General features: G+C 67.6%; 55 protein-coding genes and 3 pseudogenes (1 of these 58 cut by a window edge). 25 read left to right on the forward strand and 33 right to left on the reverse strand.

What is annotated here, in order from left to right; genetic code table 11:
- Positions 1-651: 651 nt before the first annotated feature.
- Positions 652-1221 carry a TetR/AcrR family transcriptional regulator gene (locus ACZYZ5_RS06485; protein WP_463900207.1) on the reverse strand — a complete coding sequence of 190 codons (570 nt, stop codon included), beginning with the start codon at positions 1219-1221 and terminating at the stop codon, positions 652-654.
- Positions 1222-1364: 143 nt separating this feature from the next.
- Between ACZYZ5_RS06485 and ACZYZ5_RS06490 the strand changes: the two genes are divergently transcribed.
- From ACZYZ5_RS06490 to ACZYZ5_RS06500, 3 genes are all read left to right on the forward strand, one after another.
- The gene (locus tag ACZYZ5_RS06490) at positions 1365-2183 is read left to right on the forward strand and encodes an oxidoreductase (protein ID WP_463900208.1); all 819 of its coding nucleotides are present in this window, start codon (positions 1365-1367) and stop codon (positions 2181-2183) included.
- A 62-nt stretch (positions 2184-2245) separates the two neighbouring features.
- The gene (locus ACZYZ5_RS06495) at positions 2246-2953 is read left to right on the forward strand and encodes an SDR family oxidoreductase (protein ID WP_463900209.1); all 708 of its coding nucleotides are present in this window, start codon (positions 2246-2248) and stop codon (positions 2951-2953) included.
- Positions 2950-3240 carry a putative quinol monooxygenase gene (locus ACZYZ5_RS06500; RefSeq protein ID WP_463900211.1) on the forward strand — a complete coding sequence of 97 codons (291 nt, stop codon included), beginning with the start codon at positions 2950-2952 and terminating at the stop codon, positions 3238-3240. Before ACZYZ5_RS06495 ends, ACZYZ5_RS06500 begins: the two co-directional genes overlap by 4 nt.
- A gap of 532 nt (positions 3241-3772) precedes the next feature.
- Here ACZYZ5_RS06500 and ACZYZ5_RS06505 read toward each other — a convergent pair.
- The 5 genes from ACZYZ5_RS06505 to rpmB all read right to left on the reverse strand — a co-directional run bounded on the left by ACZYZ5_RS06505 (position 3773) and on the right by rpmB (position 5871).
- Positions 3773-4159, reverse strand: a complete 387-nt coding sequence (locus tag ACZYZ5_RS06505) for a hypothetical protein (protein WP_463900212.1) — start codon at positions 4157-4159, stop codon at positions 3773-3775.
- Positions 4160-4337: 178 nt separating this feature from the next.
- Positions 4338-4700, reverse strand: a complete 363-nt coding sequence (locus ACZYZ5_RS06510) for an alpha/beta fold hydrolase (RefSeq protein WP_463900213.1) — start codon at positions 4698-4700, stop codon at positions 4338-4340.
- A gap of 457 nt (positions 4701-5157) precedes the next feature.
- The gene (gene rpsN / locus ACZYZ5_RS06515; protein WP_011693742.1) at positions 5158-5463 is read right to left on the reverse strand and encodes a 30S ribosomal protein S14; all 306 of its coding nucleotides are present in this window, start codon (positions 5461-5463) and stop codon (positions 5158-5160) included.
- A 4-nt stretch (positions 5464-5467) separates the two neighbouring features.
- On the reverse strand, positions 5468-5635 hold the full coding sequence (rpmG, locus tag ACZYZ5_RS06520) for a 50S ribosomal protein L33 (RefSeq protein ID WP_011693743.1): 168 nt from the start codon (positions 5633-5635) through the stop codon (positions 5468-5470).
- Entirely contained in the window at positions 5635-5871 is a 237-nt protein-coding gene (rpmB, locus tag ACZYZ5_RS06525) for a 50S ribosomal protein L28 (protein ID WP_056342125.1), read from the reverse strand. Before rpmB ends, rpmG begins: the two co-directional genes overlap by 1 nt.
- 470 nt (positions 5872-6341) lie before the next feature.
- Here rpmB and ACZYZ5_RS06530 point away from each other — a divergent pair, with 470 nt between their 5' ends.
- On the forward strand, positions 6342-6557 hold the full coding sequence (locus ACZYZ5_RS06530) for a hypothetical protein (RefSeq protein ID WP_463900215.1): 216 nt from the start codon (positions 6342-6344) through the stop codon (positions 6555-6557).
- A 216-nt stretch (positions 6558-6773) separates the two neighbouring features.
- Positions 6774-7478: pseudogene (locus ACZYZ5_RS06535) on the forward strand (FAD:protein FMN transferase); the annotation flags it as partial.
- A gap of 63 nt (positions 7479-7541) precedes the next feature.
- Here ACZYZ5_RS06535 and ACZYZ5_RS06540 read toward each other — a convergent pair.
- The 3 genes from ACZYZ5_RS06540 to ACZYZ5_RS06550 all read right to left on the reverse strand — a co-directional run bounded on the left by ACZYZ5_RS06540 (position 7542) and on the right by ACZYZ5_RS06550 (position 10726).
- Positions 7542-8303 (reverse strand): SGNH/GDSL hydrolase family protein, encoded by a 762-nt coding sequence (locus ACZYZ5_RS06540; protein WP_463900217.1) that lies wholly within the window; start codon positions 8301-8303, stop codon positions 7542-7544.
- 67 nt (positions 8304-8370) lie between these two features.
- Positions 8371-10188: a glutaminase A gene (gene glsA, locus ACZYZ5_RS06545; protein ID WP_463900219.1), complete on the reverse strand. Its 1818-nt coding sequence runs from the start codon at positions 10186-10188 to the stop codon at positions 8371-8373.
- 49 nt (positions 10189-10237) lie between these two features.
- On the reverse strand, positions 10238-10726 hold the full coding sequence (locus ACZYZ5_RS06550; protein WP_463900221.1) for a MarR family winged helix-turn-helix transcriptional regulator: 489 nt from the start codon (positions 10724-10726) through the stop codon (positions 10238-10240).
- 104 nt (positions 10727-10830) lie between these two features.
- On the opposite strand from ACZYZ5_RS06550, the gene ACZYZ5_RS06555 reads away from it, so the two are divergent.
- Positions 10831-11118: a YciI family protein gene (locus ACZYZ5_RS06555; protein WP_463900222.1), complete on the forward strand. Its 288-nt coding sequence runs from the start codon at positions 10831-10833 to the stop codon at positions 11116-11118.
- Positions 11119-11164: 46 nt separating this feature from the next.
- On the opposite strand, the gene ACZYZ5_RS06560 is transcribed toward ACZYZ5_RS06555, so the two are convergent.
- From ACZYZ5_RS06560 to ACZYZ5_RS06600, 9 genes and pseudogenes are all read right to left on the reverse strand, one after another.
- Positions 11165-12001, reverse strand: a complete 837-nt coding sequence (locus ACZYZ5_RS06560; protein ID WP_463900224.1) for an SGNH/GDSL hydrolase family protein — start codon at positions 11999-12001, stop codon at positions 11165-11167.
- Between the two features lie 371 nt (positions 12002-12372).
- Entirely contained in the window at positions 12373-13383 is a 1011-nt protein-coding gene (locus ACZYZ5_RS06565; RefSeq protein WP_463900680.1) for a siderophore-interacting protein, read from the reverse strand.
- Positions 13384-13448: 65 nt separating this feature from the next.
- Entirely contained in the window at positions 13449-14285 is an 837-nt protein-coding gene (locus ACZYZ5_RS06570) for an ABC transporter ATP-binding protein (protein ID WP_463900227.1), read from the reverse strand.
- A gap of 1 nt (position 14286) precedes the next feature.
- Positions 14287-15438, reverse strand: a complete 1152-nt coding sequence (locus ACZYZ5_RS06575; RefSeq protein ID WP_463900228.1) for a FecCD family ABC transporter permease — start codon at positions 15436-15438, stop codon at positions 14287-14289.
- Complete coding sequence (locus tag ACZYZ5_RS06580) at positions 15435-16511, reverse strand: FecCD family ABC transporter permease (RefSeq protein WP_463900231.1); 1077 nt, start codon at positions 16509-16511, stop codon at positions 15435-15437. The genes ACZYZ5_RS06575 and ACZYZ5_RS06580 overlap by 4 nt, the downstream gene beginning before the upstream one ends.
- A gap of 10 nt (positions 16512-16521) precedes the next feature.
- The gene (locus tag ACZYZ5_RS06585) at positions 16522-17610 is read right to left on the reverse strand and encodes an iron-siderophore ABC transporter substrate-binding protein (protein ID WP_463900234.1); all 1089 of its coding nucleotides are present in this window, start codon (positions 17608-17610) and stop codon (positions 16522-16524) included.
- 194 nt (positions 17611-17804) lie between these two features.
- On the reverse strand, positions 17805-21281 hold the full coding sequence (locus ACZYZ5_RS06590; protein WP_463900236.1) for an ATP-binding protein: 3477 nt from the start codon (positions 21279-21281) through the stop codon (positions 17805-17807).
- A 227-nt stretch (positions 21282-21508) separates the two neighbouring features.
- Positions 21509-22345: pseudogene (locus ACZYZ5_RS06595) on the reverse strand (DUF4194 domain-containing protein); the annotation flags it as partial.
- Positions 22346-22347: 2 nt separating this feature from the next.
- Positions 22348-23796, reverse strand: coding sequence for a DUF3375 family protein (locus tag ACZYZ5_RS06600; RefSeq protein ID WP_463900237.1), 1449 nt, complete (start codon positions 23794-23796; stop codon positions 22348-22350).
- 282 nt (positions 23797-24078) lie between these two features.
- Here ACZYZ5_RS06600 and ACZYZ5_RS06605 point away from each other — a divergent pair, with 282 nt between their 5' ends.
- From ACZYZ5_RS06605 to ACZYZ5_RS06615, 3 genes are all read left to right on the forward strand, one after another.
- Positions 24079-24417: a hypothetical protein gene (locus ACZYZ5_RS06605; RefSeq protein WP_463900239.1), complete on the forward strand. Its 339-nt coding sequence runs from the start codon at positions 24079-24081 to the stop codon at positions 24415-24417.
- Positions 24418-24481: 64 nt separating this feature from the next.
- Positions 24482-26494, forward strand: a complete 2013-nt coding sequence (locus ACZYZ5_RS06610) for an acyl-CoA dehydrogenase family protein (RefSeq protein WP_463900242.1) — start codon at positions 24482-24484, stop codon at positions 26492-26494.
- A gap of 166 nt (positions 26495-26660) precedes the next feature.
- Positions 26661-27530 carry a TIGR04086 family membrane protein gene (locus ACZYZ5_RS06615; protein ID WP_463900245.1) on the forward strand — a complete coding sequence of 290 codons (870 nt, stop codon included), beginning with the start codon at positions 26661-26663 and terminating at the stop codon, positions 27528-27530.
- Between the two features lie 93 nt (positions 27531-27623).
- On the opposite strand, the gene ACZYZ5_RS06620 is transcribed toward ACZYZ5_RS06615, so the two are convergent.
- A complete protein-coding gene (locus tag ACZYZ5_RS06620; protein WP_463900681.1) occupies positions 27624-28010 on the reverse strand; it encodes a YchJ family protein in 387 nt (128 codons plus the stop codon).
- A 301-nt stretch (positions 28011-28311) separates the two neighbouring features.
- Here ACZYZ5_RS06620 and ACZYZ5_RS06625 point away from each other — a divergent pair, with 301 nt between their 5' ends.
- The 4 genes from ACZYZ5_RS06625 to ACZYZ5_RS06640 all read left to right on the forward strand — a co-directional run bounded on the left by ACZYZ5_RS06625 (position 28312) and on the right by ACZYZ5_RS06640 (position 32180).
- On the forward strand, positions 28312-29025 hold the full coding sequence (locus ACZYZ5_RS06625; RefSeq protein ID WP_463900247.1) for a hypothetical protein: 714 nt from the start codon (positions 28312-28314) through the stop codon (positions 29023-29025).
- Between the two features lie 40 nt (positions 29026-29065).
- Positions 29066-30070 (forward strand): aldo/keto reductase family protein, encoded by a 1005-nt coding sequence (locus tag ACZYZ5_RS06630; RefSeq protein WP_463900250.1) that lies wholly within the window; start codon positions 29066-29068, stop codon positions 30068-30070.
- A gap of 4 nt (positions 30071-30074) precedes the next feature.
- Positions 30075-30929, forward strand: a complete 855-nt coding sequence (locus ACZYZ5_RS06635) for an SDR family oxidoreductase (RefSeq protein ID WP_463900251.1) — start codon at positions 30075-30077, stop codon at positions 30927-30929.
- 132 nt (positions 30930-31061) lie between these two features.
- Entirely contained in the window at positions 31062-32180 is a 1119-nt protein-coding gene (locus ACZYZ5_RS06640; RefSeq protein ID WP_463900683.1) for a sulfite oxidase, read from the forward strand.
- Between the two features lie 54 nt (positions 32181-32234).
- On the opposite strand, the gene ACZYZ5_RS06645 is transcribed toward ACZYZ5_RS06640, so the two are convergent.
- Together ACZYZ5_RS06645 and ACZYZ5_RS06650 are read right to left on the reverse strand one after the other, a co-directional pair.
- Complete coding sequence (locus ACZYZ5_RS06645; protein ID WP_463900253.1) at positions 32235-33011, reverse strand: SDR family NAD(P)-dependent oxidoreductase; 777 nt, start codon at positions 33009-33011, stop codon at positions 32235-32237.
- Positions 33012-33110: 99 nt separating this feature from the next.
- The gene (locus ACZYZ5_RS06650) at positions 33111-33935 is read right to left on the reverse strand and encodes a sugar phosphate isomerase/epimerase family protein (protein ID WP_463900255.1); all 825 of its coding nucleotides are present in this window, start codon (positions 33933-33935) and stop codon (positions 33111-33113) included.
- A 196-nt stretch (positions 33936-34131) separates the two neighbouring features.
- Between ACZYZ5_RS06650 and ACZYZ5_RS06655 the strand changes: the two genes are divergently transcribed.
- From ACZYZ5_RS06655 to ACZYZ5_RS06670, 4 genes are all read left to right on the forward strand, one after another.
- Entirely contained in the window at positions 34132-35469 is a 1338-nt protein-coding gene (locus tag ACZYZ5_RS06655; protein ID WP_463900258.1) for an MFS transporter, read from the forward strand.
- A 77-nt stretch (positions 35470-35546) separates the two neighbouring features.
- Positions 35547-36458: a transketolase gene (locus ACZYZ5_RS06660; protein ID WP_463900259.1), complete on the forward strand. Its 912-nt coding sequence runs from the start codon at positions 35547-35549 to the stop codon at positions 36456-36458.
- Positions 36455-37447: a transketolase family protein gene (locus tag ACZYZ5_RS06665; protein WP_463900262.1), complete on the forward strand. Its 993-nt coding sequence runs from the start codon at positions 36455-36457 to the stop codon at positions 37445-37447. Before ACZYZ5_RS06660 ends, ACZYZ5_RS06665 begins: the two co-directional genes overlap by 4 nt.
- Positions 37448-37579: 132 nt before the next feature.
- Positions 37580-38239, forward strand: coding sequence for a GntR family transcriptional regulator (locus ACZYZ5_RS06670; protein WP_463900263.1), 660 nt, complete (start codon positions 37580-37582; stop codon positions 38237-38239).
- Positions 38240-38242: 3 nt separating this feature from the next.
- Here ACZYZ5_RS06670 and ACZYZ5_RS06675 read toward each other — a convergent pair whose 3' ends face one another.
- From ACZYZ5_RS06675 to ACZYZ5_RS06715, 9 genes are all read right to left on the reverse strand, one after another.
- Positions 38243-39022 (reverse strand): SDR family NAD(P)-dependent oxidoreductase, encoded by a 780-nt coding sequence (locus ACZYZ5_RS06675; RefSeq protein WP_463900266.1) that lies wholly within the window; start codon positions 39020-39022, stop codon positions 38243-38245.
- 82 nt (positions 39023-39104) lie between these two features.
- Positions 39105-39935, reverse strand: coding sequence for an anti-sigma factor domain-containing protein (locus ACZYZ5_RS06680; protein WP_463900268.1), 831 nt, complete (start codon positions 39933-39935; stop codon positions 39105-39107).
- Positions 39922-40551 carry an RNA polymerase sigma factor gene (locus ACZYZ5_RS06685; RefSeq protein WP_463900269.1) on the reverse strand — a complete coding sequence of 210 codons (630 nt, stop codon included), beginning with the start codon at positions 40549-40551 and terminating at the stop codon, positions 39922-39924. Before ACZYZ5_RS06685 ends, ACZYZ5_RS06680 begins: the two co-directional genes overlap by 14 nt.
- Positions 40548-41306 carry a class F sortase gene (locus tag ACZYZ5_RS06690; protein ID WP_463900272.1) on the reverse strand — a complete coding sequence of 253 codons (759 nt, stop codon included), beginning with the start codon at positions 41304-41306 and terminating at the stop codon, positions 40548-40550. The genes ACZYZ5_RS06685 and ACZYZ5_RS06690 overlap by 4 nt, the downstream gene beginning before the upstream one ends.
- A gap of 78 nt (positions 41307-41384) precedes the next feature.
- Positions 41385-42221: a DUF4397 domain-containing protein gene (locus ACZYZ5_RS06695; RefSeq protein WP_463900273.1), complete on the reverse strand. Its 837-nt coding sequence runs from the start codon at positions 42219-42221 to the stop codon at positions 41385-41387.
- 237 nt (positions 42222-42458) lie between these two features.
- On the reverse strand, positions 42459-44138 hold the full coding sequence (locus tag ACZYZ5_RS06700; protein ID WP_463900275.1) for a DUF4389 domain-containing protein: 1680 nt from the start codon (positions 44136-44138) through the stop codon (positions 42459-42461).
- 33 nt (positions 44139-44171) lie between these two features.
- Positions 44172-44615, reverse strand: a complete 444-nt coding sequence (locus tag ACZYZ5_RS06705; RefSeq protein ID WP_463900276.1) for a flavodoxin family protein — start codon at positions 44613-44615, stop codon at positions 44172-44174.
- Complete coding sequence (locus ACZYZ5_RS06710) at positions 44612-45667, reverse strand: zinc-dependent alcohol dehydrogenase family protein (protein WP_463900278.1); 1056 nt, start codon at positions 45665-45667, stop codon at positions 44612-44614. Before ACZYZ5_RS06710 ends, ACZYZ5_RS06705 begins: the two co-directional genes overlap by 4 nt.
- Positions 45664-46035 (reverse strand): hypothetical protein, encoded by a 372-nt coding sequence (locus ACZYZ5_RS06715; protein WP_463900279.1) that lies wholly within the window; start codon positions 46033-46035, stop codon positions 45664-45666. The genes ACZYZ5_RS06710 and ACZYZ5_RS06715 overlap by 4 nt, the downstream gene beginning before the upstream one ends.
- 331 nt (positions 46036-46366) lie before the next feature.
- On the opposite strand from ACZYZ5_RS06715, the gene ACZYZ5_RS06720 reads away from it, so the two are divergent.
- Positions 46367-47872 (forward strand): amidohydrolase, encoded by a 1506-nt coding sequence (locus ACZYZ5_RS06720; protein WP_463900281.1) that lies wholly within the window; start codon positions 46367-46369, stop codon positions 47870-47872.
- Positions 47873-47881: 9 nt separating this feature from the next.
- Here ACZYZ5_RS06720 and ACZYZ5_RS06725 read toward each other — a convergent pair whose 3' ends face one another.
- Complete coding sequence (locus ACZYZ5_RS06725; protein WP_463900283.1) at positions 47882-48391, reverse strand: hypothetical protein; 510 nt, start codon at positions 48389-48391, stop codon at positions 47882-47884.
- 485 nt (positions 48392-48876) lie between these two features.
- On the opposite strand from ACZYZ5_RS06725, the gene ACZYZ5_RS06730 reads away from it, so the two are divergent.
- The 3 genes from ACZYZ5_RS06730 to ACZYZ5_RS06740 all read left to right on the forward strand — a co-directional run bounded on the left by ACZYZ5_RS06730 (position 48877) and on the right by ACZYZ5_RS06740 (position 50950).
- On the forward strand, positions 48877-49083 hold the full coding sequence (locus tag ACZYZ5_RS06730) for a hypothetical protein (protein WP_463900285.1): 207 nt from the start codon (positions 48877-48879) through the stop codon (positions 49081-49083).
- Positions 49084-49225: 142 nt separating this feature from the next.
- Positions 49226-49843: a uracil-DNA glycosylase family protein gene (locus ACZYZ5_RS06735; RefSeq protein ID WP_264355395.1), complete on the forward strand. Its 618-nt coding sequence runs from the start codon at positions 49226-49228 to the stop codon at positions 49841-49843.
- A gap of 150 nt (positions 49844-49993) precedes the next feature.
- The gene (locus ACZYZ5_RS06740; RefSeq protein WP_463900287.1) at positions 49994-50950 is read left to right on the forward strand and encodes an L-lactate dehydrogenase; all 957 of its coding nucleotides are present in this window, start codon (positions 49994-49996) and stop codon (positions 50948-50950) included.
- On the opposite strand, the gene ACZYZ5_RS06745 is transcribed toward ACZYZ5_RS06740, so the two are convergent.
- Positions 50947-52032, reverse strand: a complete 1086-nt coding sequence (locus ACZYZ5_RS06745; RefSeq protein WP_463900289.1) for a cation diffusion facilitator family transporter — start codon at positions 52030-52032, stop codon at positions 50947-50949. The two genes, ACZYZ5_RS06740 and ACZYZ5_RS06745, sit on opposite strands and share 4 nt — an antisense overlap.
- Positions 52029-52364, reverse strand: coding sequence for an ArsR/SmtB family transcription factor (locus ACZYZ5_RS06750; protein ID WP_463900291.1), 336 nt, complete (start codon positions 52362-52364; stop codon positions 52029-52031). The genes ACZYZ5_RS06745 and ACZYZ5_RS06750 overlap by 4 nt, the downstream gene beginning before the upstream one ends.
- 75 nt (positions 52365-52439) lie before the next feature.
- Between ACZYZ5_RS06750 and ACZYZ5_RS06755 the strand changes: the two genes are divergently transcribed.
- From ACZYZ5_RS06755 to ACZYZ5_RS06770, 4 genes and pseudogenes are all read left to right on the forward strand, one after another.
- Positions 52440-52691 (forward strand): hypothetical protein, encoded by a 252-nt coding sequence (locus ACZYZ5_RS06755; protein WP_463900292.1) that lies wholly within the window; start codon positions 52440-52442, stop codon positions 52689-52691.
- 116 nt (positions 52692-52807) lie between these two features.
- The gene (locus ACZYZ5_RS06760; protein ID WP_463900293.1) at positions 52808-53515 is read left to right on the forward strand and encodes a FadR/GntR family transcriptional regulator; all 708 of its coding nucleotides are present in this window, start codon (positions 52808-52810) and stop codon (positions 53513-53515) included.
- 73 nt (positions 53516-53588) lie between these two features.
- Positions 53589-54560: pseudogene (locus ACZYZ5_RS06765) on the forward strand (asparaginase); the annotation flags it as partial.
- Between the two features lie 78 nt (positions 54561-54638).
- A protein-coding gene (locus ACZYZ5_RS06770) for an aspartate ammonia-lyase (RefSeq protein WP_463900686.1) crosses the window boundary here: on the forward strand, positions 54639-55387 show its 5' portion. Its footprint extends 667 nt past the window's final position; only the first 749 of its 1416 coding nucleotides appear in the window; the start codon lies at positions 54639-54641; the stop codon falls past the right edge of the window.

Below are 55387 nucleotides of genomic sequence, written 5' to 3' on the forward strand. Positions count from 1 at the left end.
ACAAACTTGGCACACTATTGAGTTCTCAAACAACAGACACACCCGGCACCACCACAACCACAAGGCCATGGATCGCTCCGGAGCAACTTCCCAAACTTACCCGATCAACCGGAACTTTGCAAATCAGCGTTTCCGCGATCCACACCCCATCAACCCGGGCCCCCGCCCACAAACAGCACGCACAAAAACACGAACCATTTTCAGGATGTTTGTCAGGGGGTCGGTCGCAATCTCTCCGCATCAGCGGCGGCGACTCGAACTACTTTACACACCCCACCGACCACACACAAATCCACCCCCAACCCACCCCCACACCCCCAAAAACCCCGCCACCACACCAACCCCAAGCCCACCAGGGCCGCCCCGCACCCCCCGTGGTCCGGGAAACGCTGCCTGTGGGGTGCACCACCTGTATTCGCGGCTCCCTCCCGTTTACGATCAGGAGGTGATGGCAAAGACATGGGCTTGCCAACCGGGTACCGGACGCAACTAGCCGCAGCCTTTGGGAGATCGTGCGCGCGAATGTGCCGACCCTGTTGAACCCGATCGTAGGCACGAGCTTTATCATCCTGCTTCTGCTGGTCAGCTGGCAGGACGCTCCCTTCGGGCTGGCCTGGTCAGGCAGCACAGACGTACTTTGGTGCGTCGAGGTTACTCTGCCAGGGCAAGCGTGTTCTTGATGCCCTGTTCGAGGATTGCGTCTGATAGAGCAGGGTCGGTGACTGCGCGGGAGGCTTGTAGCGTGCCCACCATCACGGAGAAGATGCCGAGGGCTCGAACCTGGGCATTTGTGTCGTCTCCAGTGTCGAGTTCGGCCGCCAACGGGGCCAGGCTGGCGAGTACGCCCTGGGTGTAGGCGTCGCGGGTCTCCGTTGTACACCTACTGATCTCCTCGAGCAGAGCGGCGGAGGGGCAGCCGTGAGCCGGATCGTCGCGGTGACCAGGCGACAGGTAGGCGCGAACAACACGTTCGAACGTTGCGGTTTCACCTGGCTGCGCGGCGAACCGGCCCTTCTCCTCGAGGAGCTGCTCGGTGACCGTGGTGGTCACGAGATCTTCCTTTGAAGCGAAGTGCGCGTAGAAGGCGCCGTTCGTCAGGCCAGCATCGGACATCAGTGTCGAGATACCGGACGCAACGATGCCGTCTTTTTTGAACCGCTCGCCGGCCTTGTCGATGATGCGCCTGCGGGTCATTTCCTTCTGGTCACTGCTGTAACGCATCGATCTTTCGTTGCTCCTCGGCCGGTTCTCATTATGACCATAATCTTTTTCGCCAGAACGGGCAAGACTCCGACACACCTCTTGCGATGTCATAATCCATTTGCATAGAATTATGATCATCATCCAATCAACAAGGAGTTCTCATGGTCCCGTCCTCGAAGCGTGTGGTGCTCGTTACTGGCGCCTCGTCGGGCATCGGCAGATCCGCCGCCACAGCCCTCGTCGGGGCCGGCTTCGCCGTCGTCGGCACGAGCCGCAACGCATCCGATACCGCCCCGATCGCCGGGGTCACCTTCATCGATCTCGATGTCACGGACGACGATTCAGTCGAGCACGCAGTCAACGAGGTCGTCGGCCGCTTCGGTCGCATCGACGTCCTCGTCAACAACGCTGGCGTAGGCTCGTCCGGGGCGGCCGAGGACAGCTCGATCGTGCAGGACATTCGTGTCTTCGATATCAACGTCTTCGGCGTCATGCGCCTCACCAAGGCCGTCCTGCCCCACATGCGCGCTCAGCGCTTGGGCCGGATCGTCAATATTTCCTCGATTGTCGGCATTATCCCGCAGCCATTCATGGCCGCCTACGCGGCATCCAAGTGGGCCATCGAGGGCTACACGGAGTCGGTGGATCACGAGGTCCGCGAGTACGGCATCCGGGCCGTCATGGTCGAGCCGGCCTGGACAAACACGGACTTCGAGGTCAACAACCTGACCGCTGACCGCCCCGTCGACGCCTACGCGAAGCAGCGGAAGATCTTCGCCGACTACATGATCGACGCCGTCAAGAATGGCGATTCCTCCTCGGTCGTCGCCACCTCTATCGTCGCCGCTGCCAGCGACACCAAGCCCAAACTTCGCTACCCCGCCGGCAAGCGCGTCGCCCCGGTTAGCAGGATGCGCCGCTACGTGCCCACCGGCGCCTTCGACGCCCAGCTGCGCAAGCTCAACCGCCTGCCCCGCTGAACGACCGCACCCCACCACCCCACAACACCGATTCATTGCTTAGACCCTCAGGAGCACACCCCATGGTCGACATCAATCAGTCCATAGTCCTCGTCACCGGCGCCAACGGAGGTCTCGGCACCGCGTTCGTCCGACAAGCCCTCGAGCGCGGCGCCGCCCGCGTCTACGCCGCCGCGCGCACGCCCCGCGCTTGGAACGACGCACGCGTGATCCCTCTCGCCCTCGACGTCACCGACGAAGCTTCGATCACCGCTGCCGCCGCCCAGGCAGGCGACGTCACCATCGTGATCAACAACGCCGGCATCTACCGCGACGCCTCCCTCGTCGACGGCCCCGCTGACGAGATCCGCGAGGTGATGGAGACCAACTTCTTCGGCCCCCTCGCCGTCACGCGTGCATTCGCCCCCGCCCTCCGGGCCAGCCAGGGAGGGCTGATCAACGTCGCCTCCGTCGTGAGCTGGTTGCCGTTCACCAACGGCTACGGCGCCTCCAAGGCGGCCCTGTGGTCAGCGACGAACGCGCAACGACTCAACTTCGCGCCGTCCGGGGTCCACGTGCTCGGTGCGTACCTCGCGTACACCCGCACTCCGTTGACCGAGGGCATCCCCGGCGACATGAACGACCCGGCCGACGTCGTGCGCGACATCCTCGACGGACTTCAGAACAACGTGGATGAGGTCCTCGCCGACGAGACCACTCGCCAGGTCCGTGCCGGCTTGTCCGCACCGATCGCCGACCTCGTCGCCGCGGCCAGCGGAGCAGCCGAATGAGTGTCGCCGTACTTGAGATGCCGATTCGCCCCGACGCGGAAGGCGTCGACGACATCCTCCGCGCTGACCTGCCCCACACCGCCGCATTTCCCGGCAACCAGGGCACCGAGGTCCTTGCCGACCCGAAAGACCCAATGAAGCTGTGGCTGCTGACGCACTGGGTGGATCAGGACGCCCTTGATACCTATGTCGCTTCGGGCAGTTCTCCTGAGGGAGCGACGCGCCTTGCAGAGATCGCGTCGGGCCCTCCCACGTCCCGGCATTACGTCACCCACCTGACGTTCTAACCACTGCGCCGTTCGTGCAAGCGGCAGCATGATCGAACCGAATATGGCCACCCGGCGCTCTGCCCACGGAGGGCGCCGGGTGGGCTTGTCTCTTCGTGTGCCTATGCCTTGGGGTGCAAGCTCCTGTCCCCGGCAGTTGTTCGCCCGAACGTGAAGTGCACGGTGAGGTCCTTACGCGGCAGGGCACAGCAGAAAGGCCCCGCGTGCTGTCTTTGCTTCCAAACTCTCCAACGACTTATTGCGATCCAGCATCACAGAAAGACGCCTAGCAGCCGGCGTTCTCCAATTGGGAAAACGGGCCGTTCTTGGGAACTGGGGAAGAAGGAGTTGATGGTGCTAACTGGATCCGAGAGCCTGAATCCGATCCCCGACTGCCCTACTGATTGTGTTCGCGCTGCCAGTTCTCGGCCCAGTGCTCTGGTTCCTCACAGGACGGACGTCGTCGCCGCCAGGACGGTCGGTTTCCTCCTGAAAGCCTGAGTCCGTGGCGGCCGGTTGACCTATAGGAACATGTCCTCCGGGTGTCATTCCGTTAGTTGGCGGTTTGCTCTGTTCCGCCGGCTTTGCGCAGAACCCTGCGCAGGGTTGCCGCCCATTCGTGGGGCATGTCGGTGTACGAGCCATGGTGGCCGGGGAATGTCACCAGCTCACAGCCCAGCCGCTCCGCCAGGATGCGTGACACCTCGCCAAGCCAGGTCTTCCGGTCCTGGGCCCACTGGCCCACGGCCATAATGATCGTCACCCCGTTGCGACGAACCAGTAGAACATCCGGGAGATAGTTCGTCACCGGCAGGAGTTCGAGCTTCATCAGGACCTTGTTCGTGTCGAGCGAGCTGATGCGAGGTTCGCGTTCCCGGGACTTTCTATGGCCGCGGGCATACTCCGCGGCTTGGGCATGTCCTTTGACAAGCCTCCTCACGGGAACCTGAATTCCGAAGATGAAACGAAGCCCTGCCAGCGAAGGGCCGAAGTGGTAGGCCATCCGGTATACGTTGGCGAAGAAACGCTGCCACTTGGCAGCGTTGGGGGATACCCTCGCACACGGCGGCTCATGAGCGATGGCGGCCCGCACGGCATGAGGTTGGGTCTTCGCCGCATCAAGGGCAATTACAGCTCCGCTGCTGCTCCCGAAGATGAAGGGCCGCCTGCTCGCCGGCGGCATGGATGACTGCTACCGCATCCCGGCTTTGCTGGCTGATCTCGAAGTTCTGGGGACTGTTGGAAGTACTGCGGGCGTTCGCACGGCGGTCGTAGGTGATGACCTTGAATTCATCTGAGAGGAGGTCCGCGACGGCGGCGTACAAGTCCGCGTCCCCACCGGCTCCAGGGATCAACAACAACGCCGGCCCGTGACCTCGTACTTCGAAATACAGGTCATCGCCTTCCGACGTGACCCGGTTCGTCGTCACCCTGACGTTGGGCTGTGGAGTACCGGGTTCCCGCCCCGATGTCGTCATCATCGAACAGTACTCCAATGGCTGGCGAGACGGCTTGAGGAGAGATTCGGCTTACTGCCACAGCGTGTTTCATCCGACCTGCCGTCCGGCGTCGCCATCGAACCGCCAAACTGGCGCATACCCAGATCGGAGCCGGTCGGCTCAACTGCGTCGGGCCGGCATAGGCGTTAAATGCGGGAGAGCCCCGACCGTGTGGTTGGGGCTCTCGACCGTTTAATGATGTTCCGGCGGTGACCTACTCTCCCACACCNGGACTCCTGGCACCCCGGCCTCACGTATCGCACCCAGAGCATGGAATGTCTTACCTATGGAGTGGGTCACACCCGCCCCATCACCCCGCAGCTGGGACCGGTTTCCCCTCCTGCGGGGGCGTCTGTCCGCCGTCGAGCCTTAAATGCAAGAAGGGCCGGCACCAAGAGGCGCCGGCCCTTCTCAAGCCACTGGGTTCAGGAGTGCTGAATTACCAGGAGGACTTCGTGATGCCCGGGAGCTCACCGCGGTGAGCCATGTCGCGGAAGCGAACACGGGAGATGCCAAACTTCTGGAAGGTACCGCGCGGGCGGCCATCGATGATGTCGCGGTTACGCAGACGTACCGGTGAGGCGTTGCGGGGCAGCTTCTGCAGGCCGAGGCGTGCAGCTTCGCGTGCCTCGTCGGTCGACGCGGGGTCAACCAGAGCCTTCTTCAGTTCGAGGCGCTTTGCAGCATAACGCTCGACGATGACTTTACGCTGTTCGTTCTTAGCAATCATTGACTTCTTGGCCATGTGTTTAGCGCTCCTCTCGGAATTCGACGTGCTTGCGGATGCGGGGGTCGTACTTCTTCAGAACCATGCGGTCCGGGTCGTTACGACGGTTCTTGCGCGTCACGTAGGTGTAACCCGTGCCCGCGGTCGACTTGAGCTTGATGATCGGACGTACGTCCTTGTCCTTAGCCATTAGAGCTTCACTCCTCGTGCCAGGATTGCGGCGACGACTACGTCGATGCCACGCACGTCGATGGTCTTGATGCCCTTTGCAGAGAGCTGCAGAGTGACATTACGGCGCAGGGAAGGAACCCAGTAGCGCTTCTTCTGGATGTTCGGGTCGAACCGGCGCTTATTGCGACGGTGCGAGTGCGAAATGCTGTGTCCAAAGCCCGGCTCGGCTCCGGTCACCTGGCAGTGTGCTGCCATGACGACTCTCCTCAAAATAAATGAAACGGTTGCGGAGTTCCCGCGTAACCGTGCGACAGGCGGCGTCCGCATCCAGCGCCCACAGCGTTCCGGCAGTCGTCAGGCAGTGGCGTAAACCGACTGCGTTCCGCACTGCGGCGAAGATTGTGGGCCACGGTTACCGGGCGGCGGAAACCTTTCGGAAGCCACCGCGAAGTACCGGGATGCTGGGCGAATACAGGAGTGCACGCAACTTGAGCCCCTAACTACCGGTCATCAGGACTGCCAATATTGCAGACATGTCCCACCAACCGGAGCAATTGCACACGCTCCGCGCCACCTAGCGCCTACCAAGTCTACGAGCTTGACGAATTAAAGACCAATCCGGTATCTGACGGTGTATAAGGGGCGACGCCCGGCCCAGCCCGAAGTCACATCGCCCCCTAGCGGATTCCCAGCTAATTGATAGGCGGCGGGCGGACCGTTGAGCCATGAACTACTCGCTCCCGATGGCCGTTCCGGCGACGGCACACCGCACGCCTGTGGAGCGGTTCCGCGGTCAGTCCCGGAGCCGCTTGTTCCGGGCGGACCTGCTGACTGTGCTCGCGTGGGCTTCGGTGGCCTTGGCCGTCGCACTGTGGCTCGCCGACGGCGGCGCCGCCGGTGTCCGCGAAGAACAAATCCACAACGAAAGGTTCGACTGGTGAGAATACGCGCAGCGGTTTCAGCAGCACTGGTCTCCGCCGGGATTCTCACGGCTGGCTGGCAATCCGGCGCCCACGTGGCCGACGGCGCCACCGTTACCAGTGACGCGTATCTGACTTCGCTTTAGGCAGCCCTCGATGCAGCGAACCTCTAAGCCTTCGGCCGCCGAGAGCCCGGCGCAGAGCGGCCCTGCCCTGAAAAGCAGGACCTTCCAGTGCATGGGGACCGTCATCAGCCTCGCCCTGCCTGCAGGCGCAGCCCGGGGCAGCGGGGAGGTGCTGGAAGGCGCCACTGCCGCCGTCGAACGCGTGTTTGCCGGCCTTGACGCGCCGTTAAGCCTCTACCGCCCTGATTCTGAGGCGAGCCGGCTGGCCCGCGGCGAGGTCACGCTCCGGGACGCCTCGGCAGCGTTCCGTGCCCGCTTTGCGGACGCCACGGGGTGGCGGCTGCTGACCGACGGATTCTTCACGCCCGAGCGGCCCGTTGGTGTGCTGGACCTCGCCGGAATCATCAGGGGTTACGCCATCGACCAGGCGGCCTCCGCCCTGGAGTGCGCCGGCATCAAGGACTGGTGCCTGAACGCCGGCGGCGACGTGCTGGTGAGCGGCTCGCCCGCGCCGGGAACCGGGTCCCCGTTGCTGGCCGGCATCGTGGATCCGCAGGACCGCCGGTCGCTGCTCTCCGGCTTTTCCCTGGGCGGCACCGGCCGCTTCGCCGCGCTGGCAACGTCCGGTACCGCCGAGCGCGGCAACCACATCTGGCGGGCCGGAGCAGACCGGGCAGGAGGGGGCCGGGCCGGCCTCGGACCCCTCGATTTCCGCCAGGTGTCGGTGGCCGCCGCCGACATTCTCACCGCGGATGTGCTCGCGACGGCGGTCGTCGCCGGCGGGAGTCGGATGCTGAGCTGGGCCACCGACAGCTGGGACGTCGAGGTGCTCGCCGTGCTCGGCAACGGGGAACTGCTCGCGACGCCGGGGGTTCCGTACCTAGAGGTGCGTGAGACGGGGGTAGCGCGGTGTCAGTCCGTCGCCGGACGACTTCCCCGTGACGCGGCGGACCACCCACGGTCCGGCGAATTCGCGGACCCAGCGGGCGTTTGCTCGGATGGCCTCGGCCCGGCTGAGTTCCGGAACCGGGGTCATGGGCGGGACATCGATGGAGTGGTCGTGCTCCAGGACGGTGAGGACGCGCTTGGCCATGTTCGCGTGGCCCGCGGCGGACATGTGCATCCGGTCGCTCGCCCACATTCCCCAGTCGTAGTACTCGCTGAAGCGCCAGTAGTCCACCAGGAGGGCGCCGTGGTCCCCGGCGATGCCGCGGACCAGTTCGTTGTAGATTGCGGTGCGGCCGCGCGTGGTGCTGAAGATCTTCGAGCCCCGGGAGTCGAAACCGGTGAACATCACCACGGTTGCACCGGTGGCCGTGAGCTTGCGGATGCCGGCGTCGTAGTCCACCAGCAGATCGTCGATGTCCACCTTGGGCCGGAGGATGTCGTTGGCCCCGGCGTAGATGCTCACGAGGGTCGGTTTGAGGGCGACGGCGGCATCGACCTGTTCGTCCATGATCTGGCGCAGCTTCCGGCCGCGGATGGCGAGGTTGGTGTACCCGAAGCCGGGGTCGGCGGCGCCCAGCTGCTCGGCGACCCGGTCCGCCCAGCCCCGGACGCCGTTGGGACGGGCGGGGTCGTCGTCGCCGACGCCTTCCGTGAAGGAGTCGCCAAGGGCTACATAGCGGGACGTGAAATCCATGGATCCAGTCTGCCAGCAGTTGCCCCAAGCAAACAAAGCGCAGTCCAAACAAAGCCGGGCAAGACCGCTATTCGCGGATCCGGACCGCCGTTTCGCGCAGGTACTGCTCCACGCGGGTGTAGGCGTCCCGGGTCAGCGCCTTCCAGAGGGCGATGGCCAGGCGCGGGTCGGCGGCTTCCAGCTCGGAGATTGCCTCCGCGCTGAGCACCATGACCTCCACCGGGCCCACCGCCCGGACGGTGGTCTCCTGCCGGTTCCCGCTGCCCAGCGCCAGTTCGCCAAAGGTCATGCCGGCGCTGAGCGTATTCAGCTTCACCCGGTCCGCAGTGGGTCCCGGGGACGTGCTGCTGACCCTTCCCGAAGTGATGAAATAGACCCCGCCGAAACGCAGCCCGACGCGCCGGATGACGTCGCCGTCGTCGTAGGACCTCGGGGTCATCAGCGCTTCCAGCGCCGCAGCGTCTGCCTCCTCCAGCGGCGCCAGCGCGGGCGACGCGGTGACGGGCACGTGGTCCGGGAGCAGCAGGTGGTTCCCGTGGCGCTCCAGCAGGCGGTTTTCACAGTATTCGACGGCGGCGCTCCGGGATGCGAAGGACGGCACCTGGCGCTGGGCCGACAGCCCCAGGGCCTCCGTGACGGCACCGTCTGCCTCAATCAGCACCAGTTCCCGGCCGGCGTCGGCCATCCCTTGCCTGGCCTTGGCCAGCATGCGCACGGCAACCTCGCTGACCTGGTCGGTGCGGCGCACGTCCAGGACCACGAGTTCGACGTCGTCCGCCAGGCTGCTGAGTTCCCGCACCATGGACTCGGTTCCGGCGAAGAGGAGGTCGCCGTTGACTTCGATTACCCGCGCCCGGTGGCCGTGGGCACGCAGGACGTCGGCGGCCTCATCGTTCCGGCGGATGCCCGAGGGCGTCTCGGTCACGTCGTACGCGGCGAGGATGGCGGACCGGCCTGTCCGGGCCGCGCGGACGAAGTGGAGCTCCATGTCCAGGGAGAGACGCTGCGCCGTTGCCAGGCCGCGGACGCTGCTGCCGTGCTCATCCAGCGGCGGCGAATAGACTGCCAGGCCCACCTGGCCGGGCAGCACGGCGATTATTCCGCCGGCCACACCGCTCTTTCCCGGCATTCCCACGCTGCTGATCCAGGCCCCGGCGTCGTCGTACATGCCGGAGGTCATCATGACAGACAGCACGCGTTCCACCGGCCCGATCTCCAGCACCTGTTTGCCGCTGAGCGGATTCCGGCCGCCGTTGGCAAGGGTGGCGGCCATGATCGATAGGTCGAAGCAGTTCACCAGGACCGAGCACTGGCGGAAGTAGTCCTCCAGGACCGGCGTCGGATCGTCCTCAATGATGTTGAAGGACCGCAGCAGGTACGCGAGCGCCGTGTTGCGGTGGCCGTGCTTGAGCTCGGATTCGAAGACCTTCTCGCTGATGGAAAGCTGACGGCCGGCGAAGGCGGAGTAGGTGCTGAGGATCCGCTTGAACCCGGACTGCCCGCCCGATCCCCTGATCAGCGAGGTGGCGGTGAGGGCGCCGGCGTTGATCATCGCGTTGGCCGGCCGGCCGGTCCCTTCGGCCAGGGAGATCTCGTTGAACGAGTCCCCGGACGGTTCCACGTCCACTTTGGCGTCCACAGCCTCGGCGCCGAGGTCTTCCAGGGCCAGCCCGTAGGTAAAGGGCTTGGAGATGGACTGGATGGTGAATTCCTCGCGGGTGTCACCGATCTCGTACACCTTGCCGTCCACCGTGGCCAGGGCGATGCCGAAGTTGTCCGGGTCCACGTTGGCCATGGCCGGAATGGTGCTGTAGGGCTTGCCGTCCTTGAGCTCGGCGATCTCGGCGTGGATCTGGCGCAGGTAGCTGTCGATCGGCGATTCCATACCGCCAACACTAGGCGACGCCGGGTCGCGGAAAGCCTCGCGGCGGTTCTTACAGCTGCTTGCTCTCCCGCAGGATCCAGTGGTCCTTGTCCAGTCGGCCCACGATCTTCTCGCCGATCCGGGCGAGGTCTGCGATGTCCTCCTCGCTCAGGGCGTCCAGGAACAGCGACCTGACCGCCTCGACGTGGCCCGGGGCGAGGTCCTCGATAGTAGCCATTCCCGCGTCGGTGAGGTGCGCCGTCGTGACCCGGGCATCGCCGGGGTGCGGACGGCGCTCCACCCAGCCGCGGTTTTGCAGTTTGGTCACCACGTGGGAAAGCCGGGACAGGGACGCGCTGGTGCGCGCGGCCAGTTCGCTCATGGGCAAGAAGCGGCCGCCGGCCTCGGAGAGCATCGCGAGGACGTTGTAGTCGAAAAGGGAGAGTTTGCGCGCATGGTGCAGCTGCGTGTCCAGCGCTGCCGGAAGCAGCGTGTTGATGCTTACCTGGGCCAGCCAGGCCCGGCGTTCGTCGGCGTTCAGCCAGCGCGGTTCAGTCATGGGTACAGTCTAGGAGCATTGAAGCTTGACGGTTCAACTTCGCCGGATTCCGTGACGGGGAGACTCCCGGCCCGGGTGCCGCGGACAGGCGCTAGGCTGACCCTATGTATGTAGTCTCCCTGACCTACAAGGTCCCCGAAGAGATCGTTGACTTCCATCTTCCGGCGCACGTGACGTGGCTGCAGGATGCCTTCGACCAGGGCATCTTTATGGTCGCGGGGCGGAAGATCCCGCGTACGGGGGCCCTGCTGCTCTCCAACGCGGACCGCGGCGCCCTGGACGCCTCGCTCGCCAAGGACCCGTTCTATGCCAACGGAGTGGCCGAGTTCGACGTCGAGGAGTTCCACGCGAGCCGGGTGGCCCCGGGCTACGAGAACCTGCTGGACAGCTGACCCGGGCTGGCGCGCGTGGAGGAACACTGTCCAGTGGAAACACAGTTCAGCCCGCGGGGACCTTGGCGGTCAGTTTCTTCAGTCCCGCCTTTGGTGGAACCCTGACCGGCTCCGGCCAGCGGGGGCTGAGCTCGTCCCCGAGCGTGATGCCCCGGAGCTTGCGCGCGAAGAGCGGCAGCACCCAGTCGCTGACCCAGCGCCGCTGCCCGCGTCCCCGGGCGCGAAGGCCAAGCTTCGCCGCGGGTGCCCATTCCTTGGGCTTGACCTTGTGCCCAACCCCGAGCTGGTCCAGGACCTGGCCGGCGAGATACTTGTGGCCGGCCTTGGACATGTGCAGACGGTCCGAATCCCACATCCGCGGATCGTAGAACGCGTCGAAGCACCAGTAGTCCACCAGCACCGCCTCGTACCTCGCCGCCACCTCGCGGACCCGCTGGTTGTAGACGGCGTTCCGCCTCTTGAGCGGTTCCAGCAGCGCCGAGACCCTGACGTCGAAACCGGTGAACAGCACCACCGTGGCCCCGCTCGCGGCAAGTCTGGCGACGAGGTACTCGTAGTCCTTCATCAGGGCGCGGATGTCGGTCCCGAGATCCAGGATGTCGTTCCCGCCCGCGTACAGGGTGATGAGGGTCGGTTCCATGACCAGCGCGGGTTCGAGCTGTTCCGCGATGATCTGCCGCAGCCTCTTGCTGCGGATGGCGAGGTTGGCGTACTCCCACCCCGGATCCGCCCGGGCCAGCTGCTCCGCCACGCGGTCCGCCCAGCCGCGCACCCCGTTGGGCAGCCGGGAGTTGTAATCCCCCACCCCCTCGGTGAAGGAATCCCCCAGTGCAACATAAACCCGCCGCCCGTCAGCGCCCGGGGACAGAAGCTTCTCGGCCATACCGCCCACGCTAGCCCCGCCGGACGACGTCAGGGTTAACAAGCGGGGCACAGCAGGTGAGCCACCCAAAGCAGCCAATGGCGACTGACGTCATAGAGGCGGCGGCACCTAAGGCAAACCGACCGCAAGGCCGCCGCCGATGCTTTGCAAAGGAGCGCATCGCCGACCAGAGCCGACGAGGCCGCCCGCGGCCGAAAGAGGCGGCGGGCGGCGTCTAAGCGACGGCAAAGCCGCGGTGGCGGACGGAAGCCCAGCAGGATCGGCGGGAGCGTCGGCGTGAGAGCCGTCGAATCTGCGGGAACGTCGGCGTGAGAGCCGTCGAATCTGCGGGAACGTCGGCGTGAGAGCCGTCGAAGCTGCGGGAGCGTCGCCTAGAGCTCGGCCTTCCCCTGCCGCCAGTACCCCATGAACGCCACCTGCTTCCGGTCAATCCCGACATCCCGCACCAGATACCGGCGCATCTCCTTGACGACCCCCACTTCACCGGCAATCCAGGCGTAGAACGGCAGTGCCCCCGCGGGCTTGTCCGGATTCCGGCTGGCGCTGATCGCCGCGGCATCCATCCGGGCGGGGGTCTCCCAGAGGATGTCGTGGTCCACGTTGACATCCTCGGGCTCGGGGCCCGCCGCAGGCTCCTTGGAGGGCCGGAGCCCGACCCAGCCGGGGAGGGTCACGGCGGCCCGGACCGCTTCCTGCAGCATTTCGCCATGCGGACGTGACCGGCCGATCGCCGCACCGCGCGCGAGCCAGGTGATCTCGACGTCGGCGGCCGTCGTGATGCCCTGGAAGTCGCCGGCCTCCGGAACCTCCAGGATGGCATGCCCGCTGAAGTACGACGGGAGGCTCTCGAGAATCGCGCTGATGGCAGGGACGGCCGTCTCATCTCCGGCCAGCAGGACCCGCTGGGCCATCCCGGGACGCCATTCGATCCCCGAGTAGGTTTCGGCGGTGACGCAGTGCGCAGCCCGGTTGTTGGGCCCGATCAGGGTCAGGGTGTCCCCCGGTTTGGCGTTGCGGGCCCAGTTGGCGGCCGGTCCGCCGTGGCCGGCGTCGTCGAAATGCATCACGAAGTCGACGTCGAGTTCCGGGTAGACGGCGTCGAGGCGTTCTTGCCGCACAGTGTAGGTGCGCATCGACCCGCGGGTCTCAGGCTCCATGGCCAGCCACTCGCGGTACCAGCCGGCCTGCTCCGTCCGGAATTCCGGCAACGGCAGCGCGGTGCCGTCGGGCGCCAGCGAGGGGATCATGAGTTTGATCCGCAGGTCCAGGGTGCCGCCATGGACGCCGAAGTTCCGCAACGAATAGCCGCCAAGGGTGACTCGCCGGAAGTTCGGTCCGAGCTCCTGGACCGCCGTGACCTGGACCTCGAAGGCCTGGGTCATGGGCTCGGTGGCAGGCGGCGTCTTGAGGGCCGACCGGGTGCGGGCCGGGGCGGGGTTCGTGGCAGTCATGAGATCAGCTCCAGGGTTGTGGTTTGCGGGACAGCGGCATGGTGGCGGCCCACAGGGATGATCAGGGGTGCGCCGGACACCGGGTCCGGCAGCACCCGGGACTCGAGGCCGAATACCTCGCGGACGAGTTCCTCGGTGACCACCGCCCTGGCGGCGCCTTCGGCGACGATCTGTCCGTTCTTCATCGCAATGATGTGGTCGGCGTACCGGGCTGCGAGGTTGAGGTCGTGCAGCACGATCGCCACGGTGGTGCCGCGCTGCCGGTTCAGGTCCGTGATGAGGTCCAGGACCTCCACCTGATGGGTGAGGTCCAGGTAGGTGGTGGGCTCATCCAGCAGCAGCACTTCGGTTTCCTGCGCCAGGGCCATCGCGATCCACACCCGCTGCCGCTGCCCGCCGGAGAGCTCGTCCACGTTCCGCGCGGCCAGGTCCAGTGTTTCGGTGGCGGCCATCGCCTGCTGCACGGCACGCTCGTCGTCCGGGGAACCGCCTGCGGCTCCGGACCGGAAGAAACCCTGGTGCGGGTAGCGGCCTCGGCCCACGAGGTCCCGGACGGTGATGCCGTCCGGCGCCGTCGGATGCTGCGGCAGCAGGCCCAGCGTGCGGGCCACCTCGCGGGCGGGACGGCGGTGGATGTCGCGCCCGTCGAGGGTGACCGTGCCGGCCGCAGGCTTGAGCAGCCGGGCGAGGCCCCGGAGCAGGGTGGACTTTCCGCAGGCATTGGCGCCGACGATCATGGTCACCTTGCCCTCCGGGATTTCCGCAGAGAGCCCGTCGATCACGGTCCGCTGGTCGTATTTGAGCCGCAGTCCGGAGGTCTGGAGAGTTGCCATCTCAGGCGTCCTTTCGGTTGGAAGTGACGAGCAGCCAGAGCAGGAACGGGGCGCCGAGGGCGCCGGTGACGACACCGACCGGCAGGACCGTGCCGGACAGCAGCAGCGGCGCGATGTTGGCAGCAAAGTAGTCGGCGCTCAGCACGATCAGCACACCGGCCAGGGCCGACGCCGGCAGGCTCGCCTTGCGGACGAACCGGCGGGCGATGGGCCCGGCGAGGAACGCGACGAACGCCACGGGCCCGGCGGCCGCCGTGGCCGCGGCGGCGAGTCCGACGGCGGTGACCACGATGCCCAGCCGGGCCGCCCCGACCCGGACGCCGAGGCCCGCGGCGGTGTCGTCGCCGAGTTCGAGGATGCGCAAAGGGCCGGCGAGGACCGCGACGGCAGGAACCAGCACGAGCAGGGAAAGGCCGAGGACCCCGGCGCGGTCCCAGTTTGCGGAGTTGAGCGAGCCGTTGAGCCAGATCAGGACTTCGGCGGCGGTCCGGATGTCCGCCCGGGTCATCAGGAAGCTGACCACCGCGTGGAGGGCGGCGGCGATCCCCACTCCGGCCAGGATCAGCCGGCTGCCGGCGGCGTCGCCCCGCTGTCCCCCGGAGCCGAGGGATCCGTTTCGGGAGATGCCGTAGATCAGGGCGGCCACGGCCAGGGCACCGGCGAAGGCGGCGCCCGAAACCACGGCACCGGACGCGCCGAAGACGACAATCGCCGTCACCGCCGCGGCGCTGGCGCCGTAGCTGATGCCGATCACGTCCGGGCTGGCCAGGGGGTTCCGGAGCATGGTCTGGAACAGCGCGCCGGACAGCCCGAACGCGGCCCCGATCAGCGTCCCAACCACGGCGCGTGGCAGCTTGTGCTCCATCACGATGAAGCTCGCGCCCGGGATCTTCTCGCCGCCGGTGAGGTGGCCGGCCAGGATCCTGAAGAAGTCGGGGATAGTGACGGTGTAGCTGCCCAGGAGCACGCTGGCCGCGAAAAGCGCCACGACGGCAAGGGCCAGGACGCCCGTGCGGTTGAGCCCGGTCCCGCGAGGTGCGAGAAAACGCCGATGTTTGGACCGGACATGGGCGCCAAGTGTCACCTCGGCGGGGGATTCACCGGACGGGGGTGTCGCGCCGGGGGCGGGCTGGGTCTGCGGGGCGGTTGTCATAGCCCGGCCCCCTTGCTGCGCCGGACCAGCCAGACGAACACGGGGGCACCGATCAGGGCCGTCATGATCCCGGCCGGGACCTCACCCGGAAGCAGGATCACGCGGCCGATCACGTCGGCGGTCAACAGCAGGGCCGGGGCCAGGACCAGCGAAAAGGGCAGGATCCAGCGGTAGTCAGGGCCGGTGAGGAAGCGGACGGCGTGCGGAATGACGAGGCCCACGAAGCCGATCGGGCCGGCCAGCGCCGTGGCCGATCCGCAGAGCAGGACGATGCCGAGGGCGGTGATGCCGCGGGCCAGCCCGACACGCTGGCCCAGGCCGCGGGCGATGTCGTCGCCGAGGGCCAGGTTGTTGAGGATGCGGCCGGTGGCGAGCACAATCACGGCTCCCAGCAGCAGGAACGGCAGGCCCGGGAAGATCACGGACCAGTCCCGGCCGCCGATTCCGCCGACCTGCCAGAACCTGAAGCGGTCAAGGGTGTCCCGGCTGGACACCAAGATGACGTTCATCAGTGAAAAGAGACCGGCGCTCAGGGCGGCGCCGGCCAGGGCGAGCTTCACCGGCGTCGCGCCGTCCCTGCCGAGCGAGGCGATCAGGTAGACCACGACGGCGGCGGCCGCGGCGCCGACGAACGCAAACCAGATGTACCCGGTCAGCGAGGACACGCCGAAGACGTAGATTCCGGTGACAACGGCCAGCGCGGCCCCGGCGTTGATGCCGATGATGCCCGGGTCGGCGAGGGGATTGCGGGCAACACCCTGCATCGCGGCGCCCGCGAGACCGAGGGCCGCCCCGGCGAGCAGGCCCAGGACAGTGCGCGGGATGCGGGCATGGACGACGGCGTGGTCGCCGTCGGCCGGATCGAACTGGGTCAGCGCCTGCCAGACGGTGTCCAGGGCCAGGCCCCGGGCTCCGACGGCGAACGACGCCAGGGTCACGAGCGCCAGTACGACGACGGCGGCCAGCAGCCAGAGCACGCGCGGTCCCCGGGCGGGGAAGGCAACACCCGTGCGCGGCGTCTCCGGCGCGGGCCGGGCGGCTGCGGAAACCGCCGTCGTCGTAAGGGGACTCATGGGAATGTGCTTACTTCACCGCGTCTGCTGCGCTGGCCAGCTGCGGCAGGAACGTGTCCAGCGACCACGGCAGGCTCAGCGGCGAGGAAGCGGAGATGGACAGCGTCAGGGTGTTGTCCGAGTCGGCAACCAGGGTGCCTTTCTTGATGGCCGGGATCTGGCCGAGCAGAGGGTCTGCCTTGATGGAATCGGTGGTGGCTGCGTCTGGAACCCAGGTGACGAAGATGTCGGATTCGAGTTCGTTGGCCTTCTCGGCGGACCACGGGATGAAGAACTCCTTGGAGCCATTGGAATTGTCTTCCACCACGGGGGCCAGCTTCATGCCGATCTCGCTGAGGAAGCGGGGGCGGTTGTCGTTCGCGGTGTAGACGTTGACTCCGTCAGCCGAAGCGGGCTCCAGGTTGCCGTAGATGAAGCTCTTACCTGCGATCTGCGGGTACTTGGAGACCTTTTCCTTGATGGTGGCCTCAGTGTCCGCGACCAGCTTGGTGGCTTCGGCGTCTTTGCCGAGGGCCTTGCCGATGATGGCGGTGGAATCCTGCCAGGAGGTTCCGTAGGCGATCTCGGGGTGGGCCACCACGGGGGCGATTTCGCTGAGCTTCTTGTAGTCCTCCTCCGTGAGGCCGGAGTAGGCACCCAGGATGACGTCCGGGTTGAGCTTGGCGATCTCGGTGAAGTTGACGCCGTCAGCCTCGGAGAACTGGACCGGGGCCTTGTCCGAACCGAAGCCGGCGCCGAGTTCCTCGAGTGCGGCATCCTTCCACGGGGTGGATGCCTTGTCGTTTCCGCCCCATTCGTTCTTCGGGACACCCACGGGAACCACACCGAGGGCAAGCGCCACATCGTCGTTGACCCAGGACACGGTGACGACGCGGGTCGGCTGCTCCTCGATGGTGGTCTCGCCGAACACGTGCTTGATGGTCACCGGGAAAGCGGAGCTGGCCGACTGGCTGGGGGCGTCCGCCGCCGTCGAGCTGGCAGGGCCGGTGGAGCAGGCGGTCAGGGAGAGCGCGACGGCGGCGAGGGCAGCAGTTGCCTGGCCGGAAGCGCGGAGGAAGCGGCGTCTGGGCACAGTGCGCCCCGCGGTAGGGAGAGGCATGGGATTCCTTAGGTCAATGGTGCGAACCTAAGTAAGGCTAGCCTACCCTTGCGGAAATTACGCAAATTTTTCGTAACCTAATAGACGGACCCGGAGCCGCCGCGCCGCTTAAACAGAAACGCGGGGTCAGCTTCGGCCCATCCCGGCGGGGATTACGGACGGGAAGTGACCCCGCGTTGCCGCGGGTTGGAGGGTCAGCGGAGGACGATGTCCACCGGGTTCGCCTCGGAACGCCAGGTTCCCTCGGTGCCGGGCCGCGGGCCGATGACGGGAGCGGTGAGCACGCCGGAACGGTTGGTGCGTTTGTCCCGCAGGATCTCGGTGACCGAACCGAGGTGCCGGGACAGGTCGATCACGTTCTCGGGTGCGGCCAAGAGCAGCTGGAAACCGAACTCATGCAGGGCCTTGATCCCGGCGCCGGCGAATTCCTCCGAAGCCAGCACGAAGGCTTCATCCATCATCACCGTGCCGTAGGTGGTGAAGCCCTGCTCGGCGATGCCCAGCTGGTAGCTCAGCGCCGCGGCCATGATGAACGCGGTGAAGCGCTGCCGCTCGCCGCCGGACATTGAGCCGGTGTCCGCGTGCATAAAGACCTCGGTCTTCTTCCGCCCGCCCTTCGCCGCCCGCGAGCTCTGGACTTCGCGGTGCTCCTTGCATTGGATGAAGAGGTGCCCGCGGACGTCCAGCACTTCGCTGCGCCAGCGCCGGTCCTCGGGGGTCTGCGAGCCGAGCCGCTTCACGAGCGTTTCGAGCGACTTGTAGCGGTTGCCGAGCTCGGCGTCGTCGTCCGCTTCCGCGTCGGATGCACCGGGCGCCGGAGCGGCCGCCTTGCCGGGTCGGGTGTGCCGGACCTTCAGCGCGTTCTGGATCGCGTCCTTGAACTGCTTCGCGGTGGCGGGCAGGGTCTGCTTGATGTCGAGTTCCAGGAAACTGCCCTCATGGAAGTTCACCTCGGAGAGGATCCCGTTGAGCGGCAGGATGCGGCTGCTGATCGAGCGGCGCTCCTCGTCCAGCAGGTGCAGCAGGGTGCTGAAGGACTCGTGCGTGCGCTGGTTGAAGAACTGCCGGAATTCGGCTTCCTGGGCCGGCAGGCCGTCGCTGACGATGGCGTGGTAGCGGGCTTCGAACTCCGCGGCGGCGCCAATCGAGGTGCCGTGGTCCGCGGAAATCGCCGTTCCCCACTCGCGGACGAAGCCCTCGAAGATGCGCGTGAGCCGCTCCGAGGTCGCCTGCCCGCGGGATTCGGCCGCGTGCAGCTCGGCGAGGAGCCGGGTCCGGACCTGGTTGGCGAGGTTGTCCAGTTCGTGCATTTCCAGGACGTCGCCGAAGTCCGCGAAGTACGGTTCCAGCGCCGTGACGGTGGCGTCCGACGGCGGCGCCTGCGCCAGGCGGGCCCGCGCGGCGTCAAGCAGCGCATCGGCGGAGGACAGCTGCGAGTCGACTCCCTTGTATTCGCTCTGTAGGACGGCCGCGGCCTCGGTGCTGGACTGGTGCTTGTGCCGGGCTGCCTCGATGTTGGCCCGCAGCGGTTCCAGATCCGCCTGCGCGGCGAGGGCGTCCTTGAGGCGCTGCTCGATCCGGGCGAGTTCGTCCGCGGCCACGGCGGCCGAGATCTGTTCCCAGGGCCGGTGGTCGTCGGCAACGCGGCGCAGGGCCTCGAGCTGCCGGCTCATCCCCTGGTGCGATTCCTCCCGGCTCTGCGCCAGTTCGGCGGCCGTGGCGAGTTCCTGCTGCAGGTCCTCGACCTGCGCGGCCACAAGCTCCAGTTTGGCCGCGTTGTCGAAACCGAGGACATAGTCCTGCCGGCCGGTGAAGCGGTCGTCCTTTTCCACGGTATGGCGGTTGCGCTTAACCACACCGCCCAGGCTCAGGCCCTTGTCCAGCCGGGCCAGCTCGTCCGGGTCCTCAACGCACGGGAAGGCTAAGTCGAGGGCGATCCGCTCCCGGATCCACCCGCCCGCGTCCGCGGAGGCTCCCGTCGCGAGGATGTCCAGCTTGGTGAGCAGATCGCCGTCGGCTGCATCCTGCACGGCCAGCGCTCCGCCGGCAAGCGGCTTCGAGACGTCCACCGCGCGCAGCGCGCCGCGGACGGAATGGTCGTTGAGGTAGCGGGTCACGGCGCCGAAGTGCTCGCCGGGGACCAGCAGCGTGGTGGCGAGGCTGCGCAGCGCACGCTCGGCGGCCGGCCGCCACTTTTCCTGACCCTCGGCAAGGTCGATCAGCTCGCCGCCGAACGGCATCAGCTCCTCGGGCACGCCGGTGGCCGCCGCGATGGCGCTGCGGTTTTCAATGCTCGACGGCGGCAGCAGGGACTTGCGCGTCCTGAGCGACCCCAGTTCCTGCTGGGCCGCGGCCAGCTCGCGCTTTCTGGTCGCGTGGCCGTCGAACGCCTCGAAGCGCAGCTCCTTGAGCGCCTCCGAATCGTCTTTCAGCTCTGCCGAGCGGGCGGCCGCATGCTCGTGGGCCTGCTCCCAGCCGGCCGCGGACCACTGAAGTTCCAGGCCGGCGTCGGAGAGGGCCTTCCGGGCCGATTCCTCCACCTGCTGGCGGAGCTTGAGCCCCACCCGGGCGTTCTCCAGCGCCTGCTCGATCGCGGAGATCGCGTTGCCGCCCTGGTTGTTGTAGTCCGCCTCGAGCTGCCGCAGCTCCTTGGCCAGGCCGTCCCGGATGCCGCGCTCGGCGCCGAGTTCCTTGGCCTTCGCCTGGGCCAGGTCCTTGAACCGGGCGAGCGTTTTCTCGTGGACGGTGACGGCCAGCTGCTGCCTGTAGGCCCCGAATTCCTCGCCGGCGAGCTCCCGCAGGCGGTTCGCATCCAGCAGCGACTGGGCATACTCCTTGTTCAGCCCCGGGACCGGGGCCAGCTGGTCGCGCTGCTGCCGGACGTCCTCGAGGCGCTGCCGGATCGACATCAGGTTGCTGAATTCCTCGACGACGTCATCGGCGGCGGTCAGCGTGGCGGGCGCGTCCAGGACCTGGTCGCGGAAGAAGTTGTTGACGCTGCCGCCGAGGCCCTTGCCGGCCTGGATGACCCGCAGCAGCGGCAGGGCCTGGTCCGAATTGATCCCGAGCAGGCGCCGGAAGCGTTCCGCGAATGCCTTGTGCACGTCGAAGATCTGGGCGTCCGGGAAGATCACGTCCAGCGCCGATTTGGTGAAGCGCTTCTCCGCGATGCCCTCAATTGCCGTGAGGTCCAGCGGCTTGTTGTCGATCAGGTAGTACCGGCCGACGCTGGACTCCGTGCCGTTCTTGGGCAGGTCGAACAGCGCCGACACGGTCACGCGGGTGCCGGCGGCGTTATCGAAGGTCAGCGCCACGGCGGACCAGGTGGCGCCGGGGCGCTGAAACGCACTCGCCGAGCCTTCCCCGACCGCTTTGTCCCCCACCTTGCCGCGCATGTAGGTGAAGGTGGTCCGCTTGTCCTCGACCGCGCCGCCCGCGCGCTGGGCCGCGGCCTCGTTGGAGCGCGGCCTGGCGTCGAAGACCCGGAGCATCGCGTCGAACAGCGTGGACTTGCCGACGCCCGAATTGCCGGTCAGCAGGGTGCCGTTGCGGTCCACGTGCATCGTGTGGGCCCCATGGAAGGTGCCCCAGTTGACGACCTGGACTAGGGCGAGGCGCATCTGGCCGGGGTTCGTGAGCTCGCCCATCGGGAGCATGGTTGCGATGCTCACTTAGCCGCCTCGGTATCTCCAGTGTGGCTGGGTGACGACGACGGCGATGCCGCCCCCGCCCCTTCGCCGGACGGCTCTGCTGCAAGCAGCGAGCCGTCCGGCTCCGACAGCGGGTCCGGACTTCCCAATGCTCGCAAGCTCGCATCGGGCCCCTCGTCCGGCCCCTTGGATGCCGCTCCCGGGGCGGCATCGCCGTCGTCGTCTTCGTTTGTCAGGTCGCCTTGGGCGTCCGTAGCTGCTGCTTCTTCGCTGTCGTCGTCACCTTCGGCATCGTCCGCCTCGGTGTTCGCCGTGTCGCCGTCGAACTCGAGGAGGGGTTCTGTTCCTGACTGGTCGGTGCTCGCGGCTACCAGGGCGTCGATTTGGGCGGGGATGTCGCCGATGTTCTCGAAGGGGAGGGCCAGGGGGAGGGCGTTGGAGATCGTGTATACCTCGTCCAGGCCGGTGGCGAGGAGGAGCTGGCGGGCCAGGAGTTTGGTGATGGCACGGTTGACGACGTCGGAATCGCGGAGGGCGTCCTGTTGGCCGGCCGGCTGGTAGTGGGCCACGAGTTCGGCGATTTCCTCGCGCGTGATCGTGGGGTCGGTCTGTGCTGTGACGTGGCGGTCCAGGAGCAGGCGCAGGCGGAGCAGCACGATGGTTTCGACCCGGCTCAGGGCCCGCTGCTGGCGCAGGATGCTGGAGCGGGTGCTGCCGCCGATGGCCTCGGGATCCACCGGGCGCAGGACGGCCACTTTGCGTTCGTGGTCCAGCTGCAGGGTCAGGAACAGTTCCGACAGGCGGCTGCGCAGGATCAACTGGTTGTCCAGGAGTGTGGTCCACAGCTTTTCGTCCCGGCCGCCGTCGACGTACGGGCCCTTGAGGAGCTTAACCAGGGCCTGGCGGACCTTCATCGGGAGCACGCCGGTGTCCCCCGGGAAGAGCGCAGCGCCGTCGACGAAGGTGTCGCGCGGGGTGACCGTGAAGGGGTCTGCGTGGACGTGTTGGGCGGGCTCCGCCGCCGCTGCCGCATCTTCGGCTGCCTCGGCCGCGTCTTCCACTGCTGCGTGGGGAAGTTCAGTCATCTTCAGTCCTTCTTGAGCGTGACGACCGGCAGGTACGCGGTGCGCGTGGAGCCGTCGATCTGTTCGAAGTCGAGGGTGTCCCACGCCTCGCGGTCAAAGCCGGCACCTTCGTGCAGGGCGTGGGAGAGCAGGGCGCGGATCGAGTTGATGTGGCGTTCTCCGGGCGGGAGCTGCTCCCAGGCCTCGGCCAGGGTGGAGGCGCCGGCGAACGCGGCGCGGATCGCCGCGGGGCTGGCTTTGCCGGTCCGCGGCGAGCGCACCCGGTCCGAGTCGTTGAAGGCGATAGGGTCGGCCAGCTTGGGCGGGGCGGCGAACTCGTCCGGGTCGAACAGTTTGACCATGGCCAGGGACTCGAAGCCGGCATTGAACAGCACCGGGCCGCTGACCAGTCCGGGGCGTTCGCGCTCGTACGGCAGGGACCGGATGGCCTGTTCGGCCTCCCGGAGAACCTTCCGGAGCCGGACCGACTGGCGGAAGTCGTCGCTCTGGACGTAGGTGTTCAGGCTCTCGCTGAGCTTGCCGTAAATCCGCTGGATCTGGCTGTGCTGGGTCCGCAATTCCGCGACAAGGTTCTTCAGCGTCTCGCGTTCCTCATGGCTGAGGTCATCGGCGAACTGCCTGCTGAGCACCTCGCCGATCGCGGAACGGAACCGCAGCTGCTGTTGCGGATCCTCCAGGAACGCCGTGAAGGAACGGAACGTCCGGCCCTCCGGGCTCTGTCGGAGCCGCTTGTCCGCTTCCAGCACCTGGGCCATCGTGGCGCCCTTGCTGAGGGACTCCTCGATGATCTGGTTGCGGAGCTCGCCCACCAGCTCCTCGATCCGGTCTCGCATCTTCTTGTAGTCCGCGGGCAGGCTCCCTGCGAGGTCCAGGATGTTCCCGGCGGCCTCTACGGCCTCCTCGTCGTCGAGCAGCCCGTCGAAGTCCCCCGAACTGATGTCCTCGATCAGCTGACGCCGTTCGCCGATCTCCTCCTCAAGGGACTCCAGCCGGGCGCTCTGGTCCGGGTTCGTCTCATTGGCGAGCTTCTCGACGTCGCCCAGCAGCGTGCCGAGCCGCGAGCCGTTGAGCGTGGAGCGTTCGCTGGAGAGGCTGTCCAGGAAAGCGATGACACGGGCGGCGGGTTCGGTGACCTCATACACGATCTGCCCGGACTGGTTCCGCCGGGTCAGGAAGTTCTTGCGGGTCCACTCGTCGCCGAACGTCTTCCCGTTGGCGGCGCCGCCCAGGCCCGGGTCCTGGCGGCGGAGCTGTTCCAGGAAGGCGTCGACGTCGGCGTGGAACTGTTCGAGCGGAAGCTGCGGCCGGGTGCGGGTAAAGGACGCCTGCAGCACGGCGATTACCCACGGCGCCGAGCGGGTCAGCGCCCAGGCGGGACCCTTGGTGAGGAGTTCGAGGTCCCTCAGCCGGGCACTGATGGCGTCGGCGGAAGACAGGGCGGAGCGGGACACGCACCCTCCTTACGGCTGCCGTGGGATCTGGACCGGCAGCGGATCAGGAAAACTGCCAGCTACAAGGTTAACGCAGGCCCCGGCTGACATTCCCGGCCGTGCGGCACCGGGCTGCCGAAACCGTCCCGTGAGGCTACCGCAACCGCCCCGTGACCTACGCCCCGGTAGTATTTCGATCCCGTATCAAGAGTCGCGGCACGGGCTGTCGGCTCTGGCTAGCGCACCTCCCGCACCTTACGCTCGGGCTACTGATTCAGCCAAAGCAATGGTGCAGGGGGAAGAATGCAGTTCGACTTAAGCGCAGTGGAAACGGGAACGCTGGTTTTCATCGGGACGCTCGTTTTTGCCCTGGTAATCACACTCTTCATGATGACGGCGTCGTTCGTGGCCCTCGTGCTGGTCGGCGTCGGGCGGCTCGCCTGGATCGTCGCCTCGACTGTGCTGCTGGGCCTTGTCCATGGCATCAACCACCTCTGGGACCGGCTGGTTCACCACGCCTCCACGGTGGAGCTCCCGGGCGACTTCGCCGGTGACTTCGTGGGGGATATCGCGGCGGAGATCATGGGCCAGTCTGCCCCTAGTACCGGCACCTACCCGCGGGTAGTATTGCGGGACAGCTGAAGGGTCCTCCACCCACGGCGGATCCAGGGCTCGAGCCGGTGACCCCGGTTAGAGGAGATGCCCGATGAGCTCCGCCGTTGAGAATCCAGCAACCGACAATCCCGCCGACAGCCCCGCCTCGGATGTCCCGGTCCCGCCCGAGACGATCGGTCCCGACGCCACCGCGGCCGACGCGCGGGCCATCAGCGAAGCCGCCCGCGAGACCAGCTGGGACCGGCCCAGTTTCGCCAAGGGCCTGTACCTGGGCAGCTTTGACCTCAGCCTGATCCACCCCTGGCCGGAAGCGCCGGCGGACGACGTCGAACGCGGGGAAGCGTTCATGGCCCGCCTGACCGCGTTCTGCCGCATAATGTCCGGGCGGACCATCGAACGCGATGCGCTGATTCCGGACGAGTACCTCAAAGGCCTCGCGGACCTGGGGGTCTTCGGCATGAAGATCCCCCGCGACTACGGCGGGCTGGGCCTCTCGCTGGTGTACTACGGGCGGGCGCTGGCGCTGCTGGGCTCCGTGCACCCCAGCCTCGGCGCCCTGATCTCCGCGCACCTGTCCATCGGCGTCCCCGAGCCGGTCAAAGTCTTCGGCACCCCCGCGCAGAAGCAGGAATACCTGCCGCGCTGCGCCGCCGGCGCCATCACCGCATTCCTGCTGACCGAGCCTGACGTCGGCAGTGACCCGGCCCGGATGGGCAGCACCGCCGCCCCCTCGGACGACGGCGAATCCTACGTCCTGGACGGCGTGAAGCTCTGGACGACCAACGGCGTGATCGCCGAACTTGTGGTGGTCATGGCGGTTGTCCCGTCCCGCACCGACGCTGACGGCACGGTCCACAAGGGAGGGATCAGCGCCTTCGTCGTGGAGATGGACTCCCCCGGCATCACGGTGGAAAACCGCAACGCCTTCATGGGCCTGCGCGGCATCGAGAACGGCGTCACCCGTTTCCACAAGGTCCGGGTGCCCGCGGCCAACCGGCTGGGCCGCGAGGGACAGGGCCTAAAAATCGCCCTCACCACGCTCAACACCGGCCGGCTCGCGCTTCCGGCGCTCTGCGTCGGTTCCGGGCGGTGGAGCCTGAAGATCGCCCGGCAGTGGTCCAACGCCCGCACCCAGTGGGGCCGGCCGGTGGGCGAGCATGAAGCCGTAGGCAAGAAAATCGCCTTCATTGCGGCCAGCGCCTTCGCCCTCGACGCCGTCTTCGAGTTGTCCGCCGAAATGGCCGACGCCGGGCAGAAAGACGTTCGGATCGAGGCGGCCCTGGCCAAGCTGTGGTCCACCGAGATCAGCTGCCGGATCGCCGACGAGCTGGTGCAGATCCGCGGCGGCCGCGGCTTCGAAACGGCGGACTCACTCGAGGCCCGCGGCGAGCGCGCTGTCCCGGCCGAGCAGCAGCTCCGCGACCTGCGGATCAACCGGATTTTCGAGGGATCCTCGGAGATCATGAAACTGCTGATCGCCCGGGAGGCCGTGGACGCGCACCTCGCAGCCGCCGGAGACCTCGCCTCCGAGGACGCGAGCCTGTCCGACAAGGCCCGCGCCGCCGTCGGCGCGTCCGGTTTCTACGCGAAGTGGCTGCCCAAGCTCGTCGCCGGAGCCGGCCTGGACCCGCGTTCCTACAGCGACTTCGGCCGCCTCGCGAAGCAGCTGCGCTTCGTCGAGCGGTCCTCCCGGCGGCTGGCCCGGCAGACTTTCTACGGGATGGGGCGGTGGCAGGCAAAGCTGGAGCACAAACAGGCATTCCTGGGCCGGATTGTGGATATCGGGGCCGAACTGTTCGCGATGGCCGCCGCCTGCTCCCGGGCGGAAATGCTGCTGCGGACCTCCCCGGAGAAGGCCGCCTCCGCCTATGAACTTGCCGAGGCATTCTGCGAACAGGCCCGTGTGCGGGTGGATGAATACTTCGACCAGCTCTGGAGGAACACTGACGACGGCGACCACGTGCTCTCCCGCAGGGTCCTGGCCGGCGACTACGAGTGGCTGGAGGCGGGAGTCCTGGATCAGTCCGAAGGCACCGGACCCTGGATTGCCGACGCCAGCCCCCGTGCGTCGGTGAAGGCGAACCTGCACCGGAAGTACCGCTGACAAGGTGCGCAGGGCTGTTCCCCGCCACCCCCTAAATAGTAAGCATCCTTGCTACCTGTGATTGCCCGTGATTAGGTGGACCCGAGGCCATGCACACCGGCCTCCGCATTGCGGTGCCCGGCCCAAACAATGGGCGCGGGTCATTAATTGAAAGTGAGCAGTCCCCATGAGCAACCCAGCAGGCCCCGAAGATCGCACTCCCCGGCGCGCCCGTGACGAGGATGGGGCTGTGAGCCAGGATGCCCGGATCCACGACGCCCGGCGGGATGCTGCCCGCCCCGACACCGGCGGCACCTACGACACCCGCGTCATCCCGACCGGCGCAGCTACCGAGGCACCCACCCGGAGCCATGCCGCGGTCCGCCCGGAACCGACCCGCAGCCAGCCCGTCACCGCCATGCGCCATGACGAGCCCGCGCGTGCCACCCCCGCCGGGAACACTGTGGTCGAAGAGGTTCCCACCCGGGAAACCGTGGTGGCCCGTGAAAGGGAGCAGTTCGGCGGCATCCAGATCGGTTCAGCATTCTTCGGCTGGCTCGCCGCCACGGGCATGGCTGTGCTGCTGACCGCTCTCGTGGCCGCCGCCGGCACCGCCGTCGGCCTCGCCACCAACACGGACGTCAACGCAACGGTCGCCTCCGACAACGAAACCGTGGGACTCGTCGGCATCATTGTGCTGCTGGTGATCCTGTTCGTGTCCTACTTCGCCGGCGGCTACGTCGCCGGCCGGATGGCCCGCTTCAACGGAGCCAAGCAGGGGTTCATGGTGTGGGTCTGGGCCCTCATCGCCGCGGTCGTCGTCGCCCTTCTCGGCGTCGTGGCGGGCCAGCAGTACAACATCCTGGCCCAGCTCAACGCCTTTCCGCGGATCCCGGTCAACGAGGGCGAACTGACCACCACGAGCATCATCGCGGCAGTTGTGGTGGCCGCGGTGGCCCTGGTCGGCGCCGTCCTCGGCGGCACCGCCGGCATGCACTTCCACCGCAAGGTGGATCGAGCCGGATTCGCCCCGGCGGACACCGTCGAGGCACGCTAGGCCGGCAGGCAGCCGTCCACGACCTGCCGGGCGCCGGGCGAACATTGCCCGGCGCCCGGCAGGTGTTTAACCGTCAGGTGCGCTGCCGGCCGTTCAGCCGAACTCGACTGCGTCTGCGTCTGCGTCTGCGTCTGCGTCAACGTAATACCAGCGGCGCTCGACCCGCAGGAAGCGGCTCGTCTCGTGGTGGACTCCGCGGTCGGCGCCGTGCCGGAAGTGGGCCTTGAACTCAACCGTCCCTTCGGTGTCCAGCGGGCCGCCGCAGGACGTGGACAGGATGTCCAGCCGCCGCCACTGCAGGTCCGGATCCAGGTCAAGTTCGGCAGGCCGGGTCTCCGGGTGCCAGGTCCGCAGGAGATAGGCGGCGTCCAGCACAACGAACGCGCTGTACCGGGAGCGCATCAGTTGTTCAGCCGTCGGGGCCTCAGCCAAGCCGTCGTGGAAGCGCCCGCAGCACTCGCCGTACTGTTCCCCGGACAGGCAGGGGCAGTTGCCCCGGAACGGGGCCCGGACAGGCTGGGCATCGGCTCCCGGAGGGGCAGCGGCTGGGGGCGTCACAATTGTCCTTTCCGGAGGCCGGACCACGCCGGCAGGGCTCCTTCCGACTATAGACGCAGGTCCCGCGGGGCTGACACGCCGGAACGGATAACAGCTTTGACACGACTCCGCGAAGAGGCCGCAGGGCTGCGTGTCCACGGGAAAAGTCCGTATGGTTAAGGGGTGTTGTTGCCCGCCGGTTGTGGCGGGAAGCGTCGCCGTAAGGCCAACCAGGAGAGGTGAAATGGAAGATCCGACAACCATCGCGCTCAACCTGACCTTCTTCGGGACCCTGGCAGTGGCGCTCGTCATGTTCTTCGGCCTTTTCCTTGTTTTTGTGGCCACGCTGGTAATCGCGGGCCTCGGCCGGCTGGTCGCCGTGACCGTCGTGGCGGTGGGACGCGGACTGTTCCGGACCGCCGGCCGCACCGCCGGAACAATCCAGCTGAACCGCCCGGCCCGGACCCCCGGGGCCGCCCAAGAGGCCCGGCCGCCGAAAGCCGTTCAACCGGAAAAGGCTGCCAAGCCGGACAAAGCCGCGAAGCCGGACAAGCCCGCCAAGAAGGAACCCGCCCTGTCGCCGGACTGGGCTGCCGCCGTCGCGCAGGCCGATGCCCGCGCCGCTGCCCGGGCCAAGGCGGATGCCGCCCCGGCGGTCAAGGTCTCGGTCCGCGAACTGCCCAGCCCCACGGCTCCGGCACAGGACGTCGCGGCAGTGGCGCCGCTCGTGGAGTCAGCCACGGACCGGAACGGCCAGCTCGGCACCGTCCCGCGGACCTTCAAGAAGGCCCCGATGCCCGCTGCGAAGTCCCTGCTGGACACCGGCTCGATGGTCTCCCTGCACGGCCGTCCGCCGCTGCCCCGGAAGCCCCTGGGCAGGCCCCTGAACGAACAGTCATCCAAGCCCCAAAACAATCAAGAACCCAAGTCGCTGGCCCAGGAGCGCAAAGCCGGCTGAGGCCTTACCCCTGGCAGTCAAGTCGGCTAGGTTGAAATGCATGGAATTCAGGTACCTCGGGAACAGCGGCTTCAAGATTTCGGAAATCACCTTCGGCAACTGGCTCACGCACGGCTCGCAGGTGGAAAACGAGGTCGCCACCCAGTGCGTCCGGGCCGCGCTCGACGCCGGTATCAGCACTTTCGATACCGCCGACGTCTACGCCAACACGGCCGCGGAGACCGTGCTGGGAAAGGCCCTCCGGGACGAGCGGCGTGAGTCGCTGGAAATCTTCACCAAGGTTTTCGGCCCCACCGGACCCAAGGGCCACAACGATCTTGGCCTGTCCCGCAAACACATCCTGGAGGCCATCAACGGCTCCCTCACCCGGCTGCAGACGGACTATGTGGACCTCTACCAGGCCCACCGCTACGACTACGAAACCCCGCTGGAAGAGACCATGCAGGCCTTCGCGGACATCGTGCGGCAGGGCAAGGCCCTCTACATCGGCGTCAGCGAGTGGACGGCCAGCCAGATCCGCGACGGCCACGCCCTGGCCAAGGAACTCGGCTTCCAGCTGATCTCCAACCAGCCGCAGTACTCCATGCTGTGGCGCGTCATCGAGGCCGACGTGATTCCGACGTCCGAGGAACTAGGCCTTTCCCAGATCGTCTGGTCGCCGATAGCGCAGGGCGTGCTGAGCGGGAAGTACCATCCCGGCAGGCCGGCCCCGGAGGGAAGCCGCGCCACGGATTCCAAAGGCGGCTCGAAGATGATCGAGCGCTGGATGTCCAACGAGGTCCTCACCGGCGTGCAGCAGCTTAAGCCCATTGCCGACGAGGCCGGACTTACCATGGCCCAGTTGAGCATCGCCTGGGTGTTGCAGAACCAGAACGTGGCCTCCGCAATCATGGGCGCGTCCCGGCCTGAGCAGATCGAAAAGAACGTGGCGGCCGCGGGCGTGAAGCTGGACGCCGGGATCATGGAGAAAATCGACGCCGCGATCGGCTCGCTTGCCGAACGCGACCCGGCGCAGACCAAATCGCCCGCTTCCCGGGAGGGTTAGTCCCGTGACCGCCGGGCCCTCGCTCGCTGTCACCGGTTCCACCGGACACCTGGGCGGCCTGATGGCCCGGCAGCTGGCCGCCGCCGGCAGCCCGCAGCGGCTGCTCGTGCGCGACCTCGGCCGGGAGCCGGAGTTGGAAGACGCCATCCCTGCCGTCGTCACCTACGCCGATACCGTCCTCGCCAAGGCAGCCCTCGAGGGGGTGGAGACGCTCTTTATGGTCTCCGCCGCCGAGGCCGAGGACCGGCTGCAGCAGCACTGCACCTTTGTGGACGCGGCGGCCGCTGCCGGCGTGCAGCACATCGTCTACACCTCATTCTTCGGCGCGGCAGCGGATTCCATCTTCACGCTGGGCCGGGACCACTTCGCCACCGAGGAGCGGATCAAAGCCTCGGGGATGGACTACACGTTCCTGCGGGACAACTTCTACCTGGACTTCCTGCCGCTGCTGGCAGGCGAGGACGGCGTTATCCGCGGACCGGCCGGGGAGGGCGTCATGGCGGCCGTTGCCCGGGCGGACGTCGCCCGTTCCGCCGTGACGGTCCTCCGGGACCCGGCCCTGCACATGGGCAGAACCTACGACCTCACCGGGCCCGAGGATCTCTCCCTGGCCCGGGCCGCGGAACTCCTCACCGCCGGCACCGGCCGGACCATCACGTTCCACAACGAGACGCTTGAGGAGGCCTACGCCTCGCGGGCCTCCTATGGCGCCCCGCGCTGGCAGATGGACGCCTGGGTGAGCACTTACACGGCGATCGCCGCCGGCGAACTCGCCGGCCCGACGTCGGCCGTGCACGAGCTCACCGGCCGCGAACCGCTGGGACTGGCGCAGTTCCTGGCCAAGTCGCACACGATTTAGTCGCCCGGCGGGCGGCTGCCGGACCGGCCCAGTATTGACGGCTTCCGGGCTGCGGCGTAGACCTGAAGACAGGTGTCACCGGTCCCAAACCGGGCTGGTCCGGAGCAGAATCGCAGTGCCATGCCAAAGCAAATGTCCCGACACTCGTCCATCCTGAAGACCCCGCGGCACGGCCGGAAGCTCACGCCGCACCCCGGCGAGCCGAGCCACGGTCCCCTGACGGCAGAGGAACTGCAGCTCGCCGCGCGGAACCACTCCATGCCGCTGGAGGCCCTGCGGCATGACACCACCCCGCCCGGGCTGCACTACCTGCTGAACCATTTCGATATCCCGTTCATCGATGCCGAGCAATGGCACCTGCGGATCAGCGGCGCCGTGCAGCGTTCCTTGGAGTTGAACCTCAAGGCGCTCCGCCGGTCGCCCAGGATCAGCATCCCCGTGACCCTGGAATGCGCCGGCAACGGCCGCTCGCTGCTGCGGCCCCGCCCGGTGAGCCAGCCCTGGCGGCTGGAGGCCGTCGGCACCGCCGTCTGGACCGGGGTTCCGCTCGCCTACTTGCTGACCCAGGCCGGGGTGGAGGACGATGCTGTGGAGGTGGTGTTCACCGGCGCCGACAGCGGGATCCAGGGTGGCGTCCGGCAGCAGTACGCCCGGAGCCTTCCGATAGCGGAAGCCCTGCGGCCCGACATCGTGCTGGCCTACCGGATGAACGGCAACGACCTGCCGCCGCAGCACGGCTACCCGCTGCGGTTGGTGGTCCCCGGCTGGTACGGCATGGCGAGCGTCAAGTGGCTCTCCTCGATCAAGGTGCTCACCAAGCCGTTCGACGGTTTTCAGCAGGCGGTCGCGTACCGGTACCAACAGGATGCTGACGACGCCGGCACCCCCGTCACCTGGATCAAGGTCCGCTCGCTGATGGTCCCGCCTGGCGTCCCGGACTTCTTCACCCGCAGCCGGATCGTGCCGGCCGGGCCGGTGCTGCTGACCGGCCGGGCCTGGTCCGGGGAGGGCTCGGTGCGGCGCGTCGAGGTGGGGATCGACGGCAAATGGACGCCGGCGCATCTGGAACATCCGGCCGCGCCCTTCGCCTGGTGCGCCTGGTCCCTGCCCTGGGTGGCTGACCCCGGCGAACACGAGTTGGCCTGCCGCGCCACGGACGCCACCGGTGCCACCCAGCCGCTGGAGCAGGCCTGGAACTACCAGGGCATGGGCAACAACGTGGTGCAGCGGGTCAAGGTGACGGTCGAGTAGGCGCTCACGCTCAGCAGCCGTCGAAGTCGGTAAGCACCTGGATCTTGAACCCTGCTAGTGGATGTGGCTTCCGCCGTTGATGTCGATGGTGGTTCCGGTGAGGTAGGCGGATTCCTCGGAGGACAGGAAGGTGATGACGGCCGCGATTTCCTCGGTGGTGGCGTTGCGGCCCAGGGGGATGCCGGCGTTGATGGCGGCTTCCTGCTCCTCTGTGCTGCCCACGCGGATGTTGGTGTCCACGGCGCCGGGGGTGATGGCGTTGACCGTCACGCCCGTGGCGCCGATTTCGCGGGCCAGCGCCTTGGTGAGGCCCAGGATCGCGGCCTTCGCAGCGGAATAGGGGACCTTGCCGAAGACGCCGCCGCCGCGCTGGGCGGACACGGAGGACATGTTCACGATCCGGCCCCAGCCGCTGGAAATCATGTCCGGCAGGAAGGCCTTGGTGACGAGGTAGGTTCCGGTGGCGTTGACGTCCATCACCTTGTGCCAGAGCACGAGGGTGGTTTCCAGGAACGGGACGGGCGAGGTGATGCCGGCGATGTTGGCCAGGGCGCCGACCGGGGGAAGGTTGCCGGCACTGACTTCGGCGGCGACCGCCCGGTAGGCGGCGTTGACGGAGTCCTCGTTGGCGACGTCGATCTGGTGGCCGAATGCGGGAACGTTGAATTCGTTGCCGATGTCGGCGGCGACCTTGGCGGACTTCTCGCCGTCGAGGTCCAGGATCACCACTCCCCACCCCTGGCTGGCGTAGCGGCGTGCGGTGGTGATGCCGATGCCGCGGTCCGAGGTGGCTCCGGTCAGGACGGCGGTGCGCCGGGTGGTGTTGCTCATGATGCTCCTTGAATGGTGTGTTGTGACTTTTGCTGGGATCGATTGCTCCGTAACTGCCGTTTTGAGGGCTCATAACGGCAGTTACGGAGCAGTGGGTGGTCAGATGAGACCGGTGATGAAACTGGCGGCCTTGGCGGCCGCGGCCGGGCGTTCCTCGTGGGTGACGTCCCGGGTCTCAAGTTCGAGCGAGAAATGCCCGGTGTAGCCCTGTGCCGCGAGCCGACGGAGTCCCGCGGCGAAGTCCGCGTGGCCGTTGCCGATGCTGAGGTTGATGTTCCCCGGGGCGGCGTCGCGAAGGTGGACGTGCGAGATCCGCCCCGTGTGGCGCCGGAGGTACTCGAGCGGGTCCTCGCCGGCGGCCACGATGTGGCTGAAGTCCATGACGATTCCGACGCCGGACCCGGCCAGCCGCTGGGCGAGCAGTTCGGCACGCTCGAGGTTCCAGCAGAACCGGAGGAAGTGCAGCGATTCGGTCCAGACCTCGACGCCGAACCCTGCTGCGCGCTGTCCGGCATGGATCAGCCCGGTAGCGACAGCGTCCAGGTCCTCCTCAAGGCTCCGGACCGGTTCGTGGCTGAGGGCTCCACAGGGAAGGACCAGCGCCCTGGCTCCGGTGTCGGCCGTGAGGGTGAGCAGCGCCGTCAGGTGCCGTTCGCGGGCCGCCTCCCCGGCGGCGTCGAGTACGGCGTTGAGGTCCCCGATGTCCCCGTTGACCGAGCGCACCCGGAGTCCGGAGGCTGCGACCTCGGCTGCCACGAGCGCGACGGCGGCCAGGTCCAACTCGTAGGGGACGTGGTCACAGACACCGGGGAGGGCGCCCAAGTCGATTTCCTCGAAGCCGAGGTCCGTCATGGTGCGGAGCGCCGTGGACAGGTCCTGGTGCCGGAAGCTGATGGACGAGCAGCCGAGTCGGGAGTTGAACATCGTCGTTGATCCTCTGGTCATGCCCGGGGGCGGTGGGGTTGCAGACCACCCTACGGAATTTCATTGTCAACAGTCAACCCTTGAAGTTGACTGTTGACAATGATGTATGGCGCGGGTCACACTGAATTGCATCAGTTGTTAACAGTCGACAGCACCGAGCGGCACCGCTTCGGTTGCAAATCGAAAGGGATTCACCATGAGCAACGAAGCTCTGAAAATGCGCGGGCCGGTCCACGGCACCAAGGACGCAAAGCGGGTCGCCGTCGGATCCGGCGTCGGCGCGGTGATCGAGACTTATGACTTCATCGGTTTCGGCACGGCGGCTGCCCTGTACTTCGGGACGGCGTTCTTCCCCACGGGCGACCCGGTCACGGGAACCCTGGCCGCTTTCGCCACCCTGGGCGTCGGCTTCGCCGCCCGGCCCATCGGCGGCATCATCGGCGGGCACCTCGGCGACAAGGTGGGCCGCAAGCCCGTCCTGGTGGCCTCGCTGATCCTCATGGGGGTGGCCACGTTCATGATCGGTCTGCTGCCCACTTACGAGCAGGTGGGCCTGCTGGCCCCGGCCCTGCTGGTGTTCGTGCGCATCGTCCAGGGCCTGGCCTTCGGCGCCGAGTGGGGCGGCGCGATCCTGATGAGCTACGAACACGCCCCGTGGAAGTCCAAGGGCAAGTACACCGGCATCGTGCAGGCCGGCTTCCCGGTCGGGCTGCTGCTGGCGAACCTGGTCTTCCTCGTCAGCGTGAACCTCGGCGGCGAACTTGCCTGGCGGGTGCCGTTCCTGGCTAGCATCGTCCTGGTCGCCGTCGGCCTGATAATCCGCGCCAAGGTCCCCGAGTCCCCCGTCTTCGACGAGGTCAAGGAAAGCGGCTCCATCGTCAAGTCGCCGATCACCGAGGTCATCAAGACCGACTGGCGCAACATCGTCAAGGGCATCGGCCTGCGCATCGCCGAGACCGCCGGGTACGCCGTGTCCATCACGTACATGATTTCCTACCTCCACACCGAGCAGCTCGCGGATAAGACCCAGACCCTGGTGGCCCTGTGCATCGCCTCGGCCATCGGCATCTTCGCCACCCAGGCCTGGGCCCGGCTCACGGACAGGATCGGCCGCCGGCCACTCTACATCTGGTCCTGCGCGTTCGCCCTGCTGTTCGGCATCCCGATGTTCCTGCTGGTCAACACCGGCATGTTCATCGCCATCATCATCACCGTCGCCATCTCCTACGCCGTGTGCCAGAACTCCCTCGCCGGTGCCCAGGGCGCCTGGTTCCCGGAACTGTTCCAGGCCAAAACCCGCTCCTCCGGGGCCTCACTGGCCTACCAGATCTCGGCCATGGTCTCCGGCTTCACCCCCTTCGTCACCACGCTGCTGTTCGTCAGCCTGGGCTGGATGGGCCCGGCCCTCCTCTTCAGCTGCTACGCAGCGATCGGCCTCTGGGCCGCCCTCGTCACCCGCGAAACCTGGGGCAAGCGCGAACGGCAGCTGGCAGATGAAGCAACCAAAAGCACCCCCTCACGCGTAGACGCCTAACCCGCACCGCCACTCACCTACCTCAGGGCCTCGCGGCCTGCCAGGCGGCCCAGCCGCCACATCAGAAAGGGATCATCGTGGTTCTCACGCAAGAAACACACCCCCAAGGCCAAGCCCCCGGCGACGCCGCGGAAACCGCCCCAGAACGCCTCGAACGCGTCAACGGCGCCGCGTACCGGATCCGGCACCATGCCCTGAACATGGGCGAGGTCCAGGGCCAGGGCTACGTGGGCCAGGCCCTGGGCGCGGCTGACATGCTCGCCGCCGTCTACGCCGACCAGCTCCGGTTCCGCGCCGAGGATTCCGAATGGGAGGAACGCGACCGGTTCCTGCTCTCCACCGGCCACTACGCCATCGGGCACTACGCGGCCCTGGCCGAGGCCGGGATCATCCCGGTCCAGGAACTGGACACCTACGGCTCGGACGATTCCCGCCTGCCGATGTCCGGGATGTCCACCTACACCCCCGGCATGGAAATCTCCGGTGGCTCCCTGGGCCACGGACTCTCCATCGCCGTCGGCATCGCACTGGGCCTGCGCCACCAGGGCTCCACGGCGAGGGTCTACAACTTCCTCTCCGACGGCGAACTCGACGAAGGCTCCACCTGGGAGGCCGCAATGGGCGCCCACCACCACCAGCTCGGCAACCTGACCGCACTGGTGGACATCAACGCCCTGCAGGCCGACGGCAAAACCGACACCGTGCTCCGCACCGAACCCGTCACAGAAAAGTGGGAGGCCTTCGGCTGGTACACCCAGCGCGTGGACGGCAACAACATGGCAGCCCTGCTGACCGCGTTCGACAACGCCGCCGCCCAGGCCTCCCTCACCGGACGGCCCTCCGTCATCCTGTGCGACACGAAGGTCGGCCGCGGCGTGCCGCTGCTGGAGGACCGGGAAAAGGCGCACTTCATGCGCATCGAGGAACACGAATGGCAGACCTGCCGCGAACAACTCACCGCAGGACACACAGGAAAGGCCAGCTCATGAGCACCACCGCCGCACCCAAGCTGAAGACCTCGGCCATGATCGCCTCCTTCGCCGACCCCGGCCAGAAAACCGCCTCCGCACCGTTCGGACACGCCCTGGTCAAAGCAGCACAGGAAAACGAGAAAATCGCCGGCCTGACCGCGGACCTGGGCAAGTACACCGACATGCACATCTTCGCCCAGGCCTACCCCGAACGGTTCTTCCAGATGGGCATGGCCGAACAGCTGCTCTTCGGCGCCGCAGCCGGCCTCGCCGAAACCGGCATGGTGCCCTTCGCCTCTACCTATTCCGTCTTCGCTGCCCGGCGCGCCTACGACTTTCTCTGCCTGGACGCCGCCGAACCGAACCTGAATGTCAACATCGTCGGAGGCCTGCCCGGTCTGACCACCGGCTACGGACCCAGCCACCAGGCCACCGAGGACATGGCGATCTTCCGCGGCATGCCCAACCTGACCATCGTGGATCCCTGCGACTCCCTGGACATCGAACAAGCCGTCCCCCAGCTCGCCGCCAGCTCAGGACCCAGCTACCTGAGGCTCCTGCGCGGCAACGTCCCGACCGTGCTCGATGAATACGACTACAGCTTCGAACTCGGCAAAGCCAAGGTCCTGCGCGGCGGCGCCGACGTCGTCTTCATCTCCAGCGGCCTGATGACCATGCGCGCCCTCCAGGCCGCCAAAGCCCTGGCCGCCCACCACGTCGCCGTCGCCGTCGTCCACGCACCCACCATCAAACCCTTCGACACAGCAACAGTCCTCGCCGAACTCAACACCGACCGCCTCGCCGTGACCCTTGAAAACCACAGCGTGATCGGAGGGCTCTTCGAAACCGTCGCATCCGCCGTCGTCACCGCCGGTCTGGGCAAACGCGTGGTACCAATCGCCCTGCCGGACCAGTTCCTCGACGCCGGAGCCCTGCCCACGCTCCACGATCGCTACGGACTCACGGTCCAGAAAATCGTCGCCAAAGTCCTCGCGGAACTCGGATAATACGCGGCCACGGCAGAAGCGCGGCGCGGGCACAGGGCCTGCGCCGCGCTTCTGCCGTAAGATCAACAGTTAACACAGCAACGGTCGACAGTAAGTTGTCAACCGTCACCCGCGACATTGAGGACACCCGCTATGGCCGGAGCTACAGCACCGCTGCTGGGACTCGAGAAGAAGAGTCTCCGCGAACAGGCCCTGTCCGCGCTGCGCATCGCCATCACCAGCGGCGAACTGGAGCCCGGACGGCATCTGGTGGAAACCGAGTTGTCGGACATGCTGCAGATCAGCCGGGGCACGCTCCGGGAAGCGCTGCGCCAGCTGGAACAGGAGGGCCTGCTCTCGGCCGGGCCGCGGGGCCGGCTGTCGGTGCGCCACCTCGATGCCAAGGAAATCCGCGACATCTTCGCGGTGCGTGCCGCGCTCGAATCGCTCGCGGCGCGGACGCTGTGCGAACTGCCGGACCGCGTTCAGGTCACCGCTTCGCTGCGCACCGCGATCGAAGCCATGGCCGCGGCGGCCGAGGGCAGCCTGGAAGAGCGGATCGAGTCCGACCTTGAGTTCCATCGGACGATGTGCCGCCTCACCGGCAACGAAACCCTGCTGCACTCCTGGGAGTCCCTGGAGGGTTCCATCCGCATGTCCATCATGTTCGCGGGTGTGGAGCGGGCCGTCAGCAACATGAGCGTCGACAGGCATTTCGACATTGTCACGGCGATCGAGTCCGGCGACGCCTCGCTCGCACGACAAACCATCCTCGAGCACATGGACGGCGCCGCGGCGAACCTGGTGGCCTAGCCCCTAATAGTCCACAATCGCGCCGGCGGAGATATTGACCGTGGCGTCGGTGATGGCGCCGGCCTTGTCCGAGGCCACGAAGCAGGCGACGTTTCCGACGTCGGCCAGTGTTGCAGTGCGATTCAAGTGGGCGGACTTGGAGATCTCCACGATGATCTCCTCGCGCCCCTCCGTCTGCCACGGGATCGTCTCGATGATGCCGCCGGAAACCATGGTGACCACCCGGATGCCGTGTTTGCCGAGTTCCAGGGCCCACTGCCGGCGCAGCCCGTCCATCGCGTCCAGGGCCACCTTGAAGCCGCCGAGGCCGGGCGCGGTCTGGGGGCCGGAGCCGCCGAACATCAGCACCACGCCCGAGCGCTGCTTGATCATGTGCGTCGCCGCCGCCCGCGTGGTGAGGAAATGGGTGCGGGTCGCCAGGCTGATGGGCTGGGTGAAGTCGTTGACGTCAATGTCCATCAGCGGCTGCTGGATGTCGCCGAAGGAGATGACATTGAAGGAGATGTCGATCCGTTTGTTCTTCTTGGCCACCCGGTCCACGAACGCGTCGACCTGTTCCTCGTCCAGGGCGTCGACGACGGAGGTTTCCGCACGGCCGCCGTCCTCCTCGATGTCCCGGGCCACCTTTTCCAGCCGCGACTCGGTGCGACCGGCGAGGTGGACGAAGGCGCCCTCCGCCGCAAACGCCCGGGCCACGGCTCCGCCGATAGAACCCCCCGCACCGTAGACCAGCGCGGTCTTGCCCTTCAGCAGTCCGTTTCCAAGCACCTCGTTGTTCAGCATGGTCGCCTGCCTCCCGCGGTGGAGTGGTAAATTCCCTCAACTATGTTCTCGCCCGCGTCCGCTGGCAAGAGGGCGGACGGGTTCACGAGGCAAGGGTTCCGCGGACAATGCTCACGCTGGAGTGCGCGGGATTGCCGTCGACCGGCTCGTCCGAGACGTCCACAATCGGGTACTCGCCCAGGTCCAGGCCCACCGGCACCGAGAAAGTCCCGGACTCGGAGGTCATCACGCCCAGGCTCACCAGCCGGGACAGATCCGGCGCGATCAGCCAGACCTCCTGGTATCCTCGGGCCTCGTTCTTGTCGACCCGGACCTCGAGCGTGCGCTGCCCGTCCTCGGTCTCGACGACCCGGGCTGAGCCGGTGGCCGAATGCTGGTCCACGGGCGCAAGTTCGGCCTGCGCGAGCGGGGTCACCGCCGGCTGATTCTGCTGCACGGACCAGAAGACCCCGGCCGCCAGCAGTGCCGCGGACGCTGCGGCCGCCAGCCACACCCCGGGGCGGCGGATCCACCCGGAGCCCCCGCCTGGTTCCCGCTTCCGCGCGGCCCGTTCCTCCCGGGACGGGAGCGGCGTCGGGGAGCCGGCCGGTGACTCTGGCGGCGGCTGTTTCTGTGTCTGTGGCGGCTGTGCCTGTGCTGGCGGGCGGGAGCCCGCCACCGGGGATCCGAGCGGGTCGGCGGCGACGGCGGCGGAAAGCCCCAGGGTGCGGTGAATTCCTGCCCACACCTGCGGTCCCGGTGGCTCCAGCGCGGAGGCGTCGGATGGTCCGGGCTTCGCCGCCACGACGGCTCGGCGGAAGCCCGCGTAGTCCGCTGCACAGCTGGCGCAGGAACGGAGGTGGTCCGCGGCGTCGTCTCCGAGCTCTTCGCCGAGGGCTAGCAGGCTCAGGGACTCCGGATCAAGATGTTGCACGGTCTACCTCCAATCGGGTTCTGAGCTGGGACAGGCTGCGGCGGATGTGGCTTTTGACCGTACCAAGCGGTAGGTCCAGTTTCTGTGAAATCTGCGTATGCGTCAGGTCATCGTAGAAGGCGAGCTTGAGGATGGATCCTTGCGGCTCCCCGAGCCTCTCCAGTTCCCCGTCCAGCAGCAGCCGGTCGGCGAGGACCTCCGCGGCTGCGTGCCCGGCCGCCTGGTCCCGGTCCGGAGAGAGTTCGACGGCGGCGAGCACCTTCCGGGTTTCCCGCACCGAGGCCGCCTGCGCGTCCGTGATCACGTTCCGCGTGATGCCCACAATCCACGCCGGCAGCCGCGCTTTCGAGGGGTCGAAGGCAGACCGCGAGCGCCACACCCGGATGAACACCTCCTGGGTGACATCATCGGCGGCGGCGTTGTCGCGCAGCGAGCGCAGCGCCAGCGTGTGCACCAGCGGCGCGAACTGCCGGTACGCCTCTGCCAGGGCGGTCTCGTCACCGGCGGCGAAGGACTCGTTGAGTCGCGCGTCCCAGGCGGAAGAAGCCTCGAAGGGTGCCAAGCCCGGCTCCTTCCGCCCGCTGGTGGCGACGATGAGCGCGGCATCCTGACTCATGCCGGCACCGCCGTGACAATCACATTGTCGCCGTAGTCCTGTTGTTCGTCCAGCCATCTGCCGCCGCAGGTCACCAGCTTCAGTTCGGGCGGGCCGGCGCGGCGGAAGATGGACGCGCCGTCGAACGCGTCCTTGGCCATGAGTTCCACCCCGGTCACCCGGAACGTCACGGGCGCTGCCCCGTCGCGCTGCACCGTCACGAGGGTGCCGGGCGCGAGAGCTTTGAGTTGGGAAAAAGGCGCCGTGTCGGAGGTCGTGTCGACGTGCGCCGCGACCACCGCGGTGCCGGCGGCGGCTCCGGGCGCCGGACCGAAGCGGTACCAGCCGGCCTCGTTGAACGGCTCGGGGATCTCCATCGCCCCGTCCGGGCTTACGCCCACCTCCACGATCGGCATGTTGATGGTGGTTCCCGCCACGGTGAGGAAGCGCGGGGCCGGGTCTTTGGGCGTCTGGGCCAGTGGAGTGGCCGGCCGGACCGGGATCGCCGGTCCCGGGACGGGGGCGACGGTGGCCTGCGCTGGGGCGGGGGGCTGCGGGGTGCCTGGGGCGGCTGTCTTCGCCCTGGTACTCTCCGTGGCGGTACCCTCCGTGGACACGGGTTTCGGCGGCGCGGTTTCCTGTGGTGCGGTGCATCCCGCGATCAGCAGCGCCATCGTGACGGCGGCGGCCGCGATCCGCGCGGCGGAGACTTGCGCGGATGTCCGCGGACCAGGAGCCGGGGGGCGCTGGGTGGCGCCGGCCCTCGTACCGTTCATCTCCGTCCTCCTGCCGTGTTGAACCTCGTGGGCCGGCCGCCCGGCGGGTAGCCGGGCGGCCGGGCTAGCGGTTGCGGCCTAGCGGGTGCGGCGGAGCGCCGGCTGCTTGCGGGACACGGCGACCCCGCCAGCAAGCAGCAGGAGGGCCGCGGCGCCGATGCCTACGGTGGCTGCTGTCTGACCGGCTGATGCGGTTCCGCCGTCAGCGGCGCCGGAACGTGCTCCGGGAACACCGGCCGGGGCGGAGTGCAGGCCCTCAATGTTCTGCACCGCCACCGCCAGGTTGTTGTCCGCGAGGCTGCCCCACGCGTACACCACCGTGTGGGTGCCTTCCGCGACCGTGACATCGGCCGGGCCGATCACGGGGTCTGTCGTGCCGGCGGCGGCCACGGCAACGGACAGGGTGCCCGGATCCAGCGTCAGGGTCTCCTCATTGGGGTTGGCCAGGCCGGAGATAACGGGGGAGCCGCCGGCGAGGACGTCCACGGCCGGTGCTGCTGCCGTGTGGCGGACCGTGAGTTTGCCCTTGCCGGGATCGATCTGCGAAACGTCGTTCGTGAAGAAGTTGGCCGTCGGTGTGCCCGCGGCGTCGAGGTTGGCCACGGCCGTGTAGTTGCCGCTGGCGGCGAGGGTGACCTTAACCGGCCCGATCACGGGGGCGGACGCGTCCGCGGCATCGGCAGCGGTGATGGCGAGGTCGTAGTCGCCGGCCGGCAGGGCCAGCGGACCGGCCAGGGTGCCGGGGGCGAAATCGTCGAGGGTGCGTTCGCCGTTGACCCAGACGTCGACGGTCAGTCCCGGCACGGCGTGAAGAACGGAAAGCTGGGCATCGGACTCGGCCGCCTGGGCGGGGCCGGCAAGGGTGAGAGCTGCCGCGATGGCCACGGCGCCTGCTGAGAAAAGGCTGGTACGCATTTACATCTCCTTCAACGGCCCGCCAGGCGGGCGATTTTTGCTTACACCCCTACTACCGGCGCACGGGCGCGTTTGGATGCACATGCATGTAGGTATCTTTTAAAGGAGATGCGGGCACCGGCGACGGGGCGCAGCTGCGAAGCGTTCGGAGCGCGCCGCGGTGGGCGACGGGGCGCAGCGAAGCGGCCGGGCGGCTCTGGTGAGCTGCCCGGCCGCGGCTGGAGCTGCCCCGGTGTCCTAGGCGCGCGGCGGGCTGTCCGGGCCGGCGGGGGCGTCCGGTTTGTCCGGGCCGGCGGCGGCGGGCCCGCCGATACCGTAGAAGCCTGCCTGGCCTCCGGCTGGCCCGGCCGTGGCCGCGCCAATCCCGCCGGCGCTTGCCCCGCCTGGAACTGGGGCGTATTCGGGGCCGGCCGGAGGCGCCGCCGGAGGAATCGCAGGGGCGTCTCCCGGATCCCGCGGCCCCATGTCCAGGCGGAACGGCGGGTATTCGTCGCGCATCAGGGAAACGTACGCGGCAACACGGTAGATCCAGCGGTTCAGGCCCAGGAGGAAGTCGAAAAGACCCCGCGAGTACACGCCGGTGAACAACAGGATGACCCCGGCGATGAAGACCAGCAGCCCGAACAGGGAGAGCCCCGTACCCACCTGCACCCAGTCACCGTCGCGGTACACCCAGGTCTGGGCGGTCCCGGTCAGCAGCGCGATGATCAGCAGGTGCGGGATGGCCAGCAGCCAGGCCTTCACCAGCACCAGGCCGCGGGAGAGTTTCTCGGGATAGTCGACGTCGAAGTCAGCCGGGTAGTCGGTGCGCTCCAGCGTGAAGGGCGGATAGATGTCCGTGCCGAGCGCCCCGTACGAGTAGAAGGCCACCCGCCAGCTCCAGCGGATCACCCCGACGTTGAAGTTGAAGAGCGAGCGCGGGTAGCGCCCGGTGAAGAGGATCGCGAACCACGCCACGATGGTGACCACGCCGAAGGCGAACCAGAGGAAGAACAGGACGATGAAGTGCGGGATCGCCAGGAGCCATTTAACCAGCCACTTCCAGCGGGACAGGTTCGGGTCGAGGTGTCCGCTGAGCCGGGCGGGATAGACGACGCCCGCACCCGGCGGGGCGCCCGCAACGGCGCCCGGCACCGCACCCGGCACCGCGCCCGCCGCATAGAGCTGTGGTGCGGAGGCCGCGGACGAGGGCTGCAGTTGGCCGGGCCGGGGCTGCGGCTGGCCGGGCTGGGGAGGCCCTTCCTTGCCGCGGCCAAGCCCTGCGGCCCCAAGCACGATCAGCGGAATGCCGATGAGCAGGAACAATATTCCGCCGACCAGCAGCCCGACAAAGACAGGCCACAGCAGGTTGGACCGGGCTCCGGCTTTCATGTCCACGACCACGGGGGCACTGGCGTCGGCGTTCATGATGACCACAGCCCAGCTGCCGGACCTCAGGTCCCATTCGAGCTGCTGCTCCCCCGTGCCGGTGGCGGATGCGGCCCAGAACCCCTGGTCCGCGGGCCTCGCCGGAACCTGGGTGCCGGCCACGTCCCGGTAGTCCACCCGGAAGGGGTTGAACCGCACATCGGTGATCTCTGAGTGGCTGACGCCGTTCAGATAGGCCGCCACGTCGCTCCGCGGCCCGATGCCGATGAAGATTTCCTTGCCGGCAGCCGCCGAGCCGCCCAACATGACACTTCCCACGACGCCGACCGGGGCCGTGGCCGGCACGCCCTCGTCGGCCATGATGTCCAGACGGGGTGTCGTCAGGGCATAGGAGTTCGTGGCGTAACGTTCCGATGGTGTCGTGAAGTAGCCGTTGTCGCGTTGCAGGTAGTTGGCGAACCCTGCGGCGCCGGCCGCAGCCAGCAGCCCCAGTCCGAGAAGTGCGCTGAGCGTGCCCAGCACGAGCATCACTATCCGGCCTGGTCGCATGGCCGCCGTCCTTTCAGATGCAGATCAGTTCACTCAGCTCCAAAGTGAGGTGAGGAGGGTTCGTGCCCAGCCTCCCGCTTTCTCGATTTCGCCGTCGCGCAGCGGCCCTTCGTTTCCCTTCATGTAAAAGGGCATGGGTTCGGCGATGATGTCCGCTCCGCCCGCCTTCAGGGCATGCGCTATCCTCTTGGCGGCATCGCCGTGGAACATCCGAACACGGGTGTCGAATGCCGCGGCTTTCACTCCCTTGAGGGAACCGTCTCCCAGAGCCGAGAGGAGCGCGGTGATCTTGGGCGTCGGGCGCCAGCCATTGATGGGGCTGCCGACTACGAGGAGGTCCCCCGCCGCGAGCGCGCCGGGCTTAAAGTCGCCGACCGGAACCGAAATCGCCTGCAGTCCGTCAAGCGAATTGGCGATCGCCTCGGCTACCGATCGGGTGTTGCCGTGCGCCGAATCGTAGACGACCAGGGCTTTCATGCCGTGATCACAACCTTGAGCGCCTTGGTTTCCGCGGCCCGGGCGAACGTGTCGTATGCCTCCAGGAACTGGTCGAAGCTGAAGTGGTGCGTGGCGAACTTCTCCGCCGGCACCTTCTTCTGGGCTACGAGTTTGAGCAGCATCGGGGTGGTGTTGGCATTGACCAGGCCCATGCTGATGTTGATGTTCTGGATCCAGAGGTTTTCCACATGCAGCTCCACGGACTTGCCGTGCACGCCGACGTTGGCCACATTGCCGCCCGGGCGCACGATATCCGTGCACATGCTGAACGTCGCCGGGATGCCGACCGCCTCTATCGCCACATCCACGCCCTGCCCGTCGGTAAGCGCGAGCACCTGTTCCTTCCAGTCAGCGTCGCCGGAAAGAACGACGTCGGTGGCGCCGAACTCGCGGGACTTGTCCAGCCGGTTCGAGTCAAGGTCGATAGCGATGATGGTGGCGGCTCCGTAGAGTCCGGCGGTTGCAATGGCGGCGAGGCCCACCGGTCCGGCACCGACGACGGCGACCGTGTCGCCGGGCTTGACGCGACCGTACTGGACCCCGATCTCGAAGCCGGTGGGGAGGATGTCGGAGAGCATGACGGCCTGTTCGTCGGTGACGCCCTCGGGGAGCAGATGGAGCGAGTTTTCGGCGTAGGGGACGCGGACGTACTCGGCCTGCGTGCCGTCAATCAGGTGGCCGAACACCCAGCCGATGCCCGAGGCCCCTTCCTCACCCATGCAGTGCGAGTACAGGCCGGTCTTGCAGTTGGCGCAGTGGCCGCAGGACTTGATGCAGGAAATGATGACGCGGTCTCCCACTTTCAGGCTGGTCACGGAGGAGCCGATTTCGGTGATGGTCCCAACGCCTTCGTGGCCCAGGATCCGGCCCTTGGTCACCGCGGGAACATCGCCCTTGAGAATATGGAGGTCCGTGCCGCAGATCGTGGTGGTGTCCACTTTGACGATTACGTCACTGGGATTCTGGATCTTCGGATCGGGAACGTCCGTCCAGGACTTCTCACCGGGACCGCCATAGACGAGGGCTTTCACGCGTTCTCCCTTATTCTGCGGATGTTCGGCGGATCCACGATGCGCAGCCGGCACGGGGTTAGCGTGCCGTCGATGCCGGATGACACGACTGAGCGATTGGCATGGTCGTGAAGTTCCTCGATGGCCTCGGCCGTCACGCGGGCGTGGGCGAGGTCCACCACGATTTCGTACCCGGGAAGCTTCGCGGTCACGCGGCGGCAGACGACGTAGAGGGCCCTGATATTTGCGGGCGTAACGACGCCGCGCACATTGACCCTCGCCGACTCCTCAAGGGCGTCAATCCGGATGAGCACCCTGATGCGCGGATCCCCGTGTGAGGGGTGCGCGTAGTAGGCGCTGGACCGGGTTCCGTGCTGCCTGTGCGTCATACGGCGTCAGAGCTCCCGCGCAGCACGTGGGCGGACTCGAGAATGTAAGAATCGCTGATAGCAGTCATGTTGGTGCGGTCTCCTGCCCTGGTCCCGCAGACACGGGCAGTGCAGAATGCCTTTTCCTTCCCCAAGGTTCGAGCGAGACCGTACAACTGACGAGCAAGCGGTTCATCCCCAATGGCCGTGCAGGAACCGCCCCAAGTTCAGCTTGGTCCGTGGGTGTTCCCTGGGCAAGGGGCGAAAGTCCCTTGTCCGGGGGCACTAACGAAATCCGGCGGCTGCGCGGTCCGGATTGGCGCGGCGCGTTCCCGCCCATAGCCTGTTCCCTATGCCTGAGATACCTGCCGCTGCCGTGACCCGCCACCTCGTGCTCGCCTCGGCGCGGATTCCCGGTGACACCGCGGTGTACGACGTGCACGTGACCAACGGGGTGGTTTCGCGGATCACTCCCGCCGGAATGTCCGGCATTCCAGCCCCGGTGGTCAACCTGGACGGCCGCTTCGTTATCCCGAGGCTGTGGGATGAACATGTCCACATGACGCAGTGGGCCCTCGCCGCCAACCGGATCGATCTTTCCGGTGCCGCCTCGGCGCGCGAGGCGGCCGACGTCGTGCGTTCCGCCCTGTCCGGCCCCGGCCTTGCCGGTGAAGGGGCCGGCGGCCTGACGGTGGTGGGTGTCGGTTTCCGGGATGCCGTCTGGGCGGATGGTCCCAGCCTGGAGCTGCTCGACGGCGCCACCGGCGGCCTGCCGACGGCGCTGCTCAGCCATGACCTGCACTGCGTCTGGCTCAACCGCGCCGCGGCGTCCCGCTACGGCATGCCGGTGGACTCCTCCGGGCTGCTGCGCGAGGAGCCGGCCTTTGAACTGACCCGTGAGCTAGGCAAACTGCCGGACGCCGTGGTGGATGCCTGGGTGCGGGAGGCCGCGCGGGCGGCGGCCGCCCGCGGGATCGTGGGGATTGTCGATTTCGAAATGACCTGGAACCGGGACGTGTGGCTGCGCCGCGTGGCGCGCGGGTTCGATTCCTTCCGCGTCGACGCAGGCGTCTACCCGCAGGACCTGGCGCGGGCCGTCGCCGAGGGGATGCGGACCGGGCAGGAGCTCGACGGCGGGGCGGGGCTGCTGCGGGTCGGCCCGCTGAAGGTGCTGATTGACGGCTCGCTGAACACGCGCACGGCGTACTGCGTGGACCCGTACCCGCACGGCGGCCGCGGGCTGCTGACCGTGAGCGAGGCGGAGCTGCTGGAGTTGCTGGTCCGGGCCCGGGAGTCCGGCTTCGTACCGGCGGTGCACGCGATCGGCGACGGCGCGAATGAGGTGGCGCTGAATGCCTTCGCGGCGGCCGGGATCGCCGGCCGGATTGAGCATGCCCAGTTTGTCCGGGGCCAGGACTTCGCGCGCTTCGGCGAGCTGGGGCTGACCGCGAGTGTCCAGCCCACACACGCCCTGGATGACCGTGATGCTGCCGATTCCAACTGGGCCGGGCGCACGGACCGGGCGTTCCCGCTGCGGTCGCTGCTGGCTGCCGGGGCCACCCTGGCGCTGGGCTCCGATGCGCCGGTGGCGCCGCTGGAGCCGTGGACCGCCATGTCGGCGGCCACCACCCGGGCGCGCCAGGACGGGCGGGCCCCCTGGCATCCGGAGCAGGCGCTCACACGGCAGGAGGCCCTGGCCGCGTCAACGCGCGGGCGGGGCAGGATCCGGGTGGGGGATACGGCGGATCTAGTGGTGCTCGATGGCGACCCGCTGGCGGTAGCGGACGCCGTCTTTGCGGCGATGCCCGTGGCCGCGACGCTCGTGGCCGGGCGGTTCACGTTCCGGGGCGGCGTCTGACCGGCTGAGTCAGCCTGCCTTGACCCGCGACTGGACCAGGTTGCCGAACGGCAGCCGCCCGTACTCATCCATGAACGCCGCGTGGTAGCCGGCTTCGGCCGCATTGAGCTGCTCAACCGGCAGCTCCTTCCACGCGACGATCAGCGCGCCGGCCGCGGCTAGCTGCCAGATCAGCCTGCCGTCCCAGTGGCCAGGTGGCTTGCCTTTGCCGAAATCGACGAATTCCTGGACCTGCCGGCGCAGCCCACGGTTGCCCTTGCTCCCTGGGCCGGCCTTGCCCAGATAGAGGACGTCGGCCCCGTCGACCCACTCGGCGGCGAGCTCATCTGTCTTCAGGGTGGGGTCCTTCTTCTTGAAGATGCCGGCGGTGCTCTTGGCCAGGAACTGCGGGCGGAAGCCATCCGGCAGCAGCACAGCGAAGATCCCGGGTTTCTGCGGGATTCGGTTGATGTCAAGGTCCCCGAGCGGCCGGAACCCGGTAAACCCGTCCTGCTTCAGTGACTGTCTGTTGATCGGCATGGGTTCCTTGGGTCGAGGGCGCTGCGTTCCTTCAAAGCTTACGGATGCGCGGCTTCCGTGGCCGCTCCAGCGCGCGCCCCCGGGCCGGCGATAGCTGCCACCCGGTGGCCCCAGGGCGACCAACGCCGTAAGGGCGGTGGGGTGGGGACCTGGGATCGGTACGGCCCGACGCCTGTGACACCTCTGTCGAGCGTCCGAATCAGGTTGGCGGACCGGATTCGGCCATAAGGCGGAATCCCACGAACCCTGCACTTAAGCGAAAGGCCTGCAGGTACCTTCGCGATCTCGCTATGAGACGGCTCGGACATTTTCATGTCCAGAACGACCCGGCTTAATCCAGTGGCTACCTACAGGCGTTTTAAGCGTACGCCCGGACCGCCGACATGGGTAGGGCCCGAGTTGACTCATAAAAAACCTCCGCATAGCCGGATACGTTGCCTCATGGGAAAAGGTCCGGCAAGGCTGGCCGCGGACATCCTTGAGGAATGGGATTGACGATGGGTGAGCGCAAGGCTGTCACGAAGCATCTGGCCGAGTCCTACCGGGCGGGCGACCGGGCCAGGAAGGGGCGGATCCTGGATGAGCTGGTCGAGCTGACCGGCTGGCACCGGGATCATGCCCGGGCGGGTTTGCGGCTTGCGCTCGATCCGCCGCGGCCACGGCCCGTCAGGCCGGGTCGTGCACCGGTTTAACCATGTAAGCGAGTGGTCCGCAAGGGCGAATCAACGACCCAATGGCCCCGCACTCCACGGCCTAAAAAAACGCCCCAGCGCCCGAAAGCGTAGAGTGGAACCAGACGCCTGATTCTGGACGCCGAGCGCTGAGGGAGAAATCGTGACGATTGACTGGGACGAAAAGAAGACCCTGCTGCAGGAACCGAACATCGCCGCCGTAACGCAGCTTTGCGACGAACTGATGGAAAAGAAGCCGGGGTCGGTTGTCCCCTACATCGATCCCGTCCATGACGAGGACGAGTGCCGGATCGTCAGCCTCCACATCGCCCCGGGCAAGGGCACCGAATCGGGCTTCGTTTCCCACTTCAACGACGACGAGGCCGCCCGCCGCGCCACCTCCATCTACGAGGCCGTCGAGCTCGACCCCCGCTACGTGATGCCGTGGAACGCCTACCCCTGGGTCCGCGATCCCGAACTCCCGTCCGCGCTGAACGTCCAGGAGAAGACGGACGGGCTGCGGCCGTTCCGCCAGTTCCTCAAGATCAACAAACGGGTCTCCGCCGTCATCGCCCACGGCGCCGACGCCCACGCGTTCCTGACGCTCTTCGAGAAGACCTACCACTCCTCCCTGAAAAACCGCGGCGTCAAGATCTACAAGGCCACCGCCCTGGGTGGCCGCGCTTTCGCCGTCTCGGCCGTCAAGCAGGAGGAACTCCTGAGCAAGAACGTCGAGGTCTACAAGGACGCCATGCAGCGGGCAGGCATCCAGCACCTCTGATCCGCCGGTACAGGACACGCGCGGCGGCGGGCCGCCGGCGCTGCCGGGCGAGTCCGAAAGGTCCAACGGCTCTGCCCAAGCCGGGGCCGTGATTGGTGAGCTTGGGACGGGCCGAGCGGCGGCACCCAGGGCATCGGAAAGAAGGAACCCATGTCCCAGAGTGCCGGCTCAAAACTCGCAATTGTCGGCGCCGGCAGCGTCGGCACATCCCTCGCCTACGCCGCCCTGATCCGCGGCTCGGCCAGCAGCGTCGCGCTCTTCGACGTCAATGCCACCAAGGCCGAGGCCGAGGTGCTCGACCTGGCCCACGGCACCCAGTTCGCCGCCGCCGCGGCAACCGTCACCGGCGGCGGCGACATCACCGCGACTGAAGGGGCCGACGTCGTCGTCATCACCGCCGGGGCCAAACAGGCTCCGGGCCAGACACGGCTGGATCTGGCCGGTACCAACGTCCGCATCCTCGAACAGCTCATGCCGCAGCTGCTCACGCACGCCCCGGACGCCGTCTACGTCCTGGTGACCAACCCCTGCGATGTGCTGACCGTCGCGGCGCAGAAAATCTCCGGCCTGCCGTCCTCACGCATCTTCTCCTCCGGCACCGTGCTGGATACGTCCCGGCTGCGGTGGCTGCTGGCGCGCAAGGCCGGGGTCTCCCTGACCAGCGTGCACGCCAGCATGGTGGGCGAGCACGGCGACACCGAGTTCCCCATCTGGTCCGGGGCCACGATCGGCCCGGTCCCGATCCGCAACTGGACGGTCGACGGTGAACGCGTCTTCACGCCCGACTACCTCGCCGAAACCGCGCGTGAAGTGACGCAGGCGGCCTACAAGGTGATCGCCGGGAAGGGCGCCACGAACTACGCGATCGGCCTGTCCGGCGCGCGCATCGTGGAGGCCCTGCTGCGCGCGGAAAACGCCGTCCTGCCGGTGTCCACCGTGCTGGATGGCCAGTATGGGATCACCGGGGTGGCGCTGTCGCTGCCCAGCATCGTGGGGCATGGCGGGGTCCGCGCCGTGCTGGACACCCCCATGGACGACGGCGAACTCGCCTCGCTGCACCATTCGGCGGAGACCCTGCAGCAGAGTCTCACGACGCTGGGGATCTAGGCCGGCCGCAACGACTCTGCCGCGGCGAAGTCGGGCACAATCGTCACCGATCCGACGTGCGGGAGGGCCCGCCGGACCCCGCGTTCCAGATTGGCCGTCACCGACGCGAGCTCAACCAGGTGCGCGTCCGTCGGGACCGGCACCGCGATCTCGACGTGCAGCCGGTGCCCGGACCAGCGCAGCCGGGCGGTGCCGCCGGAACGGGAGTGTTCCGCGACGACGGCCTCGACGCTCCGGGTCAGCCCAGGGTCGACACCGTCCATCAGCCGCCGTCCGACGTCGTGCACTGTGCCCCACAGGAGAACGACGATGGCGGCGGAAATCAGCAGGCCCACGATCGGGTCCGCGAGCGGGAAGCCGAGCCAGATGCCGATGACGCCGGCGACGACGGCCAGCGAGGTGAAGCCGTCCGTCCGGGCGTGGACGCCGTCGGCCACCAAGGCTGCGGAACCGATCCGCCGGCCGACGCGGATCCGGTAGATCGCGACGAGTTCGTTGCCGGCGAAGCCCACCAGCCCGGCGGCGAGGACCCAGCCGAGGTTGTGCACGGGCTGCGGTTCGAAGAAGCGGCGGATCGATTCGACGGCGGCCACCACGGCGGAGAGGGCAATCATCGCCACGATGAACAGCCCGGCGAGGTCCTCGGCCCGGCCGAAGCCGTAGGTGAACGTCCGGGTGGCCCCGCGGCGGCCCAGCAGGAACGCGATCCACAGCGGGACCGCGGTCAGCGCGTCCGAGAAGTTGTGTACGGTGTCGGCCAGCAGCGCCACGGAGCCGCTGATCAGCACGATCGCGAGCTGGAAGAGCGCGGTGGCACCGAGCCCGAGCAGGGAGATCTTGACGGCGCGGATGCCCTGGGAGCTGGATTCGAGCGCCTCATCGATGGAGTCCGCAGCGTCGTGCGAGTGCGGGACGAAAACCGACTGAAGCCAGCCCTTCAGGCCGGTGGCGTGCGTGTGGTTGTGACCGGACGCGCCGTGGTCGTGGTTATGCGCGTCGTGGCCGTCCGGGCCGTGGCCGTGGCCGTGCTTCTGGCGTTCGCCGTGGCTGTGTTCCTCCACGGCATCCGACGGGCGGTTCATGCGCCGTGCCGCGGGGCCGTGCCGAGCGCGTGCTCGGCCTGGTGGACGGCATCCATCACCAGTTGGCGGGCGTGGTCGTTCTGCAGCCGGTAGAAGACTTTAGTGCCTTCCTGCCGTGTGGCGACCATGCCGCCCAGCCGCATTTTGGCTAGGTGCTGCGAGACCGCTGAAGCCTGCTTCCCGACGCGCTCCGCCAGGGCGTTGACCGGCAGCTCACCCGCTCCCAAAGCAAGGATCAGCCGGACCCGCGTGGCGTCGGCCAGCATGGAGAACACTTCGACGGCCAGCTCCACGTGGGGACTGTCGACCTCAACCCGCATATCTGCATTCATACGCAGATACTGTCATAATTGTCCTCTCCGGCCAATTGCGCTGCGCCGCCGGATCCACGAAGGACACGACCTCCCATGAAGAAGACCCTCACTTTTTCCGCCGCCGCCCTCGCCGCCGTTATGGCACTGACCGGCTGCTCCACCCCCGGCAGTTCCGGCAGCAGCAGCATGCCCGGCATGGACCACAGCACCATGGGCCCGAGTGCAGCACCTGCGGCCGCGGACCACAACGGCTCGGACACCATGTTCGTCCAGGGAATGATCCCGAAGCCATCCAGCTGGCCAAGGACATCGCGGCTTCCCAGACGGACGAGATCCAGGAAATGAAGGACCTGCTCGCGGGCCTGTAGACGGACGTCAGCGCGTCACCACGACGGCGGCCTCCGGCCCCGGGGCCGCCGTCAGAGTTGACACGTGATGTGACCCGTGCCATATTTTAAAGCGTGAACCTGTCAGACAGCCGGACAGCAGGACAGCCCCTCGCCCGCCTTAGCGCAGCCGAAGCAGTCTTCAATGTCCTCCGCTCCGAAATCGAATCCGGCCAGCTCGGCGTTGGCGCCAAGCTGAGCTCCGAGACCACTCTTGCCCAGCAGTACGGCGTGAGCCGCTCCGTGGTGCGCGAGGCCCTGCGTTCCTGCACTGCCCTGGGGCTGACCGTCACCAGGACCGGGCGGGGCACTTTCGTCGTCGCCGATCGCGTGGCCAAGGACCTGGTCCTGGGACAATACTCGGCGCGCGACCTCACCGAGGCACGTCCCCACATCGAGGTCCCGGCCGCCGGGCTGGCGGCGGAACGCCGTACGCCCGAGGAACTCGAGACCATGCGGGACATCGTCGCCGCGATGACCGCCGAGGACGACCCCGAGGTGTGGGTGGGCCTGGACTCGAGCTTCCACGCGCTGATCGCGCGGGCCAGCCGGAACAAGGTGTTCGAGAACGTCGTCGCAGACATCCGGGACGCCCTGGCCCACCAGTCCGAGACCCTGAACATGGTGGCGGACCGGCAACACGCCTCCGATGCGGAGCACCGGCGCATCCTGTCCGCCATCGAGGCCGGCGACGCGGCAACGGCGCGCATCGCCATGAGCCAGCACCTGCATGCCGTTGGTCTTGCCCTCGACTCGATTCTCAACTCCCCGGCAGGCTCCTGACCCCCGCGCCAAGAAGAGTAGATCCACCAGCGGCTTGACCAGCGACAACCAACACCACCGCCCAAAGGACGCAATGATTTTTCCTGCCCCCGCGCACACCCCGACTCCGCTGGCTCCAGGGAGCCTCCCGGAACACGTCCCGCTGGCGGTCCAGACCCGCAGCGGCGTGGTCGAGAGTATCCACTACGGCTCGGCAATCGCCACGGCGGCGGACGGCCGCATCCTCCTGGCAGCCGGCCAGCCCCTCGCTCCGTTTTACCCGCGCTCCGCCCTCAAGCCCCTGCAGGCCGTGGCCATGGTTCGTGCCGGCCTGGACCTTCCGGAGGACCTCCTCGCCCTCGCGTCCGCCAGCCACTCCGGGGCGGCGACTCACCGCGACGGCACGCTGCGCATCCTGGAACTGCATGGACTGACCCCTGAAGACCTCGAGAACAGTACCGACCTCCCTTATGGCGTTCATGAGCGCGAGGAATGGCTCGGCCGCGGCGGGCAGGCCACCCAACTGGCGCAGAACTGTTCCGGAAAGCACGCCGCTATGGCGGCCACCTGCGTCATCAACGGCTGGCCGGTCCTGGGATACCTGGACCCGGCGCACCCGCTCCAGCAGCTCGTGGCCCGGACCGTGGCGGACCTGACCGGCGAGGACCCGGAACACACCTCCACTGATGGCTGCGGCACCCCGCTCTTCGCCCTAACCCTGCGCGGCATGGCCCGCGCCTTCGGCCGGCTGGCCTCGGCAACGGGACCCGGCAGCGCGGAAGCCGCCGTCGCCAGCGCCATGCGCCGCCAGCCTGAGATGGCCGCGGGCGAGGACCGGGATGTCACCGCGCTGATGCGACTGGTCCCCGGCCTCCTGGCCAAGGACGGCTTCGAGGGCGTCCAGCTGGTCGGTCTGCCCGACGGCCGCGGCGTTGCCGTGAAGATCTCCGACGGCGGGGACCGCGCCAGGATGCCCGTCACCGTGCGCATCCTGGCCGCCCTCGATGTCGACACCTCTCCCCTGGCGCGCATCGCCGCGGCACCGGTGCTGGGCGGCGGCCGGCCCGTCGGGCTGCTGCAGGCCACCGATTTCCTCGCTCCCCCCGTAACTCTCCAACCTTCCCGACACCCCGTAAGGACCGCTATGACCTCGCTCGATGAACGCGCAGAATTCCGTTCCGAACATGACCTGCTGGGCGACCGGGAGGTGCCCGCCGACGCCTACTGGGGTGTGCACACGCTCCGGGCCGTGGAGAACTTCCCGATCACGGGCCAGCCGCTCGCGTCCAACATGCATTTGGTCCGCGGGCTGGCCGCCGTCAAGCTGGCCGCCGCCCGCACCAACCACGAGCTCGGGCTGCTCGACGCCGGCCGCGCCGGGGCCATCGAGGAGGCCTGCACCGACGTCATGAACGGCAAGCTCAGCGAGCAGTTCGTGGTGGACGTGATCCAGGGCGGCGCCGGGACGTCGTCGAACATGAACGCCAATGAGGTGATCGCCAACCGTGCCCTGGAAATCCTCGGACACCCCAAGGGCGACTACGCGCGGCTGCACCCCAACGACCACGTCAACCTCAGCCAGTCCACCAACGACGTCTACCCTACCGCCGTGAAACTCGGCACAATCTTCGCCGCCCGGGAGCTGCTCGACGCCCTCACCGAACTCGAAGACGCCTTCGCCGCCAAGGCCCTGGAATTCCGCACTGTCGTGAAGATGGGCCGCACCCAGCTCCAGGACGCCGTCCCCATGACGCTCGGCCAGGAATTCGGCACCTACGCCGTCACGATCGGCGAGGACCGGCTCCGCCTGGCCGAAGCCGACCTGCTGATCCACGAAATCAACCTCGGCGCCACCGCAATCGGCACCGGCCTCAACGCACCGGCCAGGTATGC

The organism is Pseudarthrobacter ribosi (assembly GCF_055412865.1).

Coding starts and splice junctions, on each gene's coding strand:
- ACZYZ5_RS06485 (WP_463900207.1), bottom strand. CDS start 1,221: ATGCGTTACAGCAGTGACCAGAAGGAAATGACCCGCAGGCGCATCATC.
- ACZYZ5_RS06490 (WP_463900208.1), top strand. CDS start 1,365: ATGGTCCCGTCCTCGAAGCGTGTGGTGCTCGTTACTGGCGCCTCGTCG.
- ACZYZ5_RS06495 (WP_463900209.1), top strand. CDS start 2,246: ATGGTCGACATCAATCAGTCCATAGTCCTCGTCACCGGCGCCAACGGA.
- ACZYZ5_RS06500 (WP_463900211.1), top strand. CDS start 2,950: ATGAGTGTCGCCGTACTTGAGATGCCGATTCGCCCCGACGCGGAAGGC.
- ACZYZ5_RS06510 (WP_463900213.1), bottom strand. CDS start 4,700: ATGATGACGACATCGGGGCGGGAACCCGGTACTCCACAGCCCAACGTC.
- rpsN (WP_011693742.1), bottom strand. CDS start 5,463: ATGGCCAAGAAGTCAATGATTGCTAAGAACGAACAGCGTAAAGTCATC.
- rpmG (WP_011693743.1), bottom strand. CDS start 5,635: ATGGCTAAGGACAAGGACGTACGTCCGATCATCAAGCTCAAGTCGACC.
- rpmB (WP_056342125.1), bottom strand. CDS start 5,871: ATGGCAGCACACTGCCAGGTGACCGGAGCCGAGCCGGGCTTTGGACAC.
- ACZYZ5_RS06530 (WP_463900215.1), top strand. CDS start 6,342: ATGAACTACTCGCTCCCGATGGCCGTTCCGGCGACGGCACACCGCACG.
- ACZYZ5_RS06540 (WP_463900217.1), bottom strand. CDS start 8,303: ATGGATTTCACGTCCCGCTATGTAGCCCTTGGCGACTCCTTCACGGAA.
- glsA (WP_463900219.1), bottom strand. CDS start 10,188: ATGGAATCGCCGATCGACAGCTACCTGCGCCAGATCCACGCCGAGATC.
- ACZYZ5_RS06550 (WP_463900221.1), bottom strand. CDS start 10,726: ATGACTGAACCGCGCTGGCTGAACGCCGACGAACGCCGGGCCTGGCTG.
- ACZYZ5_RS06555 (WP_463900222.1), top strand. CDS start 10,831: ATGTATGTAGTCTCCCTGACCTACAAGGTCCCCGAAGAGATCGTTGAC.
- ACZYZ5_RS06560 (WP_463900224.1), bottom strand. CDS start 12,001: ATGGCCGAGAAGCTTCTGTCCCCGGGCGCTGACGGGCGGCGGGTTTAT.
- ACZYZ5_RS06565 (WP_463900680.1), bottom strand. CDS start 13,383: ATGACCCAGGCCTTCGAGGTCCAGGTCACGGCGGTCCAGGAGCTCGGA.
- ACZYZ5_RS06570 (WP_463900227.1), bottom strand. CDS start 14,285: ATGGCAACTCTCCAGACCTCCGGACTGCGGCTCAAATACGACCAGCGG.
- ACZYZ5_RS06575 (WP_463900228.1), bottom strand. CDS start 15,438: ATGACAACCGCCCCGCAGACCCAGCCCGCCCCCGGCGCGACACCCCCG.
- ACZYZ5_RS06580 (WP_463900231.1), bottom strand. CDS start 16,511: ATGAGTCCCCTTACGACGACGGCGGTTTCCGCAGCCGCCCGGCCCGCG.
- ACZYZ5_RS06585 (WP_463900234.1), bottom strand. CDS start 17,610: ATGCCTCTCCCTACCGCGGGGCGCACTGTGCCCAGACGCCGCTTCCTC.
- ACZYZ5_RS06605 (WP_463900239.1), top strand. CDS start 24,079: ATGCAGTTCGACTTAAGCGCAGTGGAAACGGGAACGCTGGTTTTCATC.
- ACZYZ5_RS06610 (WP_463900242.1), top strand. CDS start 24,482: ATGAGCTCCGCCGTTGAGAATCCAGCAACCGACAATCCCGCCGACAGC.
- ACZYZ5_RS06615 (WP_463900245.1), top strand. CDS start 26,661: ATGAGCAACCCAGCAGGCCCCGAAGATCGCACTCCCCGGCGCGCCCGT.
- ACZYZ5_RS06625 (WP_463900247.1), top strand. CDS start 28,312: ATGGAAGATCCGACAACCATCGCGCTCAACCTGACCTTCTTCGGGACC.
- ACZYZ5_RS06630 (WP_463900250.1), top strand. CDS start 29,066: ATGGAATTCAGGTACCTCGGGAACAGCGGCTTCAAGATTTCGGAAATC.
- ACZYZ5_RS06640 (WP_463900683.1), top strand. CDS start 31,062: ATGTCCCGACACTCGTCCATCCTGAAGACCCCGCGGCACGGCCGGAAG.
- ACZYZ5_RS06645 (WP_463900253.1), bottom strand. CDS start 33,011: ATGAGCAACACCACCCGGCGCACCGCCGTCCTGACCGGAGCCACCTCG.
- ACZYZ5_RS06650 (WP_463900255.1), bottom strand. CDS start 33,935: ATGTTCAACTCCCGACTCGGCTGCTCGTCCATCAGCTTCCGGCACCAG.
- ACZYZ5_RS06655 (WP_463900258.1), top strand. CDS start 34,132: ATGAGCAACGAAGCTCTGAAAATGCGCGGGCCGGTCCACGGCACCAAG.
- ACZYZ5_RS06665 (WP_463900262.1), top strand. CDS start 36,455: ATGAGCACCACCGCCGCACCCAAGCTGAAGACCTCGGCCATGATCGCC.
- ACZYZ5_RS06670 (WP_463900263.1), top strand. CDS start 37,580: ATGGCCGGAGCTACAGCACCGCTGCTGGGACTCGAGAAGAAGAGTCTC.
- ACZYZ5_RS06675 (WP_463900266.1), bottom strand. CDS start 39,022: ATGCTGAACAACGAGGTGCTTGGAAACGGACTGCTGAAGGGCAAGACC.
- ACZYZ5_RS06685 (WP_463900269.1), bottom strand. CDS start 40,551: ATGAGTCAGGATGCCGCGCTCATCGTCGCCACCAGCGGGCGGAAGGAG.
- ACZYZ5_RS06690 (WP_463900272.1), bottom strand. CDS start 41,306: ATGAACGGTACGAGGGCCGGCGCCACCCAGCGCCCCCCGGCTCCTGGT.
- ACZYZ5_RS06695 (WP_463900273.1), bottom strand. CDS start 42,221: ATGCGTACCAGCCTTTTCTCAGCAGGCGCCGTGGCCATCGCGGCAGCT.
- ACZYZ5_RS06700 (WP_463900275.1), bottom strand. CDS start 44,138: ATGCGACCAGGCCGGATAGTGATGCTCGTGCTGGGCACGCTCAGCGCA.
- ACZYZ5_RS06705 (WP_463900276.1), bottom strand. CDS start 44,615: ATGAAAGCCCTGGTCGTCTACGATTCGGCGCACGGCAACACCCGATCG.
- ACZYZ5_RS06715 (WP_463900279.1), bottom strand. CDS start 46,035: ATGACGCACAGGCAGCACGGAACCCGGTCCAGCGCCTACTACGCGCAC.
- ACZYZ5_RS06720 (WP_463900281.1), top strand. CDS start 46,367: ATGCCTGAGATACCTGCCGCTGCCGTGACCCGCCACCTCGTGCTCGCC.
- ACZYZ5_RS06725 (WP_463900283.1), bottom strand. CDS start 48,391: ATGCCGATCAACAGACAGTCACTGAAGCAGGACGGGTTTACCGGGTTC.
- ACZYZ5_RS06730 (WP_463900285.1), top strand. CDS start 48,877: ATGGGATTGACGATGGGTGAGCGCAAGGCTGTCACGAAGCATCTGGCC.
- ACZYZ5_RS06740 (WP_463900287.1), top strand. CDS start 49,994: ATGTCCCAGAGTGCCGGCTCAAAACTCGCAATTGTCGGCGCCGGCAGC.
- ACZYZ5_RS06745 (WP_463900289.1), bottom strand. CDS start 52,032: ATGAACCGCCCGTCGGATGCCGTGGAGGAACACAGCCACGGCGAACGC.
- ACZYZ5_RS06750 (WP_463900291.1), bottom strand. CDS start 52,364: ATGAATGCAGATATGCGGGTTGAGGTCGACAGTCCCCACGTGGAGCTG.
- ACZYZ5_RS06755 (WP_463900292.1), top strand. CDS start 52,440: ATGAAGAAGACCCTCACTTTTTCCGCCGCCGCCCTCGCCGCCGTTATG.